The following is a 57,671-nucleotide window of genomic DNA, read 5'->3' on the forward strand; positions in this document are numbered from 1 at the left end:
AGTGAATAAGTCGGTCTAGAGCCAATTGTATAGGTAATAATTTCACCATTATACAAGTCTAATACAGGTGATAAATAAAGTTTCTCACCAAATAATTTAAATTCCGTAATATCGGTTACCCATTTTTCATTTGGCGCATATGCAGTAAAATTACGTTCTAAAATATGGGGTGCAATTTTACCAACTGTTCCTTTATAAGATTTATATTTTTTCATACGTATAAGGCATTTTAAACCTAACTCTTTCATAATCCGTTGCACTTTTTTATGATTCACTATTCGATTACGGTTAACTAATTCATCACGAATACGGCGATATCCATAACGACCTTCGTGTTCATCATAAATCGCTTTAATTTCTACTTTTAAATCCGCATCTGGATCGATTCTATCCATTTGTTTTACATAAAAGTAATATGTGCTTCGAGGGATACCCGCTAACCTTACTAATTCTTTTACTTGAAACTCATGCCTTAATTCATAGACTACTTGTGCCTTGTCTTGTTTCGTGATTTTTCCTTGTTTTGAACTAAGGCATTCAACTTTTTTAAATACGCATTTTCCATACGTAAGCGTTCTAATTCAGCTTGTAACGCTTCAACTGAACCTTCTACCGGAATCTTTTTCGTATCCTGTTTTGTGTTTTTATTTTTCATGGATGGACGCCCCTTTTTCTTTGGTTCAAGGGCATCTAAACCACCTACTTCAAATTGCTTCTTCCATTGATAAAGCGTTGAAAAAGAAGGAATCATGAATGTAGCTGCCGTATCCATTAACGACATACCCGATTGAGCCATAAAATTTAGTACGTTTAGTTTAAACTCTACGGTGTAATTTGTATAGACCTCGTGTAAACCTTCTTCTCCATGAAGTTCGTATAAGCGCAACCAGTATTGAAATTGTGCCTTTGTAATATGCATCTGTTTTGCATATTCTGCTTGAGAACTTGTTTTTGGATTAAATCCTTGAACAAGCGTTAACTTTGAATCCTTCGTAAATTTTGTCATAAAAAAACTGCACCTCCAATTGTTAGACTGTGTCTAACAATTGGAGGTGCAGTTCATTTGTGGAATGGCTTTTTTATTTTCAAAAGTTGAATGTAATATTTTGTTCATATTCCGTTCATAAACTTTGCGTAAAATGATTGCAGCGAATATAGAAAGTTTACAACAGGAGGAATAGAATGAAAAAATTATATAATACGGCATTTATTTACTTAATTATTGGTTTATTATCAGGTGTATTTGCAAGAGAGTATACGAAAGCACAAGGAATTAAAGGATCCACAATGTTGCAATTAGTGCATACACATGTATTAGTGCTCGGTTTTGTATTCTTTTTAATTGCTTTCACTTTATGTAAAGTGTTTCATGTACAAGAAACAAAGAGCTTTTGTGCATGGTTTGTTGTTTATAATGTAGGAGTAATCTTTACTATTGCTACAATGCTATGGAGAGGTCTTCTTCAAGTAAATGGAACTGACTTTAACGGTTTAAGCCATATGGCTGGATTAGGTCATGTTATTATAAGTATCGGGCTCGTTTGGTTTATGATTTTGCTCAAAAAGTCTTTTAAATAGATAGGAGTGGGAAGAGTATGATAGCACTTTTATCAAGTATAGTAGCGGTTTGTATGGCTGTTGGAGTAATGTTTTTACGTTTTAAAGCAGCGAAAAAACCGGTAACGAAAAAGAAAATTATATTGCCGCCAATTTTTATGAGTACTGGAGCAATGATGTACTTTTTACCGGAATTCCGATTAACGTCGTTAGAAATAATAGAAGCAATTATTGCAGGGCTTATTTTCTCTGTATTTCTTATAAAAACAACGAAGTTTGAAATAAGAAGTGAACAAATATATATGAAACCGTCAAAAGCATTTATATTTATTTTAGTCGGATTATTAGCTGTACGAGTAGCGTTAAAATCATATTTAAGTCAATCGATTGATTTAGCGGAGTTAAGTGGAATGTTTTTCTTACTTGCATTTGCGATGATTGTGTCGTGGAGAATTACGATGTATCGTTCGTATGCCAAATTAAAAAAGACAATAAAAAGAGCTGGAATTTCTATATAGGAAATCCAGCTCTTTTTATGTTTTATTAGAATTCTTTAGCTCGGAACTCATTTGCTTAATTTTAAACGTATTTGAGCATCTTGTAATGCAGCAGGTGTAACGTTAAGTCCATTTTGATCAACAATTTTTGTGTTTAATAAAATGGAATCTAAGCTTCCACGAAATGTTTGGGTATAGTTTTGGCGCAACATTTGTTGTTCTTGTTTTTCATCAACTGTTAATCCATTTGCTTTTTCTTTTTTTGACAATTCGTTAATACGGAATAAAATGTTTTTCATTTGTTTCACCTCTAGTTAGATTTAATTACATTAGCTACTTACTAATGTATAGTTATTGTAACCTATCTTTTAATAAGTGTCAATGTCTATAAAATGCTTTGTTTTGTATGTGTATGGATGAGAGAGGATGTAAATGAATACTAATACTTGAAATAGAAAAGATGCTAATATACAATACTATGGTAGGGTATAAAAAGTTGTTATTTTACATTATGAAAGTAATAAGTAAAAAGGAGTATGCAATAATGAATGCAGTAATTTCAAAGAAAGAAACAATTATCTCATATACGATTGCTATTTTATTTATTTTAGCTATGGTAACAGCTGGTGTGTTATTAAATGATCCGGAAGTCATTTTGCCGGAAATAGCAGCGATGGCAATTGCTTTATGGGCGTATCGTGAGCCAGGATGGTTAAGACAACCAGAAAAAATCTTTATTGCACCGTCAATAACAGCTGTTATTGGTTTTGCAGTGAATCAAATGGATATTTCCTATATAGGAAAAGTTAGCTTAACACTTATATTAATGATGTTGTTTTTATGTGTTATTCAATCCAATTTAGCACCATCTATTGCGACAGGTTTATTACCATTAGTAACAAATGCGACGGAATGGTCATTTGTTATCGCGGTATTTGTTTTAACATTTATTTTAATGATAGGTGTTCTTATATTTAAATTGAACAACGGTATTGAGCGAAAAGTGCAAATACAGTTTAAATATATGACTGTATTTCTAATACTAAATTTCGTATGGATCAGTTTATGCTGGATAACTGGTTATGAACAATTAACAGTTATTCCACCAATATTAGTTGTGTGTATGAATCACTTCAAAAGCCGATGTATAATGAAAAAATGGCTTTTAAACAAATATTAGTATTAACTGCATCGGCAACTGTTGGAACATTATTGTATTTTGCAATTGATTCATGGATTGTAGTTACTTTATTAAATATGATATTAATGCTTATTTTATTAAAAATCGTTGGAGTACGTATTCCAGCAGCGTATGCATTTCCACTATTGCCGCTCGTATTTCCAGATGAAATGATAAAGATGTTACCAGTAGCTTCATTTGTTGCGGGAGTATTTTTATTTGGTGCAGTACTACTGTATAAAAAGTGGGAGATGAAGCAAAAGGACATGCAGAAGAGTTAAATATAATTTTAAAAAGGTAAGTTCAAATGAATTGAACTTACCTTTTTGTATGTATTACCAATATAGAGCAGTATCATAAAGTCCGATTAAAATAAGGAGAACACCTGCTATACGCTGAATACTTTTTCCTATTTTCCTGCTCTTCTTCAGTAATGCCCCGTTTAATCCCAGATAGGAGATGATGGACATTAATACGACGATAGGCAGAGCAGTTCCTATCGAAAAGAATGTAGGAAACAAGTACCCGTAATTATAGGATAAAGATAAAGGGATTAACGTTCCGAAAAATAGCACAAACATAGTCGGACAGAAAGCTAATGAAAAGAAAAAACCAAGTAAAAATGAGCTGACTTCATTTTGTTTTCGAATAAATTTGATAGGGAAAAGGGTAGAGAAGAAATTTCTGCCTCTTATAATCCCTGATAATATTAGACCTATTATTATTATTAAAGGTCCGATCAGTTTGCGTAACCATGGGAAATACAAAGTTAATGTTTGTTGAATTTCTTTTCCTAACAACCAGACTAAAAGTCCAAGTGTCGTAAAAGCTATTACTTTTCCTAAAATGAATAACAGTATATGTTTCCAGGTATGTCCCTTTTGTAAAGATTGATTTCCATAAAGTGTAATAGCGCTAATGTTTCCTGTTAATTGGCAAGGAGCAAGTGTACCTACAATGCCTAATAAAAACGCAAATAAAAGAGGTACAGATTTCGTAGCATTCGCGACATCTATTAAAGGAGACATGAGTTGATAGCTCCATTCACTAATTGTTGAAAACACGTCATATTCACCTTTCTAATTAAATTGTAATGTTCCCTCTTTAGTAATCTGTTTCCACGTTTTACCCTTATCGGTAGAAAGGAACACATTTGCTTTCATTGTAGCAAATACGATTTCAGCCGAATTTTGAGGGTTTTGTGAAATATACATAATTGCATCTTTAGAATCTAAAAGTGGAATTTGTATGTTTGTTTCTTCATTTGTTGCAATTGATTTCTTCGTTACGATTTGCTTATTGATAGGGGCGTAAATAACATCTTCATTACTTAATGTAACTGCGGTCGATTCAAGTGATTTGGAGAATAGTTCAAACTTATTTCCATAATCTGTAGATAAATATACACCGTCTTTAGCACTTACCGCGACTACACTAGATTGATCCGGATGTACTGAAAAGGAATGAATCGTACTTGAAAGACCTTTTAACTTACTGTTTTTCCAATCTTGTCCGTTGTTCGTACTGAAATAAAAACCTTGTTGTAATTTAGAATTTGGACGCTCATTGTATAAATAAATTGCTTCCGTATTATATCCGACAGCAAGGTTATGAAAATCAGATTCTCCGTAAAACGCTAGCTTTTCAAGGGTATTACCACCATCCGAACTTTTCATTAATCCTAAAGGATTTTTTAAATCTGCTCCTGGTTCAGGATGACCGCTGGCAAAGAACCCGTTCTTTGTTGCTTGAAATCCCATATAATCATGTAATTCAGTCTTAGTTTCAAGCCATTTTCCATTTTGATAAACTTTTATCCCGCTATGAGTGGCGATAGAAACCCCAGACATATTTCCTGCATAGCCAATTCCGTGAATGTGCTCGATTTTTCCAGATGTAATTTCTTTATAGAAGTCTTGCGGACTCGTATTTGCTGTTTCTATATTTTTTGACTCAGATTGCACCGTTTCTTTCTTCACAGGTGCTGTTTCGGTGTTGCTAGAACATCCAGTAATTATGAATAAGGAAGTAATTGCTAACCCTGTTGCCACATAATGTTTCAAATTTGTAGGCTCCTTTCCTATATATGAGATTTTAAGTATATGGAATAAATGTCAAGAAATTGTGGAGTGGTATGCACAATGTAGATTAGAGGGGCACTAGTAAGGGGGATTTTCCTTTTCTATGAGTACTATTAATTGACGAAAAATTGTAACAATAATAAAATGAATTGATTAGATCATTAGTTTTTTAATCATACATAGAACGCTAGGGGGATTATTATGAAATCAACATTTTTTGCTCAAAATAGAGAACGATTACTAAACACATTACCAGATGAATCCATTACTATTTTATTTGCTGGACAAGCACCTCATATGTCAGCGGATGCACATTATAAATTTGTGCCGAATCGAAATTTTTACTATATAACAGGAATCGATGAACCAAATGTTATTTTCATGTTGAAAAAGTTTGGAAATAGTGTAGAAGAAATACTTTTCATTGAAAAGTCAGATCCAGTAATGGAAAAGTGGGTTGGTAAAACAGTTTCTAACGAAGAAGCAGAGAAAATTTCAGGTATAAAAAAAGTTGTATATTTAGATAGCTTTGAAAAGACAATGTCAAATATACTTTTTACAGAAAATGTGAAGCATCTATATTTAGATTTAGAACGTCGTGAGTGGAATGGTACAGAGACAAAAACGCTAGCATTTGCTAAACATGTAAGAGAACAATATCCACACGTAACAATTGGTAATGTATATCCGAATATTTGTGAATTGCGAGTCTTTAAAACAGAAGAAGAAATTGAAATTATGAAAGAAGCGATTGCTGTAACGAAAGAAGGTATTTACAATGTACTTAAGCATGCAAAAGCAAACATGATGGAATATGAATTAGAAGCCCAGTTTGATTTCACACTGAAGTCATCTGGCATTAAGCATCATGCGTTCAATACAATTTTGGCAAGTGGGAAAAATGCTACAGTTCTTCATTATGAAGATAATGATGCGCAAATTCAAATTGGTGATTTAGTATTACTAGATTTAGGCGCTCAAAAAGACTACTATAACGCTGATATTAGTTATACATTCCCGGCAAATGGAACATTCTCTAGTCGCCAAAAACAAATTTATAATATCGTATTAAAAGCATTAAAAGAAACAACAGAGATTATTAAGCCGGGCTTAAAGTTCGCTGCATTAAATGAGCATGCTAAAAAAGTACTTGCAGAAGGGTGCAAAGCAATTGGTTTAATACAAGAAGACGAAGAGCTGTCTAAATATTATTATCATGGTGTCAGCCATTTCCTTGGTTTAGATACGCATGATGTAGGGACATACAAAGATAGAGTATTAGAAGAAGGCATGGTTATTACAATTGAACCTGGTCTTTATATTGAAGAAGAATCAATTGGCATTCGTATTGAAGATGATATTCTTGTAACGAAAGACGGATACGAAAACTTGTCAAAAGATATCATTAGAGAAGTGGAAGAGATTGAAGCGTTTATGAGAGAAAATAATGTAAATGTAAAAGAAGATGAGGTTGTTACGAAATAATAAGTAAAAAAGGTGCTCAATTTTGAGCACCTTTTTATTTTGTTCATTTTAAATCTCCATATTTTCTTGAAAATCATCTTCTACAATGATTTTGACAAAGAAAAAGGAGGGATTTTCCATGAAGCGATTTGTATTAACAGCTGTTACGGTCTCTGTAATATTTTTAATTGCTGCATGTTCTGTGACCACAAATACAACAAATGATCATAAAAAAATGAATGATAAAAAAACTGTGCAGACTGAAACAGCAACAAAACCATTGAAATTTGAAAAAGGACCAGAAGTTACTTTAATAGCGAAAGAAGAAAAGCAAAAATTAAGTAACGGTGTTAATGTTCCGGTCTGGACATTTAATGGTTCATCTCCTGGTCCGGAAATTCGGGTGAAAAAAGGTGAGAAGGTGAAAGTGACATTGAAAAATGAACTATCTGCACCGGTATCTGTTCATTGGCATGGGTATCCTGTTCCAAATAACATGGATGGAATTCCAGGCGTGACACAAGATGCAGTTGAACCAGGAAAAAGTTTCACTTACGAATTTGAAGCGAACGTACCAGGAACGTACTGGTATCACTCGCATCAAGATTCTGTAAATCAATTAGATAGAGGTTTGTATGGAGCGCTCATTGTAGAAGATACAAAGGAAAAATATGATAAAGATTACACATTAATGTTGGATGAATGGGTTACAGATAAAGAAGAAATTAATAAGCAAGTAAAAGAAATGACAAAAGGGAAAAAAGAAAAAGCAGCTAGTAAAAAATCTAGTATGGATAATGACAACACAAAAAAGAATGATGATATGAAGGGTATGGACCATTCTGGTATGAACATGGGTAGTGATAAAAAAGACTCTGGCAATATGGCAGGAATGGACCATGGAAATATGAAGATGGAAGGTCATGATATGAGTATGTATGATTTATTCACAATCAATGGGAAAAGTGGTGATTTAGTAGCGCCATTGAAAGTGAATAAGGGGGATAAAGTCCGTCTTCGACTCGTTAATGCTGGTTATCTATCACATGATATACACGTTCACGGTCATGATATAAAAGTAATTGCGACAGATGGTCAACCAATAAACGATCCAAAAGTTATAAAGGATCAAGTAATTTCAATCGCACCTGGTGAACGTTATGATATTGAATTTACTGCTAATAATCCTGGGAAATGGTATGTAGAAGACCATTCAGAAAATAAAGGTGCAAAAGGAATGAAAGCTGTTATTGAATATGATGGCAGCAAAAAGATGAAAGATAAAGCAGATGAAAAAGAAAAATTACCGAAATTAGATATGACGAAATATGGTGCTAAAAAATTAGGTAGTTTCACGTTAGAGCAGCAGTACACTGCCACATATAATATGGACTTGAATACGCAAATGAATGGAAATGAAATGGTATATACAATTAACGGAAAGGTATTTCCGGACATTGACCCGATTCCAGTAAAAAAGGGTGATTTAGTAAAAGTAAAATTGGTAAATCGTTCTAAAATGGACGATCATCCGATGCATTTACATGGTCACTTCTTCCAGGTGTTGAGTAAAGATGGGAAACCGGTAGAAGGTTCTCCAATTGTGAAAGATACTTTGAACCTAAAACCAGGTGAAGAATATGAAGTAGCCTTTGTAGCAGACAATCCGGGTGATTGGATGTTCCACTGTCATGATTTACACCATGCTTCCGCCGGGATGGTAACAGAAGTGAAATATACAGATTATAAATCTGATTATGTTCCAAACCCAAACATTCCTAATAAGCCAGAATAATATGAAGCAGTTATCCTATGGATAGCTGCTTATTCATTTTCGGTGCAAGAGTCAATGTATATGTTGATCATGCCCAGGTGAAGGTGGGGGAGTATGATCTGGGAATGTCACGAATACGGCAACGATAATTACCACACTAATGGAAAGTAATAATAAAAAACGTCTTTGGATAAAAGCAGAAAAAGTTTCTGATAAAAGTTGAATTATACATGACATAGTTATTGTTATAGTGAGTAAGAGACTAATGAACAGTATATTATGAGCTTGTTGCGCACTTAGCATTTCTGTAATCATTGCTCCCATCATACTCGCCATTAATCCAGAGAACATTCCTTCTAAAGCAGTAAATAGGTGAAACCGTAGACCGACTAAAAAACCGATACAACCACTAATCAAAATGGCAAGCAAAGTAGAATATAGTAATTCCCCTTTAAAAAGAATACCTAAATAAAAACCAATACTTAACCCGATACTCATACTAAAAGACATAATAAATACCATATACTCCATTAGGGTACCCTTACGTTTAGAAATATATGATGTAATAATAATTGAGATACAGCAAAGCGTTAAGGCAGTTAATGTATAAGCAAACATCATGATACCTCCCTGTCCTATCATTCACTTCATCATATGTTCATATAGAGAGTACTTATGCTTATTTATATCTGCATATTATCTGCACATTTTAATTAATGTGAGTAATAAGGCTCCTGATTTTTTGGGACGTCTTTTTAATTATGAGCATGTGAATGTAAGAGTTAAATGAAGAGTTTCTATTGTGAAGCCATAAAGAATAAGCGTATAATATTATAGTTATCCCATTATGGGGAGTAACCCGCGAATGATAAATAAGATTGTTGTTTTATCATCGCCTCTAAACAGATAGACAATGAAAGTAACACTGGAATACAGATAGGGAGTTATAAAATGAAATTAATTATTGCCGAGAAACCAGATCAAGGTTTGGCTCTTGTTTCACAGTTTAAATATCGCCGGAAAGATGGATATTTAGAAGTAGAAGCGAATGAGTTATTTCCAAATGGAGCGTACTGTACATGGGCAATTGGTCATTTGACGCAGTTATGTAATCCAGAACATTATCACGCCGAGTGGAAAAAATGGTCACTTAATACGTTACCGATGATTCCAGAGCGTTTTCAATTTGAAGTAACAAAGTCAAAGTATAAGCAATTTAACGTTGTGAAACAGCTGTTACATAATCCTGGGGTAACAGAAATTATTCACGCGGGTGATGCTGGGCGTGAAGGGGAATTGATCGTACGAAACATTATTAATCTCTGTAATGTGCAAAAGCCGATGAAACGTCTTTGGATTTCATCTTTAACGAAGCAAGCTATTTACCAAGGATTTAAAAACTTGCTTGATGAATCAGACACGATTAATACGTATTACGAAGCATACACAAGATCTTGTGCTGACTGGGTTGTTGGTATGAATGCATCACGTGTGTTTAGTATTTTGTTAAAGAAAAAAGGAATGAATGATGTATTTTCAGCTGGTCGTGTACAAACACCGACACTCGCGTTAATCGTAAAGCGTGAAAAGGAAATAGAAAACTTTAAGTCAGAGCCGTTTTGGGAAGTGTTCGCAACCTTTAATATAGAAGGAAAGAAGTATGAGGGGAAATGGGAGAAGGATAGTGAATCCCGCTTAAAAGACCCTGATATGGCGAATAAAATTGCGGCATTTTGCCAAGGTAAACCGGCAGTAGTGAAGGAAATGAAAACGGAGCGTAAAGAATTTCAGCCGCCGCTTTTATTTAACTTATCATCACTACAAGCAACGGCAAATAAAGCCTTTAAGTTTTCACCGAAAAAGACGCTTGATATAACGCAAGCACTATATCAAAAAGGGATTGTTTCTTATCCTCGTTCGGATTCCAACTATATTACCCAAGGAGAGGCAGCGACGTTCCCGGATATTTTACAGAAGTTAAGTCAGTTTGATGAATATAAAGATTTATTACCAGCTCCAGTTGAATCGATTATGAATAATAAGCGTTATGTGAACGAAAAGAAAGTAACAGATCACTACGCCATTATTCCGACAGAGCAAGTTACAAATCCAAGTAGATTATCAGGTGATGAAAAGAAAATTTACGATATGATCGTAAGAAGGCTTATTGCGGCCCACTATGAAGTTGCGATTTTTGACTATACAACGATTGTAACGCTTGTAGATGAACGTGCTGAATTCATTTCAAAAGGAAAACAGCAAATTCAAGAAGGCTGGCGTAAAGTTATTTTCCAAGACGATAAAGATGACGAAACCATTCTTCCAATTGTAGCTGAAGGTGAAGAAGGAAAAGTTGTAAAGGTGAAAGTGAAAGAGGGAAAAACACAACCACCGAAGCGTTATACAGAAGGACAACTTATTACGTTAATGAAAACAGCTGGTAAGTATTTAGAGAATGAAGAGCTGGAGAAAGTATTAAAGAAAACAGAAGGTTTAGGCACAGAAGCAACTCGCGCTGGAATTATTACGATGCTGAAAGACCGTAAATATATAGATGTGAAGAAGAACCAAGTGTATGCGACCGATAAAGGGAAAGTATTAATTACCGCAATCGGTGACAAAATACTAGCTTCACCAGAAATGACAGCGAAATGGGAGCAACGCCTTGCAGAAATTGGTGAAGGCACGGCTTCACCAGCTACATTTATGGAACAAACTAAAAAGCTATCAGCTAAAATTATTGAAGATGCAGTGGAAATGTCAGAGAAATGGGATTTCACTGGATTACATGTTGAATCGATTGAGCGAAAAGGATCGAAATTTACAACTGGTAAAAAGGTTGGTAGTTGTAAAAAATGCGATGGCGATGTGATTGATAAGTCAACGTTTTACGGTTGTTCTAACTACAATACAACGCAATGTGATTTTACTATCTCGAAGAAGATTTTAAGTAAAACAATTTCGCAAAAGAATATGACAAAGCTCTTAAAAGGTGAAAAGACCGATTTAATTAAAGGCTTTAAAAAAGGCGAGAAAACATTTGATGCGAAGTTAGAGTGGAAAGATAATAAGATTAATTTTGTGTTTGAGAATTAAGTTGTTTCAACAAATAAAAAAATATGATAATTAAACTGTATCCTATAGAATAGACACTTAAAAAAAGTCTATTCTATAGGATATTTTTTTGAATAAGTAGTACTATATATTTTTATTTAAAATAAAATATACAATAAAAAAATCTTTATAATTGATAATTATTTATTGTAAAACAATAAATAATGTATTAAAATCAATATCATAATAAATCAGTGAGGTGCTTTTTATAGAAAGATAACACCGCTGTTTTTTATTAGAGGAGGTAAAACTATGAACAAGCACAATTTGATTATTGAAAATATGGATAACCCTCATGAGTTGGAGAGAATGTATAGAAAAGACCCGAAAGCTTTTAAAAAATCATTCTCACAAGCATGGGATGAAAAACCTGATTCTCAGGTTATAGCTGCTTGGTATGAAAGATTGCATTTCAAGGAGACGGCAAAGAAAGAAAAAGTATCGTTGTTTCAAAAAGGTTTCTTATTCATGGGCATGTTAGCAATTCTAGCTGGCCTAAGCACCAGAATAATTTTCCACTTTGTCGAACAGGAAGCAATTGCTCCAATTAACTTGGCTTTTGGTGTAATTCCCTTTATCGCTGCTTATTTTATTTACAATAATACTCCGAAAAAAAGTATTATTTATTTCCTTGCAGCGTTGTTCCTAATTGCTGGGTTGTATCTTAATATGTTGCCATTAAATTATAAAGACAGCAGTATCCTTGCGTATTTACATCTTCCTATATTGTTATGGGTCTTATTGGGACTTGCGTTTACGGGAAATGAATATTCAAAAGGTAGTACAAGATTAGCGTATATTAAATTTAATTTAGAATATGGTCTTCTCTACGCGAGCATGGCAGTGAGTGGAATGGTACTAGCAGTATTCACCATGCGATTATTTAGCTTTGTTGACTTAGATATAGGAGAGTTCTATTTTAGTAATGTTGTTTTATTTGGAGCTGCCGCTCTCGCTGTAGTGGCTGCATACTTAGTATCATTGAATCTTAAACTTGCTAAAAATATTACACCATACATATCTAAAATTTTTAGTCCGCTTGTCCTGATCACATTGTTTATCTACCTTATAACGGTAATTTGGGTCGGGAAAAATCCATTCTTGGACCGTAATTTCCTAATGGCCTTCAACGGAATACTCCTTGGTGTATTGGCTGTTACTATATTTTCTATCGTTGAGAGTGATTCAGACGAGAAAAAGAGCATTTCAGATTATATAAATTTTTCCTTAATTGTTCTCGCACTTATTATTGACACTGTCGCATTGTCAGCCATCGTATTCAGACTTTCTTCTTACGGGATTACACCTAATAGACTTGCTGTTTTAGGTGTAAACATACTGATCTGGGCAAATCTCATTTGGATTATGTTTTCCTATATGCGTTTCTTGCAAAACAAATCAGGACCGACAGCTATCCAAGATGCCGTTACGAAGTATTTGCCAATATACGGACTTTGGGCAGCATTTGTAATATTTACTTTTCCTATAATGTTTAATTAGAAAGACTTTGCTAATTGGATAGAAAAAATATATTGAAAGTATGTTGATGTAATATATTGTAAATTTAGAGAATTGAATAATGACTTCTTATAAAGAGAGGTGGAGGGACTGGCCCTTTGAAACCTCAGCAACCTAATGTTACATAAAGGTGCTAAATCCTGTAGGATCTAAAAGTCCTAAAAGATAAGAAATTGAGTGTAAGTAAACCTTCTTCTTATTTTGAAGAAGGTTTTTTGTATTTTAAAGGGGAGTGACGAAGAAAGAGAGAAGGAGAATAATATGTGAGTAGAAGGGAGAGTACAGTGAATAGTGAAGTTAGAAATAGAAAAGAGAACAGAGAACAGCTCTAGTATATGGAGTAATAAAGTTTTTTCTTATTTTTTCTTAGCAAGTTGTATTTCTTTAATAGGTAATTCTATGGTTACACTTGTTTTACCATTATGGGTAATGAAATCAACAAACTCGCCATTACTCGTTTCGGGGGTAAATATTGCAATTGCAACGGTAGCGATTCTGTTTGCTCCTATTACAGGAACATTAGCAGATCGAATGTCGAGAAGAAAACTTATGATAGTTGCAGATGTGATAAGGTGTATTGTCATGATTTTAATTGCTATAATAGCATTTCATAATAATATGTTGTACATTCCATTACTACTTTTACTAATTTTACGCTCAATTGGAAGTGCCTTATTTACACCAGCTTCAAATGCAGCGTTAGTTACATATGTGGAAGAAAAGCATGTTCAGCAGGCGATTACATTGAGACAAGTATCAATACAAATCATATCGATCGCAATTCCTTTGATGGCGAGCTTTTTGATTAGTATTTTTAGTTTTCATGGAGTATTTGTGTTAGATGCACTTACATTCTTTATATCGTTTTTAATTTTGATGAAAATTAAATTTCCACGTGAATTGAAAGTGGAGAAGAAGCTGTTTTATGAAGATTTTAAAGAGGGATTTTCTATTATTATTACTAATGAATCACTGAAAATCTTACTAATGAGCGCTGCAGTTATTAACTTACTTGGAGCAGCGTGTATGCTTTCACTGCAAGTAATAGTTGTTAGAGAGATGAATCTTTCTACGCAGTGGTATAGTATCGTCTTTGCGGCATCTCCGATAGGGATATTAATTGGGGCATTTATTACTAAAAAAATTCGTGCATATAAAACAATAACAACAGCATTTATATTTACTGCTATTATGGGGGTTTTTAATGCTGCAATGGGTACGACATTGAATCCAATATTATTTTCAGTTTATTATTTTTTGTCAGGGATAGCTTTTGGAGTGAGTAATGTATATTTCGGGGTACTGTATAGAAAGTTAATTCCAAATGAAGTGCAAGGAAGATTTTTCGGTTTTTTAAGTTCGTTATTATTAGTATCTACTCCAGTTGGAATTGCACTAACAGGATATTTCTTAGAGTCAATTTCAGCTTCTATTTTATTCATTATAATTGGTATCATTACGTTTTTAGTTTCAGTTATTTCATTTTTAATAATGAATAAGGATAGCTAATTTTATAATTTCTCAATAAAAAACGTCCTAAAGTAGGACGTTTTTTTATTATGTATACTGCTGTTTTCTCTTAATAAACAACAACACCTGTGAAACACAAGCAAGTACTGGTAGTTCAATCAACGGTCCAATAACGAGTGCAAGTGCAATAAGAGGTTCGTCAGGAAAAGCAGTCACAGCAATAGCAAGTGCAACAGGTGAGTTTCTTGCTAACGTTGTTAAGTTTAGACTTACTGTATCTTTATAAGATAAACGCATAACGCGCCCGATAAATTGTCCTAGTACAAAATTAATGATGAAGAACAATAGAACAGGAATGAGTAATAATAAAACGACATTCATATTTTGTAGTAAATATTTACCTTGTGATGCAAACATCGCTACGATTGCTAAACTTAAAAATACAATTTGGGCAGAGCTGAAAAACGGAATGAGTTTATTCTCGAGCGTTTCAGCTTTTTTCAGCTTATTCATAATGAATTTTGTAGCGTGTGCAAGTAAAAATGGTAAGACGATTACGATAACAATACTTTCTACTAAAACAGAAACCGCTACAGTCTTCATAACACCAGCGAATAAAAATAAATAAATGGGAAGTAGTAGTACTTGCAAAATTAAATTTACTGGTAAAATCGCCGTAGAAAGTGCTACATTTCCTTTCGCTATTTCAGTAAAGATTAAGTACCAATCTGTACATGGAGTAACCATTAACATAATAAATCCAACCCAAAGCGCAGGGTGATCTGAAAGAAATAGTGCTCCTAATCCCCAAGCGAGTAAAGGTGTCCATAAAAAGTTAATAGTAAGGCTTGTTCCAGCAAATTTTAAATTGCGAAATCCATTTTTTATTTCTTTCAATGGGATGCTGAGGAATAATCCATAAAGCATAAAAAATAAGCAGGGGACAATAAATTGCTCTGAATACATATGTATGAAATTAAATTGCCCGAGTATGATGCCGCATGTAACAGCAAAAAGAATAATAAAAGTTTGAATCTTTTCTATCGTGCTCATGAATGAATCCTTTCTAAATATGAATTTTCCTCTCTAATTTTATTATACAAGTAATAAAGTCGTATTTGGTGTTCGATTGTATTTTAGTAAATGTTTTTAATTTGAGATTTATTTTCTTATTAAAAGTTACCTGACTAAAGTAAGCAACTATATTAAAATTACTTACATAAGGTAATTAAATAACAAAAAGTTTTTTGTATCTTTACTTAAGGTATCTATTGGAACTTTTTATTAGAATAAGAATTTTTGTGATGATGAATAATGAATATGATAAGAAAGTTTAGGTGAAGAAAATGGGATTATTTAGCTCGTTATTTGGTAAAAAAGAAGAAAATACAAAAGTAGAGGAGAATAAAACAATGTCAAAAGTATTATTTGTAAAAGCAAACGATCGTCCAGCGGAGCAAGCAGTTAGTTCAAAAATGTATGAAACATTTGTAAGTACTTATAAAGAAGCAAATCCGAATACAGAAATTACAGAGTTAGATTTATTTGCATTAGATCTTCCTTATTACGGAAATATTGCTATTTCAGGTGGATACAAACGTAGCCAAGGTATGGAGTTAACAGCTGAAGAAGAGAAGGCAGTTGCTACAGTAGATCAATATTTAAATCAGTTTTTAGAAGCTGATAAAGTGGTATTTGCGTTCCCATTATGGAACTTTACAGTACCAGCACCATTAATCACATATATTTCATACTTATCTCAAGCTGGAAAAACGTTTAAATATACAGCTAATGGCCCAGAAGGTTTAGCTGGTGGTAAGAAAGTAGTTGTGTTAGGTGCTCGTGGTTCAGATTACTCTTCAGAACAAATGGCTCCTATGGAAATGGCAGTTAATTACGTAACAACTGTACTTGGATTCTGGGGAATTACAAATCCAGAGACTGTTGTAATTGAAGGGCACAACCAATATCCAGATCGCTCACAACAAATTGTTGAAGAAGGTCTAGAGAAGGTTAAGAAAGTAGCGGCGAAATTTTAATTAATTGATAGTAAAATGGAAAAACCAACATGGATGACCATGTTGGTTTTTTAGTCTATTTTTCATGTTAAAAAATGTATATTTATAAAATAAAAGAAAAGTTTGAAAATAGTATTGCAAAATATTATATAGCAAACTATAATGAGTTCAAGAATAGTTGATACTTAAATTAAATATTCAGAAAATTCAATTAGTTAAAATTGGAAAATGAGATAAGGAAATTTGAATGGGGGTTATATTATGGCGAATAAAGTACCGTTTTCGTTCATAGTAGTTATTGGATTAATGTTATTTGCACTATTTTTTGGAGCAGGAAATTTAATTTTTCCGGCAATGCTTGGTCAATCGGCAGGAGAAAATGTATGGATTGCTAACGCTGGATTTTTAGTAACAGGTGTTGGATTACCATTACTAGGTGTACTAGCATTTGGTTTTTCGGGGAAAGATGATTTACAGTCATTAGCAAGTCGTGCTCACCCAGTGTTCGGGATTGTGTTTACAACAGTTTTATACTTGGCGATTGGCCCGTTATTTGCAATACCAAGAACAGGAAATGTTTCTTATGAAATTGGTCTTAAACCGTTTATGCCAGAGGGATTAGGTTCTACACCTTTAATTCTTTTCACAATTGTATTCTTTAGCATCACTTGTTTTTTTTCGCTAAATCCTGCGAAAATTGTCGATATTGTTGGAAAAATCTTAACGCCAATTAAGTTAACTTTCATCGGTATTTTAGTAATCGTTGCTTTTATTCATCCGATTGGAGAAATGCAAGCACCAGTTGAAGCTTATACATCACATGCATTCTTTAAAGGGTTCCAAGAAGGATACTTAACGATGGACACGCTTGCATCATTCGTATTCGGAATCATCATCATTAATGCAATTAAAGAAAAAGGTGCAAAAACGAAAACACAAATTATGGTCGTTTGTGCAAAAGCAACAATCATTGCAGCATCTATTTTAGCAATTATCTATACAGCACTTTCTTATATGGGTGCTTCAAGTGTTGCAAAGCTTGGACATTTAGAGAACGGCGGAGAAGTATTAGCGAAAGTTTCTAACTACTATTTTGGATCATATGGCGGAGTATTATTAGGGTTAATGATTACAGTAGCTTGTTTAACAACTAGTGTGGGACTTGTATCAGCATGTTCTTCATTCTTCCATAAGTTATTCCCAAATGTTCCTTACAAAGCAATTGCAATCACGCTATGTATATTTAGTGCAATTGTTGCAAATGTAGGATTAACACAATTAATTGCAGTTTCTGTTCCAGTATTAACAGCAATTTATCCACTAGCAATCGTATTGATTTTCTTAACATTCTTCCATTCATTATTCAAAGGAAGAGCTGAAGTTTATCAAGTGAGCTTAACTGTAACATTTATTATCAGCTTATTCGATGGATTAAGTGCAGCTGGAGTTAACGTTGAAGTAGTAACCCAAGTGTTCACTAAATTCCTTCCGATGCAGGAAGTAGGATTAGGCTGGATCTTCCCAGCGATTATCAGTGGATGTATCGGATATGGCATTAGCGTTTTAAAATTAAAAAATCAAATTCAACCAGCAGCAAATACGAATAAGAAAATAGGTTAAATAAAAAAGTTATAGAACTTGTTTCTATAGCTTTTTTTGTTACTATTAATAATGAAAGAAAATAAAGTAGTAGGGGAAATAAAATGAAAAAAACAATTGATCATATCGGCATCGCAGTTCGAGATATAGATAGTACGATACGTTTTTATGAAAAAGTGTTGTCAGGAACTTTAATAGATCGTTACGTAAGTGAAGCGCCTGGTGTTGAAAGTGAAGTAGCCATTCTTGAAGTGGATGGAGATAGAATTGAATTGCTTGCGCCGACAAATAACACCACTTCACCAATTGCCCGATTTATAAAACAAAAAGGTAAAGGTGTTCATCACGTTGCATATCGAGTAGATGATTTAGATGTAGCTTTAGAGGAATTGAAAGAACAAGACATTCGAACGTTAGAGCATACGCTTCGAATTAATAAACACGGCAGAAGATTAATCTATCTTAATCCAGCGGATACAGAGGGAACAATCATAGAGTATTGTGATTATCCGGAAGAGAAATAGAAGAAGGATATTTTTAAGAAGGTGTTACGTAATAACGTAATACTTTTTTATTTATGCATTTCACACTTTCTTCACAAATGATTCACGATAACTTTTCCTCTTCAGGAACTTACATAAATATATTTTATGATATAATAACAATCGACTTTAAAAATGTAAGTTGTATCTATGAAGGTAGTTACTATTGTATTAGAAGTTTAGAGGTGAGAGAGAAATAAATAGTTATACTGTATAGAAGATTATATTTAATCAGGTTAATATTTCGTCCGAGAATCCAACTCGGGAAGTAAAAATAATGAAAATATAGCGATGAGGAAGAAAGAAGTGAAATGAGTGTGAAAGTAATGAAAAGGTTAGGGATATTGTTATTCATTGTATGTGTGCTTATCATATTGATACCGAAAAGTGCATCTGCTCATGCATACGTTGTGAAATCAAACCCTACTGAAAATGAAACATTGAAGAAAGCACCGTCTGTTGTGAAAATCGAGTTCGATGAGGACATACAAATCTCAAGTTTTAATACATTGTACGTGAGAGATACATCAGGTAAAAGGGTCGATTTAAAAGATGCTCATATTGATAAAAAAAATAAAAAGCTATTAGAAGCTGGATTGAAAGAGAATCTTAAAAATGGTCTCTACTCTATTCAGTGGAAAGTGATTTCAGCTGATGGACATCCAATTCAAGGAGTTATTCCATTCCGTATTGGATTAGCGGAAGCTGGAGCAGATGACATACAAGTAGAAGAGATGGGATATGTTCCGCAAATTGATATGATCATGGAACGTGGAATTTTATATACAAGTTTCTCACTATTTATAGGAGTGCTATTCTTTAATCTTATTATGTATAAAGGGAATGCAACCTCGGTTCGATCAAGGAGTAAGAACATAATATGGATTTCCTTATTAGGGATATTTATTAGCTTGTTATTCAATCTACCACTGCAAGCGAAAATAAATGCTGATGTTTCATGGCTAGAAGCATTCAATCCTTTACTATTAAAAGAAACGTTACAGCTTTCTGTTTTTAGTTATGTTTGGATTACTCAAATGGCTCTAATTAGTTCGCTTATAATCGTTACGTATTTTGCGATGAGGCGTGAGAAGCTATCGTCTTTTAAAGTATGGAGTATTCCAATAGTGTTGTTTATTGGAATACTTGTTATGAAAGCATTTAATAGTCACGCATATGGTTTAAAGTTTAAAGATATTGCTGTTGTTATGGATTTTTTACATTTATTCGCAGCTTCATTATGGATTGGTGGTTTATCGTCCATTATTCTTCTGTTACGTAAAGAGGATAACAAATGGAATATGTATTGGGATATGATTAAGCGTTTTTCACCGTGGGCAACATGCGCTGTCATTGTGATTTTAATAACTGGTCTTTTTAACAGTACATTTTTTATTCCAACAATCCACTCGTTATTTGATACGAAGTATGGATTAGCTTTACTAGCAAAGATACTTTTATTCGTTTTCATGGGGATATTGGGAATTATTCATTATGTGAAAGGGAAAATGAGAGCGGAGCAAGGATTAGGTGCTACGGTGAAAGTAGAGTTTATCATTGGAATTATCATTTTCGTAATCGTAGCTTTTATGACAAACGTACAAACACCACCGATGCCTCCTACTGGACCTTTTACAGAGAGTAAACAATTAGATAATGGATATGAAATGACGCTAAATGTAAGTCCTAATAGAGTAGGACAAAATATATTCCATATTACTTTAAAGGATGAGAACGGACAACCCGTTACTGATATGGAACAAATTATATTAACGACTCAATCGTTAGATATGAATATGGGAAAAGGATCATTTAAAGTTTCGGCAGTTTCACCGGGAGAATATGAAGCAGAAGGTATGTATATTAACATGACAGGCAACTGGAATATACAAGTACATGGATTAACGAAATCGCTTGATAGCTTCGATACGGATTATAAATTTATTGTAGGTGGCAGATAAAGTGAAACTTTAAGCAGCCCTCATCAATTGGGCTACCCGGCGAATAGCGGGATAAAGAGTAGGTATAGATAAAAAGGAGCTAATAGAAAATGAAACGCATAAAAAAATTAGGAACAACAATGATCGCAACAGTAATTGCAATGGGAATTTTTTCGTTACCTGTTAGTGCGCACGTCACTGTGAAGCCAGCAACTTCTGACATCGGCTCTTGGGAGACTTACACGATAAAAGTACCAGTTGAAAAGAATGTAGCAACAACAAAAGTTACACTGAAAATACCGTCTGGTGTGGAATTCCAACAGTATGAACCAGTGCCAGGGTGGAAAATGGAAGAGCAAAAAGATAGTGCCGGAAAAGTGAAAACTGTAGTATGGGAAGCAACAGGAGAAGGGATTTTACCTGGCCAATTCCAGCGGTTTACTTTCGTCGCTAAAAATCCGGATAAAGAGCAAAAAATAGCTTGGGATGCATACCAACAATATAAAGACGGTGAAATTGTGGAATGGACAGGCGATGAGAAAGCTGAAAAACCGCATTCACTTACTACAATTGCAAAAGGTACGTCATTAACAGGAGAACATGGTGAAGTGTCTAGTGTAGAAAAGAATGAAGGTACTAGTAATATGCAATTGATAGCAATTGTTTTATCTATTTTAGCGATTGTATCTTCGGTAGGTACGTGTGTTTTTATGGTACGTCGTAAAAAATAAGTAATAATGATAAGAAGGAGCCTACAATCAGTAGGCTCCTTCTTATGTCAATTTACTTCACTTCAACCCGCTGCCCTACAGCAAGTGTTTTCGGCTTTATATTTACGAAACAAATACTCACTACAATAAATAATAGTCCGATGAATAAGCTAATAGTAATGGCTTCATGTAAGAAAATTGAACTTACAATAATAGCGATTAGAGGAATGAGAAATGTATAAGCCCCAACTTTACTTGCTTCACCAGCTCCAACAAGCGTGAAGTATGCAAGCCACCCCATTGCAATAACAAAGAATGAAATAAAGAGTAGTACACTAACAAATGGCATACTCCAAGCAATACTAGACCAACTTTCAAATTCTGAGCCAAATCCGATTAAACAAAGACCACCGATAAGAAGCTGAATTGTTACCATCCAAATGGCATTCACACGGTGACCAGTTTTCTTAATAAATACTGTTCCAAGTGCCCAGCCAATCGCACATCCTAATGCAAGAAGAATGCCAATGACAGAAATATGTCCAGTTAAACTACTAGAGCTAATAACACCTACACCAATAAATCCGAGTACAAGCCCGAAAATTTTTAAACCGTACATTGATTCTTCAAGCCATATCCATGAGAAAATACCAAGTAAAACAGGTTGTAAAAATACGATAGCGGAAAATAGACCAGCAGGCATATATTGAAGACCTACAGTTTGTAACCCGTAAAATATAATGATGTTAAGTAAAGAAGAAATAACGTATAAATGCCACGTTTCTTTTAAATGTAATTCTTTATATTTGGGTAGAGCGAAAAGGAGTAAAATGAATCCTCCAATTAAAGTTCGAATGCCTGCAAATAAAACGGGGGGTGTATAATGCAAGGCAAACTTAGATAAAGGCCAATTGATTCCCCACATGAAAACGAGAAAGGTAAGGATTATGGCCGTCTTAGTTCGAGAAAGCTGTGTCACTGTAAGACCTCCTTGTTGTTATTCATTTCACTATGATATGATATCGACTGTAATAAATAAAATGAATCTTTTTTATGAGGAGTATAAGTGATTAGTTATGACCATTACACAACTACAAGTATTAATAAAAACTGTTGAGTTAGGTAGTTTTACGAAGGCTGCTCGGGTGTTAAATATGACGCAGCCAGCTGTAAGTCATGCGATTTCAAGTATAGAATCGGAGTTAGGAGTTACGATTCTTATACGGGATAAACGAAAAGGGTTACTCGTTACGGATGTAGGAAACAGAATTCTTGTACATATTAGAGAGATTTTGGGCAGTGTAGAGAAGATTGAACAAGAAGTTGCAATGGAGAAAGGGCACGAAGTTGGGACGATTCGAATTGGGAGCTTTCCGAGTGCTTCTGCACATTTCTTACCGAAAATGATAAACCATTTTAAGGAGAAGTATCCGAACTTAGAAGTCGTTCTTTGTGAAGGAACGATTAAGGAAGTTGAAGATTGGTTAGTATCGAGGGTTGTTGATATAGGAATTGTTATTTTGCCTAATAAAGAGATGGAGATTGTTCCATTAACGAAGGGGAAAATGGTTGTTATTTTAAGAGAGGATCATCCTCTTTGCAAGAAGGACGCTATTACAATTCGTGATTTGGAGAATGAGCCGATTATATTATGTAAGGGCGGATACGAACCACCCATTATCGATATGTTTAAACAAGCAAACGTACCACTTCGGGCTGAGTATGTAATTTCGACAGTTACGACAGCTTTAAATATGATTCAAGAAGGATTAGGCATTGCAATATTAGCTCAATTATCTTTAACGAATTTACCACAGAATGTGCAAACGAGAGAATTGGAACCACAAGTATGGAGAGAAATTGCTTTAGCTGTTCCTTCATTAAAGGATTCTTCAATCGCTGTGCAGCTATTTATTGAAGAATTTCAAGCGCTATTTGCAGAATAAAAAGAGGTGTCTCATATATCATAATGGGACACTTTTAATTTGCTTATAAAAAATCTACGAAAAGGGTTGACTTATCTTTTTGTTGTAACTATAATGATTACATCGAGGTGGTGATTACGATGAAAATTAGTAGCCGCTTTTCCATAGCTGTTCATATTTTATCTATTTTGAAAAACAATCCATCTTCACTTTGTACTTCAGACTATATGGCTGAGAGTGTCAATACAAATCCAGTAGTCATTCGTAAAATTATGTCATATTTGAAACAAGCTGGCTTTGTTTACGTAAATCGTGGACCGGGTGGCGCGGGATTACTAAAGGATTTATACGAAATCACATTGTTAGATGTGTATCATGCAGTGAACGTAGTCGAAGAAGACAAGTTATTTCATATTCACGAGCAACCGAATCCAGATTGTCCAATTGGGGCGAACATTCAAGCGGTGTTAGAAATTATTTTAATTCAAGCGCAATCCGCGATGGAAGAAGTTTTGAGAAATATTACGATGGGGCATTTATTTGAAACTTTGCAAGAAAAAATGAATGCTTAAATCATATTTATATTTTTTTTGTTATTAATGTAACTAATTTGATTACAACCATAAAGGTAAGGGGGAAAAGTTATGACTGTAAAAATGAAAGTATACTCAGATTTTATATGTCCGTTTTGTTTTTTAGCAAAAGGTCCATTAGATGAGGTAGCGAAAGAGAACGATGTAGAGATTGAATGGATGCCATTTGAGCTGCGTCCAAGTCCATATTCCAAAATAGATCCATGGAATGAACCAGAAAAATTAGGTTCATGGGATGCTTTCATTCTTCCGACAGCGAAGAAGTTAGGAATTGAAATGCGATTGCCACGTGTTTCACCACATCCATATACACATTTAGCTTTTGAAGGATGTCAATTTGCGAAAGAACGTGGACTAGGTAATGAGTATCATCACCGCGTATTCACAGCATTTTTCCAAGAAGAGCAAAATATTGAAGATATTGATGTGTTAACAAAATTAGCGGTAGAAGTAGGACTTCCTGAGGCTGAATTTAAGGATGCTTTAGTAACTCGTAAATATAAAGAAAAACATGAAGAAGCGATTCAGCACGCATATGAGGAAGCGAATATTATGGCTGTTCCAACTGTCATGATTGGTGATGAAGTCATTCAAGGGCTTGCTAGTAAAGAAACGCTACAAAAAGTCATTGATAAAGAAATTGAAAAGGAAAAAACAAATTCATTTGAAGGTATGCAATGTAATACCGATGGATATTGCTAATTCGCTTGTTATGAAATAACAAAATAAATTATAAAATAAATATTTGGAGGAATTAACATGTCAACAACTACAACAAACTTAAAAGAAGCAATCGTGAACCGCCGTTCGATTCGTAAAGTAACAAAAAACGATGCAATTACGAAAGAAAGAATTGAAGAAGTGCTAAAAACAGCTTTACACGCACCAACATCTTTCAATATGCAAAGTGGTCGTATGGTTGTATTAATGGATGGAGAGCATGAAAAGTTTTGGGATATTGTAAAAGAAACATTAAGAGCCCGCGTACCAGCAGAAAACTTTGAAGCGACTGTAGAAAGACTAAAAGGTTTTCATGCAGGTGTAGGGACTGTACTATTCTTTGAAGATCAAGCAACTGTAGAAAAAATGCAAGAAAACGCACCATTATATAAAGATCAGTTCCCATTCTGGTCTCATCAAGGAAATGCAATGTTACAACATACTGTGTGGATGTTATTATCTGCTGAAGGAATTGGGGCGTCATTACAACATTACAACCCAATCGTAGATGCTGAAGTGAAAGAAACTTGGAACATTCCAGCAGAGTGGAGCTTAGTAGGTCAAATGCCATTTGGTGAACCAAACGAACAACCAGCAGAAAGAACGTTCTTGCCTACTGAAGATGTAGTGAAATTTTATTAAGAAATAGAATATGTAACGAGAAGGAAGCTGTGCTTAAGAACAGCTTCCTTTTTTGTAGTGGTGTTAAATTATGCGCATTTAGGGAAGAAATATAAGAAATAATCCGTTGAGAAGGGAATTAGGAAAATGAATGATGAGAAAAAATATACAGTGGTAGGTACTGATGTTGAGGAAGTAAAGCGTTTAAATAAAAATTCAGGGTTAACGTATAATCAAGTGAAAGAAATGTTAGCAAAGCAAATGCAAAAAAAGAAGTAATTAGATTGAAATCTTTCATTTTTTCATTTAGCATTTTGATTGGAGAGAGTTAAGTAAAAGGTAACTCTCTTTTTCTTATAGCTAAGCATCTTATAGAGTGGAGGAAGCAACATGAAGAAATGGGTAAAGGTAACGCTGTCTATCGCTGGAGGCATTGTTTTATTAGCGTGTGCTGGCGGATATTACGTATATAAAAATTATTTTCCAAAGGAACCTGAGCGTATCGTATATGATAAAGATAGAGTGTTAAAACCGATACATAACCAGTTAAAAGGAATTAACATAGAAAATGTAAAGATAAAAGAAAAAGAAGTCGTAAATGCGACTATAGATGAGCTTCAAAAAATGATTGATGATGGAAAGTTGTCATATGAAGAATTAACGAGTATTTATCTTTTTAGAATACAAGAACATGATCAAAATGGAATAACATTAAATGCTGTTACAGAGATAAACCCTAATGCGATGGAGGAAGCAAGAAAGTTAGATCAAGAGCGAGGTAGAAATAAAAAATCGAATTTATATGGTATTCCTGTCATTGTAAAAGATAATGTACAGACGGAAAAAGTGATGCCGACTAGTGCAGGAACGTATGTGTTAAAAGATTGGATTGCAGATGAGGATGCGACGATTGTGAAAAAGTTGAAAGAAGAAGGTGCTTTTGTTTTAGGAAAAGCGAATATGTCTGAGTGGGCAAATTATTTATCCTTTACAATGCCTAGCGGATATAGCGGGAAAAAAGGACAAAATTTGAATCCGTATGGTCCGATTACGTTTGATACATCAGGATCAAGCTCTGGATCTGCTACAGTAGTTGCGGCAGATTTTGCACCGCTTGCAATCGGGACAGAAACGACTGGATCAATTGTAGCACCAGCGACGCAGCAATCAGTAGCTGGGTTACGTCCATCACTAGGTATGGTGAGTAGATCAGGAATTATTCCGTTAGCTGAAACGCTTGATACAGCAGGACCTATGGCAAGAACGGTAAAGGATGCAGCAACGTTATTTAATGCAATGATAGGTTATGACGAAAAAGATGTTATGACAGAAAAAGTGAAAGATAAAGAAAGAATTGATTATACAAAGGATTTATCAATAGGTGGATTAAAAGGGAAAAAGATAGGGCTTCTTTTTTCTGTAGACCAACAAGATGAAAATAGAAAAGCAGTAGCAGAAAAGATTAGAAAAGACCTTCAAGATGCAGGTGCGATATTGACTGATGATATTCAGTTAAACGCTGAGGGTGTAGATAATCTACAAACGTTAGAATATGAATTCAAACATAATGTTAACGATTTTCTTTCAAAGCAAAAAAATGTACCGGTAAAATCGTTAGAAGAGATTATAGCGTTTAATAAAAAGGATAGTAATAGACGAATAAAATATGGACAAACATTAATTGAGGGATCTGAAAAATCTGCTATAACGAAAGATGAGTTTGAAAAAGTAGTGCAAACGAGTCAAGAAAATGCAAGAAAAGAGCTAGATAGATATTTAGTAGAAAAAGGTTTGGATGCTCTAGTTATGATTAACAACGATGAAGTTCTTCTATCCGCTGTCGCTGGTTATCCGGAATTAGCGGTTCCTGCTGGATATGATAAAAATGGAGAACCAATCGGTGTAGTGTTTGTAGGGAAACAGTTTGGTGAAAAAGAGCTTTTCAATATTGGATATGCGTATGAGCAGCAGTCTAAAAATAGAAAACCACCTAAACTGTAAAAGTTTAAACGAAAAAAAGAGCTCAACTGAAGTAAGTAGGTGGGCTAATATAAATAGAATCTAACAATATAAAAAGAAAAAAAGGATTCTTCCTAATTAGTAAGAAAGATTGTCTATAGAAGTTCATAAAATGTAATATATTCAATTTCCATCCATTGAAGGGGGAGGTTAAATCTTAATGAATGAAGTGAAAAATTTCTTTCGAAGTAGAGGGTTTCAACGGTTTCTCGTTTTAATAATATTAGCGCTTGTATTATATGGATTAAAAAGTATGATCAACTTAATATTAATTACGTTTATACTGACATTTTTAATGGATCGATTTCAACGTTTTATTTCAAAGAAATTGAAAGTGAATCGGAAAATTGTTATCGCATGTTTGTATATCATATTAGTTTCCTTTATTGGCACGACATTGTATAAATATTTACCTGTGTTAACGATACAAATTTCGCAATTGATTTATCAATTTAAATTGTTTTTTCAAAACCCGCCTGATAATGAAATCATTAAATATGCACTTTCGACAATTAACGGAATGGAAGTATCAAAGTATATAGAACAAGGTGTAGATGTCATCTATCAATCGATAGCAAATATAGGGAAGGTAAGTTTACAAATATTATTGTCTCTCATATTAAGTCTCTTTTTCTTATTAGAAAAAGAGCGTATTATTACCTTTACTTCTAAATTTAAAGAGAGTAAGCTAAAGATTTTTTATGAGGAGATTGCATATTTTGGCGAAAGGTTTGCAAGATCGTTCGGTAAAGTAATTGAAGCACAGTTTTTAATTGCGGTTGTAAATTGTATTCTTACTGTTATTGTATTAATTGTTTTAGGATTTCCGCAGCTTCTCGTATTAGCTGTTATGATTTGTCTACTAGGGTTGATTCCAGTTGCAGGTGTGATTATTTCTTTATTTCCACTTTGTATTATTGCTTATAACGTAGGCGGAGTTATATACGTTGTGTACATACTTGTGTTCATTACAGTCATCCATGCTCTTGAAAGTTATTTTTTAAACCCGAAGTTTATGTCTGCGAAAACAAATTTACCAATCTTTTATACATTTATGATTCTCATCTTTTCAGAACATTTCCTTGGAATATGGGGGCTTATTATCGGGATACCAATCTTCATCTTTTTATTAGATGTACTTGATGTAAATAATGAGGAATCGATTAAAAAATAGAAAATAAACAAAAAGCAATCCAAAATAAATTGGATTGCTTTTTCACATATATGATTAAAGAACAGGAGCCATTGTTTCTTTCAACACTTGAACAGAGTGATCGAATTTTAATTCTTCGTCTTCACTTAATTCTACTTCTAAAATTTCACGAACACCGCCGCGATTTAAAACAGCAGGTACACCGATATACACATCTTTTTGACCGTATTGACCTTCTAAATATGCTGAAACAGTTAATACACTATTTTCGTCGTTTAAAATTGCCTTAGTAACGCGTAGAAGTGACATACCAATACCATAGTATGTTGCGCCTTTTCGTTCAATAATATGGTAAGCTGCATCACGAACGTTTATGAAGATTTTGTCTAAATCTTCTTGATTATACGTATTGTCTTTTTCAAGCAGTGTTTGTAGTTTTTGAATACCAACTGATACGTGACTCCAAACAGGAAGTTCCGTATCACCATGTTCTCCGATAATATAAGCATGAATGTTGTGTGGACCAATATTGAAGTACTCACCTAACATATAGCGGAAACGAGCAGAATCAAGTGTTGTACCAGAACCAATTACGCGTTCTTTCGGTAAACCAGATTCTTTCCAAGTTACGTAAGTTAAAATATCGACAGGGTTAGTTGCGATTAAGAAGATACCATCAAATCCGCTATCCATAATACTGCGCACGATTTGTTTAAAGATTTTTGCATTTTTCTCAACTAAATCTAAACGTGTTTCGCCTGGCTTTTGTGGTAATCCAGCCGTAATGACTACAAGGTCAGCATCTTTACAATCTTCGTAGCTACCTTTCCATACTCTAGTTGGAGCTGGAGCAAATGGAACGGCATGACTTAAATCCATTGCTTCTCCTTCAGCTTTTGCTTCGTTTACATCAACTAAAACAAATTCTTCAGCTACAGCTTGGTTAATCATGCAGTAAGCATAACTACATCCAACTGCTCCTGTTCCTACTAATACAACACGGTTAATCCCTTTTTTCATTTCAAAATTCCTCGCAATTTCATTGATTTTATTATGTAAGATAATACGTCTTACTTCTATAGATTCATATCTAGTTTATTACATTTTATAAAAGATATTCAAGTATTTGAAAATGTATCCGTGCAATTCTTTGCATGAAACATAGGAATTCAGTGAACTGAATATAATTCAGTAAAATCCTTTGTAAAAGGGGAAATGGCATGGGGAACCCATTAGCAATGGAAGAAATGCTTCATATTATTCATGCAGGGCTTGTTAAAAAGAATAACCCAAAACGAATTACGATTGCCGGTGCAGGGATTTCTGGATTAGTTGCAGGTTCTTTATTAAAAGAGGCTGGACACGAAGTAACGATTATAGAAGCAAATAACAGAATAGGTGGCAGGGTGTATACGATTCGGAAACCATTTAGTGTGGGTTTATATTTTAATGCAGGACCGATGAGAATTCCTGATACCCATAAGTTAACCTTAGCGTATATTCATAAATTTAAACTACCTTTAAACCTTTTTATAAATAAAACTTTTGCAGATATCATTTACACGAATAACATTCAAACAAGATTGAATGTGTTTGAAAATGATCCAAGTGTACTTGAATATCCGGTTTTGGATAAAGAAAGAGGAAAAACGGCAGAAGAGTTAATGTTAGAGGTATTAGAACCAATACTAAATTATATTAAGAAGGATCCTGATAAAAACTGGCTTATCGTTGAAAAAAAGTATAAAACGTATTCGCTTGGTTCATTTTTAATGGAGTATTATTCAGATGGTGCAATAGATATGATTGGGGTACTTCTTGATATGGAAGCTTATATGGGAATGTCCTTAATTGAAGTATTACGTGAAATGATTTTCTTTACTTCAACAACGAAATATTATGAAATAACTGGTGGAATGGATAAGTTATCGAATGCATTCTTACCACAATTAAGAGAACATATTTTAATGCCGTATAAGGTTGATAAAATCATACAAGAAGATAATAAAGTAATGTTACAAGGAAATCATGAACAAACGTTAGAGCAATTTACAATAACAAGTGATTTTGCTATTATTACAATTCCATTTTCAGCGTTACGATTTGTAGAAGTTCAGCCATACCATTTATTCTCTTATTTTAAAAGACGAGCAATTCGTGAATTAAATTATATTGCTGCAACTAAAATTGCGATAGAGTTTAAAAGTAGATTTTGGGAGAAAGCCGGACAGTGTGGTGGTAAATCTATTACTGATTTACCGATACGGTTTACATACTATCCGAGTTATGGCATTCATACTCCAGGACCAGCTATCGTTATAGCAAGTTATACGTGGGCAGATGAGGCGTTAACATGGGATTGTCTTCCGCAAAGAGATCGTATTCGTTACGCATTAAAAAATTTAGCGGAAATATACGGTGACATTGTCTATAGTGAGTTTGTCACTGGAACATCTTTTAGCTGGAGTAAAAATCCGTATTCTTGCGGTGCATTTACAGCTTTCGAACCAGGCCAAGAGCTCGAGTTATTTCCGTATATTACATCACCATCTGGAAAAGTACATTTTGCAGGAGAGCATACGACATTAACACATGGATGGATGCAAGGAGCAATAGAGTCTGGAATTCGAGTTGCATATGAAGTAAATGAACAGTAAACATATATTTACAAATCACGACTCTTTTAATAAAATAATAAATATAAATCGTAATTATTACGCTTTGAATACGCTTGAAATAAAGAAATGGATGGTCGATCAAATGAATAAAGTAGAAATTCATATATTAGGTGGCTTTTTAGGTAGTGGAAAATCAACATTATTACAAAATTTATTGTTAGCAGAAAAAAAGAAGAAGAGAAAAGTTGCAGTATTGATGAATGAAATTGGTGAATACTCGGTAGATACCGATATTATTGGAAAAGAGAATGTTTTAAGGGAACTTCTGAAAGGATGTATTTGTTGTACGCTAAAAGAAGAGCTTGAAATACAGTTGCATTCGTTATATCAACAAGAAAGACCAGATGTCATTTATATCGAAACGACAGGTGTTGCGCACCCAATTGAAGTGCTAGATGCATGTGTATCACCAATTTTAGCACCTTTCTTAGAAGTGAAATCAATTGTAGTCGTTTTAGATGCAGTAAGGTGGTTAAATCGAAGTATATTAAGTGCAAACGTTCAGCAATTATTACATGAGCAACTGAAGTTTGGTAGCCACATTTTAATTAATAAATCAGATTTACTAACAGATGCGGATAAGAACAAAGTAATTGAAGAAGTGAAAGCAATAAATAATCATGCAAAATTGTTTGAAACAAAATATTGTAATATATCTTTAGAAGACATAGAGGAAGCTGAATTTACGAATGATGGGGAACGTGAGACACTACATGTAAAACAGCATTTACATATACAAACGATGACGTATCAATTTACGAAATCGATTGATCAAGACAATTTATATGAATGGCTTTCAAATTTACCAGACAGTATTTATCGTGTGAAAGGTTTTGTGAAATTCCATGGGGACAAATATCCTCACTTATTCCAATACTCGTTCGGGGTACCGACTTTACTGGAACAAGACTTCGGGTTCCCGACGAACTTAGTAGTAATAGGGGAAGGGCTAGATAAGAAACAATTGGCTGAAGGGTTAGAGAAAGTAGAAAATAATTCTAATTAAGACTAAAGGTCTAACTTATTTTTAAGTTAGGCCTTTTTGTATGTAGAAAAACACTTGCAGATTTTGTCTAACAATAATAATTGTAAAATTCGGAAATATATTTATAATCAAATCTAAGAGGTGATTCAGGTGTCAGAAAAAATAATAATGGATGTAAAAAACTTAACAACAAAAGGACTAGAAACGAGAGAGAAATTATTGTGTGCTGCAGAAGAAGTATTTGGTAGTAAAGGATATTACGAGGCTTCTATCGTGAATATTACACAAGAAGCAAAGGTAGCGCACGGAACTTTCTATAATTACTTTCCATCTAAAAAAGATATATTTGATGAATTGATTCGCAGATTGAACCGTGAGTTACGCTTAATTATTAAAGAAGAAATGAAGGGGATATCAAGTTATGAAGAGGCACAAAGAAGAGGTTTTCAGGCATTTTTTCGGTGGGTGAAAGATCGTCCTAATCTATATAACATTGTACAACAGGCGGTAGTAGTTGATGATAATTTATATAGATGGTACTATGCAAAGCTCGCAAATGGATTTTTAAAAAGTTTATCAGCTGGTATGGAAGCGGGAGAGTTTAAACAACTTGATACAGAAACAATTGCGTATTGTCTTATGTCAATTGGACAATTTTTAGGTATGCGATGGGGTTATTGGGAAGAGAAAGATGTTCCAGAAGATGTATTTGAAGCAGCGATGTCATTAATATTTGAAGGATTGAGAAAGAGATAAGGGAGTGGGGAACATATGCAAGGCATTGCTTATTGGATTGAAAAACGGGCCTATTTACATCCAGATCGCATTGCCATTATTACAGATGAGGAGGAAATGACATATAAACAGTTACATGAGTATGTAAATAAAGTAGCCGCATATTTCATTTACGACTTACATGTGCAAAAAGGAGAAAGGATAGCTATTTTATCGCAAAATAGCTTGGAATATATTGTGCTTTTATTCGCTATAGCAAAGGTAGAATGTATTGCTGTTCCACTAAATATACGGTTAACAGAAAATGAACTTATATTTCAGTTGAAGGATAGTGGAACTACAGTTTTATTTGTAGAGGAAACATTTCAAAATATGGCATTGTCAATGCAGAAGGTATCGTATGTACAAAGAGTTATTTCGATTACAAGTTTAAAAGAAATAGAAGATAGAAAAATTGATAACTTTGAAGAGATAAATGAAAGCGCATCCTTTATTATATGTTATACCTCAGGGACAACTGGAAAACCGAAAGGAGCTGTACTTACACAAGAAAATATGTTTTGGAATGCGCTTAATAATACATTTGCGATTGATCTAACTATGCACGATCGCTCTATTGTATTATTGCCTTTATTTCATATTGGTGGTATTGGTTTATTCGCATTTCCAACTTTATTTGCAGGTGGTGTAATCATTGTTCCAAGAAAATTTGAGCCAACCAAAGCTCTTTCTATGATAGAAAAACATAAAGTGACTGTTGTGATGGGAGTACCTACAATTCATCAAGCATTAATAAATTGTTCAAAGTTTGAAACTACAAATTTACAAGCAGTTCGCTGGTTTTATAACGGTGGTGCTCCGTGTCCAGAAGAGTTGATGAGAGAATTTATAAATAGAGGATTTTTATTTGGTCAAGGATTCGGTATGACTGAAACATCACCAACCGTATTTATGCTTTCAGAAGAAGATGCAAGACGTAAAGTAGGCTCGATTGGGAAACCTGTTCTGTTTTGTGAGTATGAACTTATTGATGAAAACAAAAATAAAGTTGAGGTTGGTGAAGTTGGGGAGTTACTAATAAGAGGACCGAATGTAATGAAAGAGTATTGGAACCGGCTAGATGCAACAAAAGAAGCGATTCAAGATGGTTGGTTATATACGGGAGATTTAGCTAGAGTTGATGAAGATGGTTTTGTATACATTGTCGGTAGAAAAAAAGAAATGATAATTTCCGGTGGTGAAAATATTTATCCACTTGAAGTAGAGCAAGTCATTAATAAGCTTTCGGACGTATATGAGGTAGCGGTCGTTGGTAGGCAACATGGAAAGTGGGGAGAGACTCCAATCGCCTTTATTGTGAAAAAGAGTAGCAGTGTATTAACTGAAAAAGAAGTCATTGAGCATTGTCGTTTATTTCTAGCAAAATATAAAATACCGAAAGAAATTGTTTTTCTAGAGGAATTGCCAAAAAATGCAACTGGTAAAATTCAAAAAGCACAGTTAGCAAATCAATTGAAAAGCAGGTGAATAGATGACGGTATATATCACTGGTCAACAGGCGTCATGTAGTAAAACAATTACAGAAACGGATTTTGTATTATTTGCAGGTTTGAGTGGGGATTTTAACCCAATCCATATTGATCATGAGTATGCGAAACAAACTAGATTTAATCAAAGAATAGCACATGGTTTACTAACTTCTAGTCTATTATCGCAATTGCTTGGTATTCATTTACCTGGAAAAGGATCCGTTTACATGGAGCAAACTATTAAATTTACAGCACCAGTTTTTATAGGAGATACAATTACAGCAACGGCTACAGTACAAGAATTTATGATGGAAAAGAGAGTTTTGAAATTGTTAACAGAGTGTCATAACCAAAAAGGAGATTTAGTATTAACAGGTGTAGCTACAATGATGGTGCCAAAAGAAGGAGGAGTAGTCTAATGAATATTGGGATTGAAGCGACTGGTGTTTTCTTCCCAAAAGACGTAGAGACGGCTGCAGACCTATCTAAAAAAACAGGTATTCCTGAGCATATTATTATAGAAAAGTTTGGATTATATGAAAAACATGTCGCAGATGAAACGATGCATGCATCAGATTTAGCTATTGCTGCTGCAAAACCAATATTATCACAAGTAGATCCTCAATCTATTGATGTAGTCATTTATTTTGGCAGTCCACATAAAGATTACCACGTATGGTCTAGTGCCCCAAAAATTCAGCATGAACTTGGATTGAAAAATGCTTATGCTTTCGAAATTATGAATGTTAGTTCTTGCTTTCCAATCGCTCTCAAAGTCGCAAAAGATATGCTCTACTCCGATAACTCAATTGAAAATATATTATTAGTAGGTGGATGTAAAGAATCTCAAATTGTAGATTATGATAATCCACGTTCGCGTTTTATGTTTAATTTCGCTGATGGCGGAAGTGCAGCTTTAGTGAAAAAAGACGCTAGAAACGGTGAAATATTAGGAAGTACGATAATAACAGATGGTTCATTTCATGAAGATGTTCGTATCCCAGCTGGTGGATCGAAGAAGGTTGCGAGCTATGATACAGTTGAGAATCGACAGCATTATATTGATGTAATAGATCCTAATAGTATGAAAGAACGTCTAGATCAGGTTTCAATCCCTAATTTTGATAAGGTGATTCGGGAGGCGTTAAGAAAAAGTGGGTTAACTCCTAAAGATATTAAAGTATTGTTACCACTGCATACAAAACGTTCTATGTTAATAGAATTGATACAGGGACTAGGGCTAGCAGAAGAACAAGTTGTATATTTAGATCATTATGGACATATGTCAGCGCTTGATCCTTGCATTGGTCTTCACTTTGCAAATGAACAGGGAAAATTACAGGCCGGAGATATTGCAGTAGTAGTTAGTGCAGGAACTGGGTATACGTGGGCAGCTACTGTGATTAGGTGGTGAAAAATTCCAAATGAACATATGGGAAATGGAGGTATTTGGAAAGGGGCGGCGAATGTAATGGTACTTCATTAATTTTTTAATAAATTTGTTTGTATGATTCAAAGAAAAAGTCATAATTACGGATGGATAACTTTGGCGAGATTGATTCTATCAGAAAGAAAAGTATGGGGAGGATCACAATGTCGATGAAAAAACGTAAATGGCTAAAAATGATGGCTGCTGGTTGTGTTTTAGGTTCGTTATTAATAACGGCAGCTTGTTCAGGAAAGAAAACAAGTACAGAGGATGAAAAGACGATTAAGGTAGGGGTTCTTGCATCATTAACAGGTCCGTTAGAATCATATGGAAAACAAACAGTGAACGGATTTGAATTAGGGTTAGACTATGCGACGGATGGAACTGGGAAAGTGGAAGGAAAGAAGATTAAGTTTGTTGTAGAAGATACAGAAACAAAAGCTGATGTAGCGGTTAAAAAAGCTACGAAGTTATTAGAAGAAGAGAAAGTTGATTTTTTAGTCGGATCGTCTAGTTCAAGTGATACATTAGCGGTTTTACCACTAGCTGAAGAATATGAAAAAATAATGGTTGTAGAACCAGCAGTAGCTGATAGTATTACCGGGAAGAACTGGAATAAATATATTTTTAGAACAGGTAGAAATTCATCTCAAGATGCAGTCGCTGGTGCGGCGGCAATCGCTAAAAAAGATGTGAAAATAGCAACATTAGCACAAGATAATGCTTACGGCCGTGAGGGAATTGCAGCATTTAAAGCTGGAGCGAAGAAATTAGGGGCAAATATTGTAAACGAGCAATATGCAGATACAAATTCGACTGACTTCACAGCTAATATTCAAAATATCATTAGCTCAAAACCAGATTATTTATTTATCGTTTGGGCAGGGGCGAATTCACCTTGGAAACAGTTGAAAGATATGAATGTGGAAGCGCAAGGTATTAAAATCTCCACAGGTGCGCCAGATATACCAGCATTAAAAACGATGGATGCATTAGTAGGAATGCAAGGTTTTTCTGTTTATTATCATACACTCCCGAAAAATAAGGTGAATGATTGGTTAGTGGAAGAACATAAAAAACGATTTAATGGTGCGGTGCCAGATTTATTTACAGCAGGAGGAATGTCAGCGGCAATTTCAATTGTAGAAGCTTTAAAGAAAACAAAAGGTGATACAGATGTAGATACATTAATTAAGAAAATGGAAGGAATGGAATTTGATACACCGAAAGGAAAGATGAAATTTAGAGAGAAGGATCATCAAGCGATGCAGACGCTGTATTCTATCACATTGAAAAAACAAGATGGTGTTGATTATCCGGTGCCAGTGTTAGAGCGAGAATTAACGATGAAAGAAACAGAACCACCAGTTCAAAATAAATAGACTGAATTTTCTGTTGTTTACGTATAAAGAGGGGTACACCCTCTTTATACGTATTTCTTTCATACTGAAAGCTTTAAAGGGAGGAATTTCGTGACACATTTGCTAGAAACGAAAAATCTTAGTGTATCTTTTGGCGAGCATCATGTTATTAAAGATGTAAATTTAACTGTACAAAAAGGAAAACTCATTTCTATTATCGGGCCAAATGGTGCGGGTAAGACAACATTATTTAATTTACTAAGTGGACAGATTTCACCCACAACAGGTGAAGTGTATTTTAAAGGGCAAGATATTACAAAACTATCGATTTCAGATCGAACACGCTTAGGAATCGGTCGCTCTTTTCAGCTTACAAACATATTCCCAGAATTAACGGTACTTGAAAATGTCCGTTTAAGTGTTCAATCATTCGTACAAGATTACTATAGTTTTTTCCCGAGTCCAGCAAAATTAAAGCAACAAGTTGGAGAGGCGAGACGTTTCTTAAAAACAGTATTACTTCAGGAGAAAGAGAATGTATTAGCGAAAGATTTGGCACATGGAGAGAAAAGAAAGCTAGAACTTGCGATGTTATTAGCTTTAAAAACAGATGTGTTATTACTTGATGAGCCGACGGCAGGTATTTCGGTTGAGGAAGTCCCAGCTATACTACAAGTGATTGAAAATATTAAGAAACATCCAGAGAGTACAATTGTACTTATTGAACACAAAATGGATATGGTACTAGGTTTGTCAGACCATCTAATCGTTTTATTTCATGGAGAGTTATTGGCTGAAGGTTTACCCGAAGAAATTATGAAAGATGAGCGTGTACAAAGTGCTTATTTAGGGGGATTATATAGTGGCACTATTACAAGTGAATAATATAGAGACGTATTTAGATCAGTTTCATATTTTACAAGGGGTATCTCTTACTGTCGAGAAAGGAACGATTACTGTACTGTTTGGAAGAAATGGGGCAGGGAAGACTACGACGTTACGTTCGGTTATGGGGTTTCACCATATCGCACATGGTGAAATTTATTATGATCGTACACAAGTAAATGGATTGTCTACACATTTAATTTCAAGGAAAGGAATAGGGTATGTACCAGAAAATCAAGGTATCTTTCACGACCTGACAATAGAAGAAACATTCGCTCTTGCTAGAGGTAAGGGTGAAGAAGCGGAAGAAAAAATAGAATGGATGCTTGAACTATTTCCAGATTTAAAGCAATTTTGGCACAAAAAAAGCGGACTCCTAAGTGGAGGACAAAAGCAAATGTTAGCAATTTCAAGAGCATTTATTAATAGTGATGGTTTACTACTTATTGATGAGCCGAGTAAAGGCTTGTCCCCCATTATGATAGAAAAATTAATGATAGCTATTTTGAAAATGAAGGAGAAAACAACAGTTTTACTCGTTGAACAAAATTTTATGATGGCTAGTCAAATTGGTGATTATTTTTATATTATGGATAACGGAAAAATTGTTCATAACGGTTTTATGCATGAATTAAAAGAGGATAAGGAAATGTGTCACAAATATTTAGGAATCTCTTAACATGAATCCGGGGTGAGAAGGATGGATGTGTTAATCAATTTATTTGTAAATGGGATTTCAACAGGGATGCTCATTTTTTTATTAGCATCAGGTCTTTCACTTATTTTCGGTTTAATGAGTGTTCTAAACTTCGCACATGGTGGTTTATTTGCGTGGGGAGCGTTTACAGGTGTTTGGCTATTTAATATGACAGGGAGTTATGTGTTAGCTTTAATTGGAGCAATAGCTATGGGAATGTTCCTTGGATTTATTTTAGAAAGATTCCTTATTAGACCGGTATATGGAAATCATGTTCGACAGCTGCTTGTTACGCTTGGAGGAATGCTTGTACTTAGTGAATGTATTAAAGTATTTTGGGGACCAAATCCAATTGGGGCAAAGTTACCGTTATGGCTACAAGGAAGTTTTACGTTCGGAGGCGTTATATTAATTAAATATCGTCTATTCGTTATCATAATTGGGGTTATCATATACATTGCATTATTATTATTGCTCAAAAAAACAAAGATAGGTCTTATGATACGCGCAGGCGTAATGGATAAAGAGATGGTTCAAGCGCTCGGTATTAACGTAAAAGCGATATTTTCTTTCGTCTTTTTATTAGGCGCAGGAATGGCAGCGTTGGGAGGCTTCTTATTAGCACCGTATTCAGGCGTTATTTTCGCCGAGATGGGTATGCAGTATGCGATTTTGGCTTTCATAGTAGTAATCATTGGAGGGTTAGGAAGCGTACAAGGTTCAGCAATCGCTTCTTTAATTGTCGGATTGGCGGGTGCTTTTACAGCGTATTTTATACCGGATTTATCACTTGCAATCAATATGTTAATGCTACTGTTTTTCTTAATCGTGAAGCCAAATGGACTTGTTGGTGAAAAGGGGTGAAATGGTGAACAGCACATCAAATCGAATTAAAGTATACTTCGGAGTATGTATGCTCATTTGTTTAAGTGTATTTCCATTCGTAAATGATTCACGGAGCTTGTTAATTTTGTTCACTCAAATCTTCATCTTTGCTATTTTTGCAATGAGTTTTGATGTATTGCTTGGATATACAGGAATTGTATCATTCGGCCATTGTATGTTCTTTGGAATAGGAGCATATGGCGTAGCACTTTTATTTGATCGACAAGGAGTATCCATAACGAACTTTTTAATAGGGATAGTAGCTGCAATTATCATTTCAGCCATTGTTAGTTATATAATTGGTTTGCTTTCTTTACGGCTGAAAAGTCATTTTTATGCAATGTTAACACTTGCTATTTCACAGTTGTTTTTCGTACTTGCTGAAAAATGGCGTGGGCTCACTCACGGAGGAGATGGTTTTACATTTGGTGTACCAGACGTATTTCGTGATCGTTTTACGTTTTATTATGTAACACTTATATGTTTACTTATCATTTTTGTTCTGTTACGTCTTTTCACAAAATCTTCTATTGGAAAAGTATTAAAGGCAATTTCACAAAACGAGCAACGTGTTGAAGCACTAGGATATAAAGTTCTTCATTATAAAATTATTGCTAGCATTGTTGCAGGAGTAGTAGCTGCAATTAGCGGTGGTTTATTTGTTATCACTTTACGCTTTGTTAATACAACTGTATTTTCAATTGAAATGACATTAAATGCATTGTTGATGACGATGATTGGAGGCGTTGGAACGTTAATAGGAGCCATTGCAGGAGCTGGAATTATTGAATCCCTAAAATATTATTTATCAGAACTAGCTACAGAGTATCCGATCTTTGAGCGATGGACGATTATTCTTGGTGTATTGTACATTATCGTATTGCTAGTTTTCCCGAAAGGATTAGTTGGCACGGTTAAGGGACTGAAGAATATGAAACGGAATAAGAAGGAGAAAAGTGCAGAAGTGGAGCAAAATGTGTGAAAAATCAATTGTATAGAATATGAAAATCCCTCTTTTAGATTCGGAAAGGAGGGATTTTTATTGCTGTATGTAAATTTAGTTCTTTTATAAATATTATATTAATTAAATAGTTCATCAGGGATTTGTTTGAAAGAATTTTGATTCGTAAAGAAATGAACAGCTAATTTCTCAATTGGAACATCTTCAATTGGTACTAATTTATCATTTTTAAATGATACCAAACATAATTTATACCTATTTTACGTTAGTCAATCATCGGTTTATCATTGTGTATATAAGATGGAAAGTGAGTGATAAACATGATTGGAATGCAATATAAGGTCATTTTGCCGAAAGATTATGATATGGAGATTATTAAGAAAAGGGTAAAGGATAATGGGTATAAAACGGATGGTTTTCAAGACCTGAATTTTAAAGCTTATTTAATTACTGAGGCAGATAAGGACGGAAATTTCTATAACTGTTATGCACCTTTATATATTTGGAATGGTCATGAAGGAATGAACAAATTTATCTTTGAAGGGTATTACGATAATATTTTACAATCTTTTGGATGGCAACAAATAAATATAGGTGTTCCATTAGTTGTTAATGTAAAGGGTGATTTTAAGAAATGTAGATATGTTGTTGAATATGAAGGAAGTATTTCTGCAAGTGAATCATTGAGTGGGATTCAATCTATCATTGTGGATCAAAAGGTAGAAAATTGTTTAGGAAATGTAATAGTATATAATCCAGATAAATGGGGATATAGTAAGTTTAATTTTTATGAAGAAAAGCCTGATATGGTAACGAATAAAGGTACTACAGTATATGAGATTTTGCACATTTCACAATGATATCTTGTTGAATGCTAAATTAAGTAAAGGGGGTGAAAATATATGCCTTTTGTGAACGTTTATTATCATGAAAATATATTAAATGAAGAAGAATTGAAAAAGATAGGTGAATGTATTCATCTTTCATTAATTAAACATTTTAACATCCCTGAAAATGATTTTTTTGAAATGTTTGTACCTTATCAACAAAATCATTTTTTATATGATCCATATTATTTATTAGAAAGAGGAGAAAAGAGAACAGAGAATATGATGTATGTTTCTATCACATGTGGACCAGGAAGAACGATAAAGCAGAAACGCGATCTGTATCAGTCAATATCTTTGAGGGTTTCTGAATGTTCTAGTATAAAAAGTGTAGACATTTTTATTACACTTAACGAGACAGCCGCTGAAAATTGGTCGTTTGGTCAAGGATTGGCGCAATTGGTAAAAGTGAAGGGGGAGTGAAATGATGAATGAATCCATTGAATATTGTATTCAAGAGAAAATGAGAGAAAAGGCACCTGCATTTGCTCATTATAGTGAAAAAATATTGTTCGAGGAAGTGTGGCGAGATGACACTTTAACATTAAGAGAAAGGAGTTTATGTACAGTGTCGGTATTAATCAGTCTTGGTAATACAGAACAATTACCATTTCATTTGCGACTGGCCAAACAAAATGGAATTAAAGAAAATGAAATGATTGCATTAATAACACATATGGCTTTTTATGTTGGTTGGCCCAAAGCAGTAGGCGCTTTACATATAGCAATGAATGATATGGAAAGTTAAGAATAACGATAAGAAAGAATTCATTTAAACATGAATTCTTTCTTATCGTTATTTATGTAATACTTTAATGAGATATTTTTCACTTTTTCTCTTGCTTTTTTATCACTTGCGTAGTAAAGTGATAGTAAGATTTACGATAGGAAGTGATCAAACATGCGTGATAATACGATAGGATCATTAATATGGTTACGTTTAATACGATTTACGAACCAAAGTAATCAGATGTCAAATGAGTTTTTAAAACGTTTTGATTTAACGACTGCTCAATTTGATGTGCTTTTGCAAATACGTACGTATCAACCACTAACACAAATGGAGTTAGCTGAAAAGGTAACTGTTACACAAGGCGGCATTTCTCGAATGTTAACGCGTCTTGAAAAAGAAGGATATATAGTACGAAAACAAGATTGGAAAACGAAAACAATTAGTCTGACAGAGCAAGGGGAAGCTGCCTTAGAGAAAGCATTGCCAGAGCAACTTGCATTTCAATCATCTTTTTTTGATGATGTATTGAATGAAGAAGAACAGAAAATATTATACGAGCTAATGACGAAAGTTCATAAGCACAGTGAAAAAAAAGAATTACCGAAAGAGTAATTTTTTTTACAACATCAATTGACTAATCAAGTGATGTTGTAAACAATAGAGAAAAACATTGGACTTACAAAAGTTTTTAAAAGAGAAACTAATAACACTTCATTAAAGGAGAGAGTAATGATGGAAAAATACTGTATGAATACAAGTAAAGGAATGGAGTTTGGATTATATTCAATTGGGGATCATGTTTTAAATCCACATAACGGAGAGAAAATTAGTGCTGAACAAAGAATTCATGAATTAATTAAAACAGCAAAGTTAGCGGATGAAGCTGGACTTGATGTATTTGCTGTCGGTGAAAGTCATCAAACACACTTTACAACGCAAGCTCATACAGTTATTTTAGGAGCGATTGCGCAAGCAACGAAAAATATAAAAATTGCAAGTTCAGCAACGATAATAAGTACATCTGATCCGGTACGAGTATACGAGGACTTTGCTACACTTGATTTGATTTCTAATGGACGTGCAGAAATTGTGGCTGGTCGTGGATCTCGTATTGGGGGATATAGTTTACTTGGTTATGATGTGAATGATTATGAAGAGTTATTTGAAGAGAAGATGGATCTTTTATTAAAAATTAATAAAGAGGAACATGTAACATGGAATGGACAGTTCAGAGCACCGCTTGCGCATGCATCGGTTATTCCAAGAGCTAAAAATAATAACTTACCAATTTGGCGTGCAGTTGGTGGCCCACCAGCTAGTGCGATTAAAGCAGGACGTGCAGGTGTACCAATGATGATAACAACACTAGGTGGCCCAGCTATTAACTTTAAAGGATCAGTAGATGCTTACCGTGAGGCGGCTGCTCAAAGTGGATTTAATCCAGCGAGTTTGCCAGTTGCAACAACGAGTTTATTTTATACAGCGAAAAATTCACAAGATGCACTTAGTGAATACTACCCTCACATTAATGCTGGTATGCTTACGCTACGCGGTGGCGGGTATCCGAAACAACAATTTACAAATGCAATAGATTACCGTGACGCGTTAATGGTTGGTAGCCCGCAACAAATTATTGAAAAAATGCTTTACCAATATGAATTATTTGGGCAACAACGCTTTATGGCACAAATTGATTTTGGTGGCGTACCATTTGATAAAATTGAGAAAAACATCGAATTAATTGCTACTGAAATTTTACCGGCTATTAGAAAACATACAGCAAAATAAATTAAAAAATACCGAGAGTCTAATCGATTCTCGGTATTTTTTAATTTATTTTAGTTTGAAAAAATGACAAAAAAGTGAATTTTTAATCTGAAAAGAGGAGGTTATTTCCTATTTTTGAATAACAATATTTCATGTTTGAATTTTAGAAATACATTTTTCTCTTGACAAAAAAACAACGAAATTATCCATTGGTTAATAGGACATTTTTTCGTGGGAAAGTCAAGTGTATAAAGAGAGGAACGATTATTTTATTGATGCAAAGATAAGTCTCATATTAAAAAAACACATTTTATCGATAAGAAAAATCTAATTCAAAAAAATACCAAAAGACATATTTCAGACAAAATGATGTCAATAATACGTCAAAAATCAGCTGAATTTACTATGCAGGTATATTATACAATTCGATTAACGAATAAAACACTACAGAAATAGTGAAAAGGTAAAAAATAGCATTAAAATAGTTTGAAAAACTGAAACTTCGTATTTTTCGACAATACATACAAAATGTTTTTGTCTTTTCGTATTTCTTAATAATTGAGCTTGATAAGATTGCTCAATTAACTTTTATTATAAAAACTATGAAGGAAGTGATTGTAGTATGGAAACGCTCGAATTGGCACGAATACAATTCGCATCAACAACGATTTTCCATTACTTTTTTGTTCCGCTGTCTATTGGTTTAGCTTTTATCATTGCGTTAATGCAAACGTTATATGTAGTAAAGGGACAAGAAATTTATAAGAAGATGACGAAGTTTTGGACGCAAATATTCCTTGTTAACTTTGCGGTAGGTGTAGTAACTGGTATTCTACAAGAGTTCCAGTTTGGTATGAACTGGTCAACCTATTCACGTTTCGTAGGTGATGTGTTTGGTCCATCACTTGCAATTGAAGGTTTATTAGCATTTTTCATTGAGTCTACATTTTTAGGTTTATGGGTATTCGGTGAGGATAAATTACCGAAGCGAATTCACCTTTTATGTATTTGGCTCCTTTCAATTGGAACAATGTTATCAGCATTTTGGATTTTAACTGCAAGTGCATTTATGCAATCGCCAGTAGGATATGAAATGGCAGCAGATGGACGTGCACAAATGAATGATTTCTTAGCAATCATTCAAAACCCACAATTATGGGTACAATTCCCGCATACCATTACAGCGGCAATTGCAACTGGTGCATTCTTTATTGCAGGTGTGAGTGCATGGAAAATAACGAAAGCGCAAGAAACGGAAGTGTTTAAAAAATCATTCCGCATTTCTATCATTGTTGGAACACTTACAACTGCGCTAGTATTATTCTTCGGTCATGCGCAAGCGCAACAATTAATTAAGACACACCCAATGAAAATGGCAGCAGCTGAAGCATTATGGAATACGAGTGAAGATCCAGCGCCATTTACAGTATTTGCGAAAATTGATGCAGAGAAGAAAGAAAATTCGTTTGAAATTCAAATCCCTTATATGCTAAGTCTATTATCATATGATAAATTTAGCGGTCAAGTAGAAGGGATGAATCAAATTCAAAAGCAATATGAAGAAAAATATGGGCCTGGAGATTATATTCCACCAGTACACACGATGTTCTGGAGTTTTAGAGCGATGGTAATGAGTGGAACATTTATGCTTCTTCTAGGAGCGTACGGATGGTTCTTATCAAGAAAAGATCGATTAGTTGAAAAAACTTGGTATTTAAAATTAATGGTGTATGCAATTTCACTACCGTTTATCGGTAATACAGTAGGATGGATTATGACTGAAATGGGACGTCAACCTTGGGTAGTTTTCGGTGTTATGAAAACGGAAGATGCTGTATCTCCAAATGTTACGTTCGGAGAAGTGCTATTCTCTTTAGTTTCGTTCACATCATTATATTTAATTATAGGTGGAATTACAGTTTACTTATTCGTTCGTATTATTAAAGGACATGAGAATAAGAAAGCGAAACAGGATTCTCAAAGCCATGATCCATTTGATAAGGAGGATGAGTATGTTATCTCTTAATGAGTTGTGGTTTATTATTATTGCAATTTTATTCGTAGGTTTCTTTGTTCTTGAAGGTTTCGATTTCGGTGTAGGTATAGTTTCAAGGTTTTTAGGAGAAAACGATTTAGAGAAAAGAATATATTTAAATACAATTGGTCCATTCTGGCACGCGAATGAAGTATGGCTTGTTTGTGCAGGTGGCGCTATGTTCGCAGCATTCCCGCACTGGTATGCAACTTTATTTAGCGGGTTTTACATTCCGTTTGTATTTATGCTTCTCGCTTTAATTATACGAGGTGTTTCTTTTAAATTCCGTGCGAAAATAGATAATCATAAATGGAAAGGTTTTTGGGATTGGGGTATGTTTTTAGGGAGTTTACTACCTCCTATCCTTTGGGGAGTTGCCATTGCTAACTTTATGGTAGGTATTCCAATTGATGAGACTAAAAATGCTGTAGGTGGATTCTTACAATTACTTCATCCATTTGCGTTACTTGGAGGAGTTATGTTTCTTCTGTTATGTATTGTTCACGGATTGCAATTCCTTACTATACGTACAACAGGTAAGTTAAGAGAACGTGCACGTATTGCTGCGTTGAAAATTGCACCACTTGCAATTATAGCACTTCTTATTTTTGCCGGTGTAGGGTTATGGAAAACAGATATTTTCACTGGTCATGGTACAGAGTGGATTATGGTTCCAATCGGAGCTTTTGTAGCGTTATGTGCGTCAACATTATTAAACAAAAGAAGAAGAGATGGTTGGGCTTTCTTTATGACAAGTTTAACAATCATTTTACTAAGTGCAAGTGTGTTTGCTGGCATGTTCCCACGTGTCTTAATTAGCTCGTTAGGGTCAATATACGATTTGACAATTTATAATGCAGCATCAGGCGATTATGCACTAAAACTGATGACGTATTTTTCAATTGCTATATTGCCATTTGTTTTGGGAAGTCAAATATGGAGTTTCTATGTGTTTAGACAACCTGTTAAGTCAGATAAAGATTTGGAGTACTAATGAAAAGAAAAAGAGGACTTCCGTCGTATCCTGGTAGCCGAGTTTTATATGTAGTGCTAACAATCATTAGCATGTTAGAAGCTTTTAGTATTATTGCACAAACAGTGTTTTTAGCGAGGGCTATTACGTTTTTATTTCAGGGAGAAGCAGTGCAATCTATGTTAAATGAAACTGTTTATTTTGGAATCACGTTTGCAGTACGTCATTTGCTAGTTCGAATGTCACAAATATTAGTGGAACGTTTCGCTGAAAAAACAGGATCGCTACTGAGAAAACAATTAATAGAGGCGTATTTCACATTAGGGCCACGGTATGTTCAAACTGTTGGAACAGGTCATCTGGTTACCTTATCGATAGAGGGTATTGAGAAATTTAAAACATATATTGAATTAACAATTCCTAAAATGATTAGAAGTAGTATCGTACCAGGACTAATTGTACTATATGTTTTTACACTAGATATTGAGTCAGGAATCATTTTAGTTGTAACGATTCCTATCGTAATTATTTTTATGATCCTACTAGGATTAGCAGCGCAGAAAATGGCGGATAGCCAATATGAAACATATCGTGTTCTTTCTAATCATTTTGTAGATACGCTAAAAGGATTAGAAACATTAAAGTATTTAGGTCAAAGTAAACAACACGAAGGAAAGATTGAAAAAGTAAGTAAAAGATATAGAAAAGCAACGATGCGTACTTTGCGGGTTGCTTTTCTTTCTTCATTTGCATTAGATTTCTTTACGAGTTTATCAATTGCATTTGTAGCGGTCGGATTAGGGATACGTTTAATAGATGGAACAATTGTACTATTGCCAGCCCTTACGATTTTAATTTTAGCTCCGGAATACTTCTTACCGATTAAACAAGTTGGAGCAAATTATCATGCTACGTTAGATGGACAACTTGCAATGGAGCAAATAGAAGAGATTTTACAGCGACAAAAAGAAATAGGGAAGAAAGAATCTAATGTAGACTTAATATGGAATTCAACTAGTAACTTGAAATTACAAGATGTAAAAGTAAAGAATGATGAATCTGAAAAAGCTATATTAGAGGGAATTGATTTTACTTGGAAAGGCACTGGCGCTATAGGTGTAATTGGTGAAAGTGGGGCAGGGAAATCGACTTTAATCGACGTATTAGCAGGGTTTTTAACTCCTTCGGGTGGAAAGATGATTGTAAATGGTGTGGAAATTGACGGGTCTACTCGTGAAGAGTGGCAAAAGAATATTGCTTATATTCCGCAGCAACCTTATATTTTCCCGCTTTCATTAAAAGATAACATTTGTTTCTATGAAACAAATACAACTGATGAAGAAGTGGAAAGAGTTATTAATGAAGTCGGTCTTCGTTCACTTGTTACATCGCTTCCAAATGGAATGTATGAAAGAATTGGAGAAGGTGGGCGTATGCTGAGTGGCGGACAAGAACAACGTGTCGCAATGGCACGAGCCCTTTTAAGTAAAAAGCCAATTATTTTATTAGACGAGCCTACAGCACATCTTGATATTGAAACTGAATTTGAAATAAAGCAAGCGATGTTACGTCTGTTTGAAGGTAAGTTAGTATTTCTTGCAACGCATCGTCTTCACTGGATGAAACAGATGGATCATATTTTTATTTTAAATAAAGGGAAAATGATAGAAAGTGGAACGTATGAAGAGCTTTTAAAGAATGAGGCATTACATTTTCCTAGGAAAGAGAGGGGATAGAGATGAGTAACTGGATTAAACCGTATATACAGCAAAATAAAGGTAGAATGACTGTAACTATTTTCCTTGGTCTTCTTGGAGTTAGTTCAGGGGCGATGTTACTTTTTATTTCAGGTTATTTAATCTCTAAATCTGCTCTTAGACCAGAAAATGTAATGGCAGTTTATGTACCTATCGTTGCAACACGTGCGTTTAGTATAGGACAAGCGGTATTTCATTATTTAGAGCGTTTAGTTGGACACGATGTTGTATTACGCATATTAGAAAAGATGAGAACGAAACTATATGGGATAGTAGAACCACAGGCGTTATTTTTCCGTTCGCGATTCCAAACGGGTGATATGTTAGGGGTATTATCCGAAGATATAGAACATTTACAAAACCTATATTTACGTACAATATTTCCTAGCATATTAGCATTAGTCGTATATAGCATATTCGTACTTGTTATCGGTACATTTGACGTAGTGTTTGCACTTATTGCAGCATGTATGTTGGCTATTATCGTTTTTCTTCTTCCATTTATATCATTACTTTTAATGAAGAAACATCATGTTACTTTAAAGCAAGGAAGAAACCGTTTGTACCAACAACTAACAGATGCTGTTTTTGGATTATCTGATTGGCAAGCAAGTGGTAGAAAAGATGAATTCATTGATAAGTATGTAGAGCAAAATGATCAGTTGTTAAAAATTGAGAAAAGAATGAAGCGCTGGAATCATATTCGGGACAGTATCATTCAATTAGTAGTAGGGATTGTAGTCATTTCAATGATCATATGGACTGGAAATGAGGTGGCAAGTGAACAGATTGCACCTACTGTTATTGCAGCTTTCGTCTTAATGACGTTATCTGTCACAAACGCGTTAATTCCTCTTTCAGATGCTATCGATCGAATTCCATCATATGTAGAATCTGCACATCGTCTCAATCAAGTAGAAGGTAATGGTGTTTTACAGGATGAAAAGGAATTACCTAGAGATAAAGATTATATTGCATCTAAACATATAGACATTGAATTAAATCATGTATCGTATAGTTACCCACATAGTAATGAAGTTGTATTGAAAGACGTATCATTACAAATAAAAGCAGGAAAAAAAATCGCCATTTTAGGAAGAAGCGGAACTGGAAAATCTACTTTGTTAAAATTGTTAACAGGTGCACTAAGCCCATTACATGGTGAAGTTTTATTGAATAGTGAACATGCTCATACGAATCTTTTATCAAAATATATTTCTGTATTGAATCAAAAGCCGCATTTATTTGATACGACAATTGGAAATAATGTGCGAATCGGCAAACCAGAGGCTACGGATGAAGAGATATGGAAAGCTTTAGAGAAAGCACAATTAGCTTCGCATATTGCTACTCTTCCAGATGGATTACAAACGAAAATGCATGAGATGGGAAAAAGGTTTTCTGGCGGGGAGAGACAACGAGTTGCTTTTGCTAGAACGCTAATGCAAGAAGCACCAATCATTGTACTAGATGAACCTACAATCGGCTTAGATCCAAAGACAGAATTATCTTTAATAGAAACGATGTTTTCTGCAACGGAAGAAAAGACAGTAATTTGGATTACGCACCATCTTGTAGGAATTGAGCATGTTGATGAAGTAATATTCCTTGATCGTGGTCAAATTGTGATGCAAGGTAGTCATGAACAACTTCTGAAAGAAAATGAGAAGTATCGAAGACTATATGAGTTAGATAAAGGAATATAGTTTGAATAAGTAATAATTGTAAAAATAGCTACGCCTAATGGTGAAGCTATTTTTTATTTTGAAATGATTATTTTATTCTTTTTTTTGATGGATGGCAAATGTATAGGATTGTTACGAATGAAAAATGAATTTCATATTATACATATAATGGAGGGGATATACGTGAAGGAGCAGTATAAAATTATTGTTTTAAGTGATGAATTATCAAGGGAGAAGATTCAAAATACATTAGACAAAAATAAATGTAAAACAATCGTTCATCTTGTAGACGTTTCAGCTATTGTTCAAATAGAAAATTCTTTTCAATATATAGTCATTTGGAGAATGGACGCAGAAAAACTTACAAATGAATTGATAAATAGGGGCGTGCAAAGTTCAAAAATTATTAATTTAACAAAATACATGTATGAATGGAGGAATAAATTAATTTCTATCTATCAAATAAATCCGGATCTTATGTCTTTATATATTGCTATGAAAAAAGCAAAGAGTGATCCAACGTATGAATTGTTTGCGACAGGTTTATCTTACCCGCATTGTGGTATAAGTACGGAGATCCTCTCAAAAAAGTCAATAAAATTTACACTTCCATCGCAAGACCTGTACTATGATTATTTAATAGCGTCACAACTGCTATCAAACGATCATTCCTTTCAATATTGTTTGATAGGAATAGCCTATTTCTCTTTTTACTTTGACATGTCGTTATCATCTGAAGCATATAGAATTCACAAAGTATATTATCCATTGTTTCAAGATGGTCATCATACTGTAGTTCACTCTCCTCTACCCACTGATGGATTCTCCCATCTAAATACTCCGAAACCACTTCTTTCTATTTTTAATTTGCATTTTGAATATATTTTATTAGATAAACTAAAAGATGAATCATTGATACTGCCCTGGATAAATGCTGAATGGAATACTACTCCTCTTCATATTCCTTTTGAAGAACACGGGAAAATAAGAGCGGCTTCACATGCTAAATTGGCGTATCCTCAAACTTTAGTTGAAAATAAAATAATTTTTAAAAAATATTTAGAATTACTGTTAAAACATGATATAAAACCACTAATTGTTGTATTTCCTGTTACTTCACATTATTTCAATTGTAGTAGTAAGAAATTAAAAGAAGATTTTTATAATGTTATGAACGATTTTCAATCTCAATATTCTTTTCAAATTATAGATTTATTTGATTCACCATTATTTTGCGATGATGATTTTTATGATAGTGATCATATGAATAAAAAAGGTGCAAATAAAATGTCCATGTTATTAAATATGTTTATTCAGGAACGAAAAGTATGATAATTTGTTTCATGTTTGCATAAAAGTATATAGGCTCCATACAGTTAAAGTAATGTGATTTTTGTGTCGCGTATATAAATAATATGCGAAGAGGTGAGAGAGTTAAAATGAGAACTCGTATTGAAAGAACTGAAGAGGTGGTAGAGCAACTTCCGTTGGTAAGTGTATTAATTCCTACGTATAATCGTCCTCGTTACTTTGAAAAGGCGCTATGTAGTGTGTTAGAACAAACGTACCCTAATATAGAAATTATAGTTGGAGATGATAGCACGAATGATGAAACAGAAAAAGTGTTACAAAAATACTTATGTGATCATTCAAATATTATTTATATAAAAAACAGATCAACTCTCGGACAATTTGAAAATGCGCTCATGTTATTTAATGAAGCGAACGGTGAATATATAAATTTTTTAATGGATGATGATGTATTTCATGTGAATAAAATTGAAAAAATGATGAAGTATTTTTTCGATGATTTAGATAATGAAATTAAGCTTGTAACATCTCATCGTCAAGTCATTGATGATAAAGGGAAAGAGCTACGACATATTTATTCGACTGTCCGTTTATTTGAAGAGGATACCATTATAGCGGGAACAGAATTAGGAAATAAGGTAATTGTGGATCAAAAAAATTATATTGGAGAACCGACAACAGTTTTATTTCGTAAAAATGATTTACAAGAACCGTTTGGGATTTTTGATAAGAGGCGGTATTTATGTAACGTAGATATAGCTTCATGGTTATCTTTATTAAGTAAAGGAAAAGCTGTATATATAGCAGAGACACTTAGTTACTTTCGATTACATCCAGATCAACAGTTAAATGAATCTAATAAAATGATGGATGGATTAGAAGATTTTTCACATAGTATTTTAGCAGGAGAAAAATATGGTTTCTTATCTAACGAAAAAGAGTTAGATAAAGCGATAACTAATTTTCTAGATTATGCAAGAAGGATAGTTCCATCATCAATATTATATACATTAGACTATTATCAAAAAATTAAAGAAAAGAAAATAAACATAGAAAAGAAAAAACAACATATAAATAATAATTCGCCTTTACCGAAAGTAAGTATACTGATTCCTGCGTACAATAGGCCGTATTACTTGGAATTGGCGCTTAACAGCGCTCTGAATCAAACATATGAAAATATTGAAATTATTATTTCTGACGACAGTACAAATAATGAAGTCAATGCGATGATTCAACCGTATTTACGTGAATATGAGTGTATTACATATGTTAAAAATGAAACTCCGTTAGTTGCTGAAAACTTTAATAAGTGTATAGAACTTGCGAACGGGGATTATATAAACTTTTTATTAGATGATGATTTATTTCATCATGAAAAGATCGAGAGAATGATGAAATACTTTTTGACGTTAGAAAATATTTCATTTGTGACGTCTTATCGTGAACTGATTGATGAGAACGGAGAGATATTACCACCTTCAACTTTGAATATGAAAATTGCGAAAGAAACTACACTTTTTGAAGGAAAAGAGTTAGGGAATTACATATTGAAAAATTTAAAAAATATAGTGGGTGAGCCGACAACTGTTCTATTTAATCGAGATATGTTTGAAGGGAAGTTTGGGTATTTTAAAGGGAAGGCTTATTCTGCTATTAATGACATTGCAACTTGGTTAGATATGATGAGGAAAGGGAAAGTAGTTTATATAAAAGAGCCTCTTAGTTATTTTAGACAACATAGTGGACAAAATCAAAAACAAATGCATTTTATTTTAATGACAATTGACGAGTGGATTGAATTAATTATAGATGCATATAATAGTGGTTTTTTAAGTTCTGAGAGGGATTATAAAGAGAGCCTATCTTATTGTCTAGAAAATGCAGGATTTATAGTTAAGGATGCAGTAAGAAATGGAGAAGTAGATCAAATTTATAACGAAAAGATTAAAAAAGGATTAAACAAGCTAGTTGCTCATATGTTTGAGAAAGAATCTTGTTATTGTCAATATTGCAATCAACAATTTGAAAAATTTTTACCTTGGCCAGCACATTATGATTTTCCGAAATATAAATTTGAGATGTGGAATAAAGATACAGGGATATGTCCAGTTTGTAGTTCAATGGATCGTGAAAGATTGTATCGTGCGTACATTGAAACGGAAACGGACTTGTTAAGTAGAAAATATACTATGCTTCATATTGCACCTGAAGCAAATTTAAGGGATTGGTTTAACGAGTATAAAAATATTACGTATGTATGTGGGGATATAGAACCAAAGGATCCATTAATGAAGGAAATTGATGTTACAAGTATTACATATGATAGTAATACGTTTGATGTAATTTTATGTAGCCATGTATTAGAACATGTTCTTGACGATGATAAAGCAATGCGAGAGTTATATAGGGTTTTAAAACCAAATGGATGGGGAATTATTCAAGTACCAATTGTAATGAATGTAGATTCTATTATAGAGAATAAATTAATTGTAACACCACAATTGAGAAAATTAGCTTTTGGTCAAGAAGATCATGTGAGAATTTATAATCAATCGGGATTCATTCAACGATTAACGAATGCAGGATTTAAGGTGGAATTATATAACATAGCTGAAAGACAAGGAATGAAAAGTGCGAGGAAATTTGGATTATCTGAAACAGATATGCTCTATATTGTCCGAAAATGATAGGAAGGAATAAATAGATATGGAGAATATTCCTTTTTTACGTGCTTCAACTGTACCAGTAATTGAGTATTTAGATGAATTGAAGGAAATTGATGCATCGCACATATATACGAATTATGGACCTATAAATCAACGTTTTGAACAAACAATTATGTCGGGATTTTTTCAGAACAGGGGAGCTGTTACAACAGTAGCAAACGCAACGTTAGGGTTAATGGCGGCCATTCAACTTAAGAAAAGAAAAAAAGGAAAGTATGCCCTCATGCCTAGTTTTACATTCCCTGCAACTCCATTAGCGGCTATTTGGTGTGGGTTGGAACCTTATTTTATTGATATTTCAATAGATGATTGGTATATGGATAAAACAGTACTCTGGGATAAGATTGAAGAATTAAAAGAAGAGGTTGCGATTGTTGTCCCGTACGCAACTTTTGGCTCATGGATGAACTTAGAAGAATATGAAGAATTAGAGAAAAAAGGTGTTCCGGTTGTCGTAGATGCGGCACCGGGATTTGGATTAATGAATGGAGGGATGCATTACGGTCAAGATTTTAGTGGAATGATCATATATAGCTTTCATGCAACAAAGCCTTTCGGAATTGGTGAAGGAGGGCTCATATATAGTAAAAATGAAGAAGATATACAACATATTAAAAGAATGGGGAATTTCGGATTTGATACAAATCGTGAATGTACGATGATGGGGTTAAATTGTAAAATGTCTGAATATGCGGCCGCGATTGGGATTGCAACTATGAAAAAATGGGATGACAAATTAAAAGAACGCACCCGTATTTCTGAATGGTATAAACAATTGTTACAAAGTAATGGGTTAATGAAAAAAGGGTGGCAACTCCAAAAGACAGAAGCAGTTATTCAGCAATTTATGCCTATTCTTTGTCCGGAAGAAGTTCGCAACAAACAAGTAATAGAAGACCTGAAAAAACAGAAAATAGAAGCTAGATTATACTTTTCGCCCTCTTGCCACCAACAAGTTCTTTTTAGAAACTATAAGTCTACAGATTTAACAAGAACGAATAAAATAGCAAAACGAATAGTAAGTTTGCCTTTATGGGAAGGAATGACGAAAGAAATAGTAGAACAAATTGTAATCTGTTTAGGACAGAAGGTGGTGTCGGCAGATGAATAGTTTTTATAGTCAAGAAGAGCTAAAGAAAATTGGATTTTTATCTGTTGGGAAAAATGTATTGATTAGTAAAAAAGCAAGTATATATAATCCAGGTGTTATATCAGTTGGTAATCATGTAAGAATTGATGATTTTTGCATTTTAAGTGGCAAAATCACAATTGGAAGTTATTCGCATATATCAGCGTATACAGCGTTATATGGAGGGGAAGTTGGAATTGAAATGCATGACTTTGCAAATATATCAGCTAAAACCTTAGTATATGCGGTACTTGATGATTTCAGTGGAAATACTTTAATGGGGCCAACTGTCCCGAATCAATATAGGAATGTGGAAACAGAAAAAGTTATTTTTAAAAAACATGCGATTATTGGCGCTGATTCTATTATTTTTCCAAATGTAACTATAGGAGAAGGCACAGCAGTAGGTGCGATGAGTATGGTGAAAGAGAGTTTAGAAGATTGGTATATTTATGCTGGAGTTCCCGTAAGAAAAATAAAACCTCGTCAAAGAAAGATGCTGGAGTTAGAAATTGATTTTTTAAAAAACATTCATTCTTAACAAAAAAGAAGGAATGTTTTTTATTTTTATGGTGCAGCAGAGTGTGTATATAAACGTATTATGTTTTAAATTTTGCTGACCAAGGCAATACTGAGCCATAGTGAATGTAAAGTTGGAGGGCGAGCGTATATGTTTGATGAGGATGGGATTGTTTTAATTATGGAACCGGCTGATGAAAGAAATTTGAGGAGATTTATTTTTTCAGTACCAAAGTCAGTGTATGAAAAGAAGGAGCTTACATTACACTATGGAACAGCTATAGGACAAGGATATACGGATATAATTGAAGATATTATTAGCGTACATATAGAAGTAGATGTTGTAACAGTAATCGGGCATGTAAGAGGGTAAATAGCTATTTGAAAAAAGGTTATAAGTAATGTAGCTAGAAGTTAGGATAGAGAAACTTACAGACAATTACAGACAATTATAAAGACGAAGGGAGCCTAAAATGAAAATAAAATCAACTTTAGTAGTATTTATAGTTACAATTGGCTTAATGGGATGTTCGCTAGTAGAACAAGGAAAGAACTCCATAGATTATGCTCAAAAAGCGACAGACTATGTAAATGAAATAAGTGCGTTTGCAAATGATGCACCAGCATTAGCTGAAAAAGCCGTTAATGATAGCGAAGCCCGGAAAGAATTAGAAACGAAGCTTAGTGAAATTAAACAAGATATACCCGCTTTTAATGAATTAACACCGCCTGATGTAGCAAAGGATCTTCATCAGCAAATCGTCGGATATAACGAAAAGTTAAATACGTTAATTGATACGGCGATGACAAAAATAGAAGAAGGGAAAGTGAATGTAGAAGAGTTTAAAAACTCGGAGCTTATGCAGACGGTAGATCAAGTTCGAGATTTGAAAGAGAAGGTGCAAAATTTAGGTCAATAGTAAAAGGCTCCGTTTGTGATAAACGGAGCCTTTTACTATTGGATACAATAAACGATTACACCAACGATAATAATCATGTTGCCGATGAGTTTACGTTTCGTTATTTTTTCACCTAGGAAATACCAACCGAAAATTAATATGATGATATAACTTAAGGATTCTAATGCTGATGCTTGTTTTAATGCCATGCCCTTCATGGCGATAACATTTAATCCAGCGTTAATTACAAATAAAGAGTAGCCGATAATAACATAAGGATTCACATATTCTTTTATTCTAGAATCGTATTGTTGCAAAGTAGCTTTTTTTAATAATATTTGTGAGTAATTAGCTAAAATTATCCCGAAAATAAATAATAACATATAACTATTCATCTTTTGTCACCACCACAATTCCGACGATAATAATAGCTGCACCAAGTAAATGATTCCACTGAATCGTATCTCCAAATAGAAATACTGACCAAAGCATTGACCATAGTATAATAATCCCGCGATGTGAATATGCTTTTGATATTTCGAAATGTTTAATTACTTGTTGCCATAAAATTGCATATCCAAATAAAAGTATAACTAGTCCGAAATAA

Annotated in this window: 55 protein-coding genes, 2 pseudogenes and 1 riboswitch (2 of these 58 cut by a window edge); of the genes and pseudogenes, 46 read left to right on the forward strand and 11 right to left on the reverse strand. The window is 34.0% G+C overall.

The genetic code is table 11. The features are described 5' to 3' along the window. Positions 1-1,006 (reverse strand): IS3 family transposase gene (locus ACTFSI_RS09490; protein WP_130983619.1). Its coding sequence is split into 2 segments (ribosomal slippage): positions 1-550 and positions 550-1,006, totalling 1,359 coding nucleotides; it reaches 352 nt to the left of the window's first position; the frame shifts between segments, so codons are not numbered across the junction. Positions 1,007-1,182: 176 nt separating this feature from the next. Between ACTFSI_RS09490 and ACTFSI_RS09495 the strand changes: the two genes are divergently transcribed. Both ACTFSI_RS09495 and ACTFSI_RS09500 read left to right on the forward strand, forming a co-directional pair. Beyond that, positions 1,183-1,578 carry a DUF2871 domain-containing protein gene (locus ACTFSI_RS09495; RefSeq protein WP_071716732.1) on the forward strand — a complete coding sequence of 132 codons (396 nt, stop codon included), beginning with the start codon at positions 1,183-1,185 and terminating at the stop codon, positions 1,576-1,578. Between the two features lie 17 nt (positions 1,579-1,595). Then, complete coding sequence (locus ACTFSI_RS09500) at positions 1,596-2,075, forward strand: CcdC family protein (protein WP_071716733.1); 480 nt, start codon at positions 1,596-1,598, stop codon at positions 2,073-2,075. Positions 2,076-2,122: 47 nt separating this feature from the next. Here ACTFSI_RS09500 and ACTFSI_RS09505 read toward each other — a convergent pair whose 3' ends face one another. After that, positions 2,123-2,353 (reverse strand): DUF896 domain-containing protein, encoded by a 231-nt coding sequence (locus tag ACTFSI_RS09505; protein WP_000789773.1) that lies wholly within the window; start codon positions 2,351-2,353, stop codon positions 2,123-2,125. A 245-nt stretch (positions 2,354-2,598) separates the two neighbouring features. On the opposite strand from ACTFSI_RS09505, the pseudogene ACTFSI_RS09510 reads away from it, so the two are divergent. Further along, positions 2,599-3,515 (forward strand): annotated as a pseudogene (locus tag ACTFSI_RS09510) (hypothetical protein). A 54-nt stretch (positions 3,516-3,569) separates the two neighbouring features. On the opposite strand, the gene ACTFSI_RS09515 reads toward ACTFSI_RS09510, so the two are convergent. After that, positions 3,570-4,298 carry an urease accessory protein UreH domain-containing protein gene (locus tag ACTFSI_RS09515; RefSeq protein WP_222121525.1) on the reverse strand — a complete coding sequence of 243 codons (729 nt, stop codon included), beginning with the start codon at positions 4,296-4,298 and terminating at the stop codon, positions 3,570-3,572. 15 nt (positions 4,299-4,313) lie between these two features. Further along, positions 4,314-5,297, reverse strand: a complete 984-nt coding sequence (locus ACTFSI_RS09520) for a F510_1955 family glycosylhydrolase (RefSeq protein ID WP_042515341.1) — start codon at positions 5,295-5,297, stop codon at positions 4,314-4,316. Positions 5,298-5,516: 219 nt separating this feature from the next. On the opposite strand from ACTFSI_RS09520, the gene ACTFSI_RS09525 reads away from it, so the two are divergent. Together ACTFSI_RS09525 and ACTFSI_RS09530 are read left to right on the forward strand one after the other, a co-directional pair. After that, complete coding sequence (locus ACTFSI_RS09525) at positions 5,517-6,800, forward strand: aminopeptidase P family protein (RefSeq protein WP_138322162.1); 1,284 nt, start codon at positions 5,517-5,519, stop codon at positions 6,798-6,800. Between the two features lie 118 nt (positions 6,801-6,918). Next, positions 6,919-8,574, forward strand: coding sequence for a multicopper oxidase family protein (locus tag ACTFSI_RS09530; protein ID WP_098435956.1), 1,656 nt, complete (start codon positions 6,919-6,921; stop codon positions 8,572-8,574). A 51-nt stretch (positions 8,575-8,625) separates the two neighbouring features. On the opposite strand, the gene ACTFSI_RS09535 is transcribed toward ACTFSI_RS09530, so the two are convergent. After that, positions 8,626-9,171 (reverse strand): hypothetical protein, encoded by a 546-nt coding sequence (locus ACTFSI_RS09535; RefSeq protein WP_098944724.1) that lies wholly within the window; start codon positions 9,169-9,171, stop codon positions 8,626-8,628. Positions 9,172-9,504: 333 nt separating this feature from the next. Here ACTFSI_RS09535 and topB point away from each other — a divergent pair, with 333 nt between their 5' ends. The 3 genes from topB to ACTFSI_RS09550 all read left to right on the forward strand — a co-directional run bounded on the left by topB (position 9,505) and on the right by ACTFSI_RS09550 (position 14,694). After that, positions 9,505-11,649 carry a DNA topoisomerase III gene (gene topB, locus ACTFSI_RS09540; RefSeq protein WP_000766752.1) on the forward strand — a complete coding sequence of 715 codons (2,145 nt, stop codon included), beginning with the start codon at positions 9,505-9,507 and terminating at the stop codon, positions 11,647-11,649. 270 nt (positions 11,650-11,919) lie between these two features. Next, positions 11,920-13,167 (forward strand): DUF4153 domain-containing protein, encoded by a 1,248-nt coding sequence (locus ACTFSI_RS09545; RefSeq protein ID WP_098913046.1) that lies wholly within the window; start codon positions 11,920-11,922, stop codon positions 13,165-13,167. A gap of 84 nt (positions 13,168-13,251) precedes the next feature. Further along, positions 13,252-13,357, forward strand: a riboswitch (SAM riboswitch). Positions 13,358-13,476: 119 nt separating this feature from the next. After that, the gene (locus ACTFSI_RS09550) at positions 13,477-14,694 is read left to right on the forward strand and encodes an MFS transporter (protein ID WP_098913047.1); all 1,218 of its coding nucleotides are present in this window, start codon (positions 13,477-13,479) and stop codon (positions 14,692-14,694) included. 48 nt (positions 14,695-14,742) lie between these two features. Here the strand turns inward: ACTFSI_RS09550 and ACTFSI_RS09555 are convergent, their stop codons facing one another. Then, on the reverse strand, positions 14,743-15,708 hold the full coding sequence (locus ACTFSI_RS09555; protein WP_000103769.1) for an arsenic resistance protein: 966 nt from the start codon (positions 15,706-15,708) through the stop codon (positions 14,743-14,745). Between the two features lie 293 nt (positions 15,709-16,001). Here ACTFSI_RS09555 and ACTFSI_RS09560 point away from each other — a divergent pair, with 293 nt between their 5' ends. The 5 genes from ACTFSI_RS09560 (at position 16,002) to ACTFSI_RS09580 (ending at position 21,485) form a co-directional block, all read left to right on the forward strand. Next, on the forward strand, positions 16,002-16,694 hold the full coding sequence (locus tag ACTFSI_RS09560) for an FMN-dependent NADH-azoreductase (protein ID WP_000522516.1): 693 nt from the start codon (positions 16,002-16,004) through the stop codon (positions 16,692-16,694). Positions 16,695-16,934: 240 nt separating this feature from the next. Continuing rightward, positions 16,935-18,293, forward strand: coding sequence for a branched-chain amino acid transport system II carrier protein (gene brnQ, locus ACTFSI_RS09565; protein ID WP_001284774.1), 1,359 nt, complete (start codon positions 16,935-16,937; stop codon positions 18,291-18,293). A gap of 83 nt (positions 18,294-18,376) precedes the next feature. Then, the gene (locus ACTFSI_RS09570) at positions 18,377-18,796 is read left to right on the forward strand and encodes a VOC family protein (protein ID WP_000750836.1); all 420 of its coding nucleotides are present in this window, start codon (positions 18,377-18,379) and stop codon (positions 18,794-18,796) included. A 329-nt stretch (positions 18,797-19,125) separates the two neighbouring features. Then, positions 19,126-20,775 (forward strand): copper resistance CopC/CopD family protein, encoded by a 1,650-nt coding sequence (locus tag ACTFSI_RS09575; RefSeq protein ID WP_071716740.1) that lies wholly within the window; start codon positions 19,126-19,128, stop codon positions 20,773-20,775. Between the two features lie 89 nt (positions 20,776-20,864). Next, the gene (locus tag ACTFSI_RS09580) at positions 20,865-21,485 is read left to right on the forward strand and encodes a YcnI family copper-binding membrane protein (protein ID WP_197225515.1); all 621 of its coding nucleotides are present in this window, start codon (positions 20,865-20,867) and stop codon (positions 21,483-21,485) included. Between the two features lie 52 nt (positions 21,486-21,537). Here ACTFSI_RS09580 and ACTFSI_RS09585 read toward each other — a convergent pair whose 3' ends face one another. Beyond that, the gene (locus tag ACTFSI_RS09585) at positions 21,538-22,443 is read right to left on the reverse strand and encodes a DMT family transporter (RefSeq protein ID WP_044790419.1); all 906 of its coding nucleotides are present in this window, start codon (positions 22,441-22,443) and stop codon (positions 21,538-21,540) included. A gap of 97 nt (positions 22,444-22,540) precedes the next feature. On the opposite strand from ACTFSI_RS09585, the gene ACTFSI_RS09590 reads away from it, so the two are divergent. The 7 genes from ACTFSI_RS09590 to ACTFSI_RS09620 all read left to right on the forward strand — a co-directional run bounded on the left by ACTFSI_RS09590 (position 22,541) and on the right by ACTFSI_RS09620 (position 28,516). Further along, entirely contained in the window at positions 22,541-23,410 is an 870-nt protein-coding gene (locus ACTFSI_RS09590) for a LysR family transcriptional regulator (RefSeq protein ID WP_098924950.1), read from the forward strand. A gap of 119 nt (positions 23,411-23,529) precedes the next feature. Continuing rightward, the gene (locus tag ACTFSI_RS09595; RefSeq protein WP_000704084.1) at positions 23,530-23,961 is read left to right on the forward strand and encodes an Rrf2 family transcriptional regulator; all 432 of its coding nucleotides are present in this window, start codon (positions 23,530-23,532) and stop codon (positions 23,959-23,961) included. 72 nt (positions 23,962-24,033) lie between these two features. Then, positions 24,034-24,684, forward strand: coding sequence for a DsbA family oxidoreductase (locus ACTFSI_RS09600; protein ID WP_440045359.1), 651 nt, complete (start codon positions 24,034-24,036; stop codon positions 24,682-24,684). A gap of 57 nt (positions 24,685-24,741) precedes the next feature. Further along, positions 24,742-25,344 carry a nitroreductase family protein gene (locus ACTFSI_RS09605; RefSeq protein ID WP_070805779.1) on the forward strand — a complete coding sequence of 201 codons (603 nt, stop codon included), beginning with the start codon at positions 24,742-24,744 and terminating at the stop codon, positions 25,342-25,344. A gap of 126 nt (positions 25,345-25,470) precedes the next feature. Continuing rightward, a complete protein-coding gene (locus tag ACTFSI_RS09610) occupies positions 25,471-25,602 on the forward strand; it encodes a hypothetical protein (RefSeq protein WP_000997344.1) in 132 nt (43 codons plus the stop codon). 111 nt (positions 25,603-25,713) lie between these two features. Then, entirely contained in the window at positions 25,714-27,324 is a 1,611-nt protein-coding gene (locus tag ACTFSI_RS09615; RefSeq protein WP_197225511.1) for an amidase family protein, read from the forward strand. Between the two features lie 178 nt (positions 27,325-27,502). Next, positions 27,503-28,516, forward strand: a complete 1,014-nt coding sequence (locus tag ACTFSI_RS09620; protein WP_440045360.1) for an AI-2E family transporter — start codon at positions 27,503-27,505, stop codon at positions 28,514-28,516. Between the two features lie 54 nt (positions 28,517-28,570). Here the strand turns inward: ACTFSI_RS09620 and ACTFSI_RS09625 are convergent, their stop codons facing one another. Continuing rightward, entirely contained in the window at positions 28,571-29,515 is a 945-nt protein-coding gene (locus ACTFSI_RS09625; RefSeq protein WP_000715326.1) for an L-lactate dehydrogenase, read from the reverse strand. Positions 29,516-29,715: 200 nt separating this feature from the next. Between ACTFSI_RS09625 and ACTFSI_RS09630 the strand changes: the two genes are divergently transcribed. From ACTFSI_RS09630 to ACTFSI_RS09680, 11 genes are all read left to right on the forward strand, one after another. Further along, on the forward strand, positions 29,716-31,152 hold the full coding sequence (locus ACTFSI_RS09630; protein WP_440045361.1) for a flavin monoamine oxidase family protein: 1,437 nt from the start codon (positions 29,716-29,718) through the stop codon (positions 31,150-31,152). Positions 31,153-31,255: 103 nt separating this feature from the next. Next, entirely contained in the window at positions 31,256-32,179 is a 924-nt protein-coding gene (locus tag ACTFSI_RS09635; protein ID WP_044790412.1) for a CobW family GTP-binding protein, read from the forward strand. Between the two features lie 129 nt (positions 32,180-32,308). Further along, positions 32,309-32,914 (forward strand): TetR/AcrR family transcriptional regulator, encoded by a 606-nt coding sequence (locus ACTFSI_RS09640; RefSeq protein WP_001290800.1) that lies wholly within the window; start codon positions 32,309-32,311, stop codon positions 32,912-32,914. Between the two features lie 15 nt (positions 32,915-32,929). Beyond that, complete coding sequence (locus tag ACTFSI_RS09645) at positions 32,930-34,420, forward strand: o-succinylbenzoate--CoA ligase (RefSeq protein ID WP_097851984.1); 1,491 nt, start codon at positions 32,930-32,932, stop codon at positions 34,418-34,420. Between the two features lie 4 nt (positions 34,421-34,424). Continuing rightward, positions 34,425-34,841, forward strand: coding sequence for a MaoC family dehydratase (locus ACTFSI_RS09650; RefSeq protein WP_000219484.1), 417 nt, complete (start codon positions 34,425-34,427; stop codon positions 34,839-34,841). Further along, a complete protein-coding gene (locus ACTFSI_RS09655) occupies positions 34,841-35,836 on the forward strand; it encodes a 3-oxoacyl-ACP synthase (RefSeq protein ID WP_139895576.1) in 996 nt (331 codons plus the stop codon). The genes ACTFSI_RS09650 and ACTFSI_RS09655 overlap by 1 nt, the downstream gene beginning before the upstream one ends. Positions 35,837-36,015: 179 nt before the next feature. Then, complete coding sequence (locus ACTFSI_RS09660) at positions 36,016-37,233, forward strand: substrate-binding domain-containing protein (RefSeq protein ID WP_138322148.1); 1,218 nt, start codon at positions 36,016-36,018, stop codon at positions 37,231-37,233. A 90-nt stretch (positions 37,234-37,323) separates the two neighbouring features. After that, positions 37,324-38,097 carry an ABC transporter ATP-binding protein gene (locus tag ACTFSI_RS09665; RefSeq protein ID WP_000149327.1) on the forward strand — a complete coding sequence of 258 codons (774 nt, stop codon included), beginning with the start codon at positions 37,324-37,326 and terminating at the stop codon, positions 38,095-38,097. Further along, on the forward strand, positions 38,075-38,776 hold the full coding sequence (locus ACTFSI_RS09670) for a branched-chain amino acid ABC transporter ATP-binding protein (protein ID WP_001196703.1): 702 nt from the start codon (positions 38,075-38,077) through the stop codon (positions 38,774-38,776). The genes ACTFSI_RS09665 and ACTFSI_RS09670 overlap by 23 nt, the downstream gene beginning before the upstream one ends. Before the next feature lie 21 nt (positions 38,777-38,797). Then, on the forward strand, positions 38,798-39,658 hold the full coding sequence (locus ACTFSI_RS09675) for a branched-chain amino acid ABC transporter permease (protein ID WP_000382789.1): 861 nt from the start codon (positions 38,798-38,800) through the stop codon (positions 39,656-39,658). A gap of 49 nt (positions 39,659-39,707) precedes the next feature. Beyond that, a complete protein-coding gene (locus ACTFSI_RS09680; protein ID WP_061536843.1) occupies positions 39,708-40,661 on the forward strand; it encodes a branched-chain amino acid ABC transporter permease in 954 nt (317 codons plus the stop codon). Positions 40,662-40,759: 98 nt separating this feature from the next. On the opposite strand, the pseudogene ACTFSI_RS09685 reads toward ACTFSI_RS09680, so the two are convergent. Further along, positions 40,760-40,873 (reverse strand): annotated as a pseudogene (locus tag ACTFSI_RS09685) (LysR family transcriptional regulator); the annotation flags it as partial. 87 nt (positions 40,874-40,960) lie between these two features. Between ACTFSI_RS09685 and ACTFSI_RS09690 the strand changes: the two are divergent. The 15 genes from ACTFSI_RS09690 (at position 40,961) to ACTFSI_RS09760 (ending at position 57,085) form a co-directional block, all read left to right on the forward strand. Further along, on the forward strand, positions 40,961-41,500 hold the full coding sequence (locus tag ACTFSI_RS09690) for a DUF4865 family protein (protein WP_044790407.1): 540 nt from the start codon (positions 40,961-40,963) through the stop codon (positions 41,498-41,500). Positions 41,501-41,542: 42 nt separating this feature from the next. Then, positions 41,543-41,950 carry a tautomerase family protein gene (locus ACTFSI_RS09695; RefSeq protein ID WP_440045362.1) on the forward strand — a complete coding sequence of 136 codons (408 nt, stop codon included), beginning with the start codon at positions 41,543-41,545 and terminating at the stop codon, positions 41,948-41,950. 1 nt (position 41,951) lies between these two features. Beyond that, a complete protein-coding gene (locus tag ACTFSI_RS09700) occupies positions 41,952-42,275 on the forward strand; it encodes a carboxymuconolactone decarboxylase family protein (protein ID WP_000980847.1) in 324 nt (107 codons plus the stop codon). Between the two features lie 153 nt (positions 42,276-42,428). Beyond that, positions 42,429-42,872, forward strand: a complete 444-nt coding sequence (locus tag ACTFSI_RS09705; RefSeq protein ID WP_001205516.1) for a MarR family winged helix-turn-helix transcriptional regulator — start codon at positions 42,429-42,431, stop codon at positions 42,870-42,872. A 120-nt stretch (positions 42,873-42,992) separates the two neighbouring features. Continuing rightward, positions 42,993-44,048 (forward strand): LLM class flavin-dependent oxidoreductase, encoded by a 1,056-nt coding sequence (locus ACTFSI_RS09710; protein WP_440045363.1) that lies wholly within the window; start codon positions 42,993-42,995, stop codon positions 44,046-44,048. A 601-nt stretch (positions 44,049-44,649) separates the two neighbouring features. Continuing rightward, entirely contained in the window at positions 44,650-46,053 is a 1,404-nt protein-coding gene (cydA, locus tag ACTFSI_RS09715; protein WP_000448885.1) for a cytochrome ubiquinol oxidase subunit I, read from the forward strand. Then, positions 46,040-47,056 carry a cytochrome d ubiquinol oxidase subunit II gene (cydB, locus tag ACTFSI_RS09720; RefSeq protein WP_000950061.1) on the forward strand — a complete coding sequence of 339 codons (1,017 nt, stop codon included), beginning with the start codon at positions 46,040-46,042 and terminating at the stop codon, positions 47,054-47,056. Before cydA ends, cydB begins: the two co-directional genes overlap by 14 nt. Then, positions 47,056-48,771: a thiol reductant ABC exporter subunit CydD gene (cydD, locus tag ACTFSI_RS09725; protein WP_044790405.1), complete on the forward strand. Its 1,716-nt coding sequence runs from the start codon at positions 47,056-47,058 to the stop codon at positions 48,769-48,771. Before cydB ends, cydD begins: the two co-directional genes overlap by 1 nt. 2 nt (positions 48,772-48,773) lie before the next feature. Then, on the forward strand, positions 48,774-50,498 hold the full coding sequence (cydC, locus tag ACTFSI_RS09730; protein ID WP_440045364.1) for a thiol reductant ABC exporter subunit CydC: 1,725 nt from the start codon (positions 48,774-48,776) through the stop codon (positions 50,496-50,498). A gap of 162 nt (positions 50,499-50,660) precedes the next feature. Further along, positions 50,661-51,809 (forward strand): hypothetical protein, encoded by a 1,149-nt coding sequence (locus ACTFSI_RS09735; protein ID WP_139895570.1) that lies wholly within the window; start codon positions 50,661-50,663, stop codon positions 51,807-51,809. Positions 51,810-51,916: 107 nt separating this feature from the next. Continuing rightward, on the forward strand, positions 51,917-54,478 hold the full coding sequence (locus ACTFSI_RS09740) for a glycosyltransferase (RefSeq protein WP_440045365.1): 2,562 nt from the start codon (positions 51,917-51,919) through the stop codon (positions 54,476-54,478). 19 nt (positions 54,479-54,497) lie between these two features. Then, positions 54,498-55,628: an aminotransferase class I/II-fold pyridoxal phosphate-dependent enzyme gene (locus ACTFSI_RS09745; protein WP_440045366.1), complete on the forward strand. Its 1,131-nt coding sequence runs from the start codon at positions 54,498-54,500 to the stop codon at positions 55,626-55,628. After that, on the forward strand, positions 55,621-56,187 hold the full coding sequence (locus ACTFSI_RS09750) for an acyltransferase (protein WP_001084179.1): 567 nt from the start codon (positions 55,621-55,623) through the stop codon (positions 56,185-56,187). The genes ACTFSI_RS09745 and ACTFSI_RS09750 overlap by 8 nt, the downstream gene beginning before the upstream one ends. A gap of 129 nt (positions 56,188-56,316) precedes the next feature. After that, positions 56,317-56,538, forward strand: a complete 222-nt coding sequence (locus ACTFSI_RS09755; protein ID WP_046197646.1) for a hypothetical protein — start codon at positions 56,317-56,319, stop codon at positions 56,536-56,538. Between the two features lie 100 nt (positions 56,539-56,638). Further along, a complete protein-coding gene (locus ACTFSI_RS09760) occupies positions 56,639-57,085 on the forward strand; it encodes a DUF6376 family protein (RefSeq protein ID WP_138322140.1) in 447 nt (148 codons plus the stop codon). A gap of 35 nt (positions 57,086-57,120) precedes the next feature. Here ACTFSI_RS09760 and ACTFSI_RS09765 read toward each other — a convergent pair whose 3' ends face one another. Continuing rightward, entirely contained in the window at positions 57,121-57,459 is a 339-nt protein-coding gene (locus ACTFSI_RS09765; RefSeq protein ID WP_001089868.1) for an EamA family transporter, read from the reverse strand. Then, positions 57,452-57,671 carry the 3' portion of an EamA family transporter gene (locus ACTFSI_RS09770; protein WP_000805122.1) on the reverse strand. It continues 122 nt past the right edge of the window, so 220 of the gene's 342 nt are visible here — the last part of the coding sequence; its start codon lies off the right edge, out of view; it ends in the stop codon at positions 57,452-57,454. Before ACTFSI_RS09770 ends, ACTFSI_RS09765 begins: the two co-directional genes overlap by 8 nt.

It is taken from the genome of Bacillus cereus group sp. MYBK101-2 (assembly GCF_051918845.1).
GTDB classification, from domain to species: domain Bacteria; phylum Bacillota; class Bacilli; order Bacillales; family Bacillaceae_G; genus Bacillus_A; species Bacillus_A paranthracis.

Coding starts and splice junctions, on each gene's coding strand:
- ACTFSI_RS09495 (WP_071716732.1), top strand. CDS start 1,183: ATGAAAAAATTATATAATACGGCATTTATTTACTTAATTATTGGTTTA.
- ACTFSI_RS09500 (WP_071716733.1), top strand. CDS start 1,596: ATGATAGCACTTTTATCAAGTATAGTAGCGGTTTGTATGGCTGTTGGA.
- ACTFSI_RS09505 (WP_000789773.1), bottom strand. CDS start 2,353: ATGAAAAACATTTTATTCCGTATTAACGAATTGTCAAAAAAAGAAAAA.
- ACTFSI_RS09525 (WP_138322162.1), top strand. CDS start 5,517: ATGAAATCAACATTTTTTGCTCAAAATAGAGAACGATTACTAAACACA.
- ACTFSI_RS09530 (WP_098435956.1), top strand. CDS start 6,919: ATGAAGCGATTTGTATTAACAGCTGTTACGGTCTCTGTAATATTTTTA.
- ACTFSI_RS09535 (WP_098944724.1), bottom strand. CDS start 9,171: ATGTTTGCTTATACATTAACTGCCTTAACGCTTTGCTGTATCTCAATT.
- topB (WP_000766752.1), top strand. CDS start 9,505: ATGAAATTAATTATTGCCGAGAAACCAGATCAAGGTTTGGCTCTTGTT.
- ACTFSI_RS09545 (WP_098913046.1), top strand. CDS start 11,920: ATGAACAAGCACAATTTGATTATTGAAAATATGGATAACCCTCATGAG.
- ACTFSI_RS09555 (WP_000103769.1), bottom strand. CDS start 15,708: ATGAGCACGATAGAAAAGATTCAAACTTTTATTATTCTTTTTGCTGTT.
- ACTFSI_RS09560 (WP_000522516.1), top strand. CDS start 16,002: ATGGGATTATTTAGCTCGTTATTTGGTAAAAAAGAAGAAAATACAAAA.
- brnQ (WP_001284774.1), top strand. CDS start 16,935: ATGGCGAATAAAGTACCGTTTTCGTTCATAGTAGTTATTGGATTAATG.
- ACTFSI_RS09570 (WP_000750836.1), top strand. CDS start 18,377: ATGAAAAAAACAATTGATCATATCGGCATCGCAGTTCGAGATATAGAT.
- ACTFSI_RS09575 (WP_071716740.1), top strand. CDS start 19,126: ATGAGTGTGAAAGTAATGAAAAGGTTAGGGATATTGTTATTCATTGTA.
- ACTFSI_RS09580 (WP_197225515.1), top strand. CDS start 20,865: ATGAAACGCATAAAAAAATTAGGAACAACAATGATCGCAACAGTAATT.
- ACTFSI_RS09590 (WP_098924950.1), top strand. CDS start 22,541: ATGACCATTACACAACTACAAGTATTAATAAAAACTGTTGAGTTAGGT.
- ACTFSI_RS09595 (WP_000704084.1), top strand. CDS start 23,530: ATGAAAATTAGTAGCCGCTTTTCCATAGCTGTTCATATTTTATCTATT.
- ACTFSI_RS09600 (WP_440045359.1), top strand. CDS start 24,034: ATGACTGTAAAAATGAAAGTATACTCAGATTTTATATGTCCGTTTTGT.
- ACTFSI_RS09605 (WP_070805779.1), top strand. CDS start 24,742: ATGTCAACAACTACAACAAACTTAAAAGAAGCAATCGTGAACCGCCGT.
- ACTFSI_RS09610 (WP_000997344.1), top strand. CDS start 25,471: ATGAATGATGAGAAAAAATATACAGTGGTAGGTACTGATGTTGAGGAA.
- ACTFSI_RS09615 (WP_197225511.1), top strand. CDS start 25,714: ATGAAGAAATGGGTAAAGGTAACGCTGTCTATCGCTGGAGGCATTGTT.
- ACTFSI_RS09620 (WP_440045360.1), top strand. CDS start 27,503: ATGAATGAAGTGAAAAATTTCTTTCGAAGTAGAGGGTTTCAACGGTTT.
- ACTFSI_RS09625 (WP_000715326.1), bottom strand. CDS start 29,515: ATGAAAAAAGGGATTAACCGTGTTGTATTAGTAGGAACAGGAGCAGTT.
- ACTFSI_RS09630 (WP_440045361.1), top strand. CDS start 29,716: ATGGGGAACCCATTAGCAATGGAAGAAATGCTTCATATTATTCATGCA.
- ACTFSI_RS09635 (WP_044790412.1), top strand. CDS start 31,256: ATGAATAAAGTAGAAATTCATATATTAGGTGGCTTTTTAGGTAGTGGA.
- ACTFSI_RS09645 (WP_097851984.1), top strand. CDS start 32,930: ATGCAAGGCATTGCTTATTGGATTGAAAAACGGGCCTATTTACATCCA.
- ACTFSI_RS09650 (WP_000219484.1), top strand. CDS start 34,425: ATGACGGTATATATCACTGGTCAACAGGCGTCATGTAGTAAAACAATT.
- ACTFSI_RS09655 (WP_139895576.1), top strand. CDS start 34,841: ATGAATATTGGGATTGAAGCGACTGGTGTTTTCTTCCCAAAAGACGTA.
- ACTFSI_RS09660 (WP_138322148.1), top strand. CDS start 36,016: ATGTCGATGAAAAAACGTAAATGGCTAAAAATGATGGCTGCTGGTTGT.
- ACTFSI_RS09675 (WP_000382789.1), top strand. CDS start 38,798: ATGGATGTGTTAATCAATTTATTTGTAAATGGGATTTCAACAGGGATG.
- ACTFSI_RS09680 (WP_061536843.1), top strand. CDS start 39,708: ATGCTCATTTGTTTAAGTGTATTTCCATTCGTAAATGATTCACGGAGC.
- ACTFSI_RS09690 (WP_044790407.1), top strand. CDS start 40,961: ATGATTGGAATGCAATATAAGGTCATTTTGCCGAAAGATTATGATATG.
- ACTFSI_RS09695 (WP_440045362.1), top strand. CDS start 41,543: ATGCCTTTTGTGAACGTTTATTATCATGAAAATATATTAAATGAAGAA.
- ACTFSI_RS09700 (WP_000980847.1), top strand. CDS start 41,952: ATGATGAATGAATCCATTGAATATTGTATTCAAGAGAAAATGAGAGAA.
- ACTFSI_RS09705 (WP_001205516.1), top strand. CDS start 42,429: ATGCGTGATAATACGATAGGATCATTAATATGGTTACGTTTAATACGA.
- ACTFSI_RS09710 (WP_440045363.1), top strand. CDS start 42,993: ATGGAAAAATACTGTATGAATACAAGTAAAGGAATGGAGTTTGGATTA.
- cydA (WP_000448885.1), top strand. CDS start 44,650: ATGGAAACGCTCGAATTGGCACGAATACAATTCGCATCAACAACGATT.
- cydB (WP_000950061.1), top strand. CDS start 46,040: ATGTTATCTCTTAATGAGTTGTGGTTTATTATTATTGCAATTTTATTC.
- cydD (WP_044790405.1), top strand. CDS start 47,056: ATGAAAAGAAAAAGAGGACTTCCGTCGTATCCTGGTAGCCGAGTTTTA.
- cydC (WP_440045364.1), top strand. CDS start 48,774: ATGAGTAACTGGATTAAACCGTATATACAGCAAAATAAAGGTAGAATG.
- ACTFSI_RS09740 (WP_440045365.1), top strand. CDS start 51,917: ATGAGAACTCGTATTGAAAGAACTGAAGAGGTGGTAGAGCAACTTCCG.
- ACTFSI_RS09745 (WP_440045366.1), top strand. CDS start 54,498: ATGGAGAATATTCCTTTTTTACGTGCTTCAACTGTACCAGTAATTGAG.
- ACTFSI_RS09750 (WP_001084179.1), top strand. CDS start 55,621: ATGAATAGTTTTTATAGTCAAGAAGAGCTAAAGAAAATTGGATTTTTA.
- ACTFSI_RS09755 (WP_046197646.1), top strand. CDS start 56,317: ATGTTTGATGAGGATGGGATTGTTTTAATTATGGAACCGGCTGATGAA.
- ACTFSI_RS09760 (WP_138322140.1), top strand. CDS start 56,639: ATGAAAATAAAATCAACTTTAGTAGTATTTATAGTTACAATTGGCTTA.
- ACTFSI_RS09765 (WP_001089868.1), bottom strand. CDS start 57,459: ATGAATAGTTATATGTTATTATTTATTTTCGGGATAATTTTAGCTAAT.